The sequence below is a fragment of the Paenibacillus sp. FSL P4-0127 genome (genome assembly GCF_038007325.1).
Taxonomy (GTDB): domain Bacteria; phylum Bacillota; class Bacilli; order Paenibacillales; family Paenibacillaceae; genus Fontibacillus; species Fontibacillus macerans.
Genome location: NZ_JBBOWY010000001.1, coordinates 5,621,506 through 5,678,750 on the forward strand (window position 1 = coordinate 5,621,506; position 57,245 = coordinate 5,678,750).

Genomic DNA, 57,245 nt, shown 5'->3' on the forward strand with positions numbered 1-57,245 from the left:
CGCCGGGCTAACCTGAACAAATCTGCCGGTTTGGATGAAGAAGCCTGAGGCGCTTCCCCTGTAGCCGGACCGCGCCCGAAAGACCGCAGTTCCGCAAAACGCTCTCCCTATTAACCTGCTGAAAGATCAGTTGTTGCGATAGGGTTGTTACTATATAATAGTTAATATTAGATGATAGTACCTGGTATTAAATCATATAAAGCAGGTGAAAAACATGGAGTACGCATCGTTTCAAGACGTGCTGAAAACCCGCCGCAGCATCCGGGAATTTACCGAGGAGCACGTCGGTATTTCCGATATCGAGGACATTATCGACTGCGCCCGTTATGCCCCCAGCGATACCAACTCGCAAACCTGGGAATTTATCGCAGTGATCAATTCGGAGAAAATCAAACAAATCGAAGAGTTTACCTGGGAGAAGCTGCATGAAACGGCGGCCCGCGCCGCCGGGAAAGGGCTGGAACGGGAAGCGAAGCTGCTCGTGAAATCGTTTGGGCCTTATGCCACGGCATTTTCCGGGGCACCTGCCCTGATCGTCTGCCTTTCGACCCCATACACTTCCAAATTCCGCGAAAAAATCTTCGATCCGATCGACTTTGTTTCGCCGGAAGTGTGGCAGGAGGAAGGGCTGAAAAGCAGCTGCCTCGCCGCCCAAAACCTGATGCTGGCCGCCCACGCCAAAGGCCTCGCCACCTGCCCGATGACCGGACCGGTGCTGCTGGCCGAGGAGAAGCTGCGCGAATTTCTCGACATCCCCGCCGACCGCGGAGTAAACATGGTGATCGCGCTTGGCCACCCGGCCATCGCGCCGAAACCCGTTCCCCGCAAGGAGGTCGCGGAAATCCTTAGAATCGTGGAGTAGCTCCCAGCAGCGCCTGTTTGGCCGGCCACGGCCTGACACAACGTGCTGAAACGCGCTGATTGGAAATATCCAATAGAATCGTAAAATAGCTTGCAAACACAGCTGCTTGATTGGATTTTTCCAATAGATTAGTCTCGGCAGAGTGCAAACCGGGCGGTTTACGCGAAATCTATTGGATATCTCCAATGTGAGTTCAAAATTGCGTTCGATGTCCACGTCAGTCTATTGGATTTTTCCAATGAAAGGTGGCTTCAAGTAAAAGAGGTCCCCGGACAGCTGCAGAAGCTGCTCGCGGGGACCTCTTTTATCTTACAACCGCCCGTAGGCCTTGAGCGTCTTCAGCCTGTCCACAGCGAGCCAGCCCCGCCACTCCTGTTCTCCCGCCGGGCTTACCGCCGGAAACGACAAGGGCCAACCGCCGTCCTCCTGTTGCGATGCGATCAGCGCGTCGAGATGGCCGCTGACCTCCTCCGCGGTCACCAGACGGGCGGCGTAGCTGTCCGGCGAAGACGCATAATCCAGCACCTTGTAGACATATCCGCCTGCCAGCGGGTCCCGCTCGATGCCGCCCGGCCCGGCCAGCCAGTCATCAAGCACCGCCTTCAACCGGCTCGCTCTCCCCTGGTCCGGCTCGGGCGCATGCTCCAAGAATGCGATCCACTGCGCAGCGTCATGGTAATCCCCCGGAACGCCACCGCTCTCCAGCGAACGCCACAGAAAAGCGATATTGCTCCGAAACCACGCTTCCTCCCCAAAATCCGTGCGCTCCCGCTGAGCAAGCAGCATCCCGATGATGCTGCCGGTCGGGTTCAGCGAAGGAATCCCGTCCCGCTCGGTGGTCCACCAAGGCGCGTGGGGATAGGCGTTCACGTCCGTAGTCGCCCTAGGCAATCCGCCGCCGTCCAAAGTGATGCTCCGCAAATACCTCAGCACCCCGTCCATCATGTCCGAGCCAAACCCGCCGGCTTCCCGGATCACCATCAGCGCCGTTTCCGTCGTGACCGGCTGGCTTTGCGGGCAGCGCATATCGGCTTCAAGCGCGTTTCCGAAGCCGCCGTCCGCGTTCTGGTAAGGTTTCAGCGCATCCAAAACCTCCTCGGCCGAACCGGCTTCAAAATGGAACGCAAATCTTTTGCGATCCAGCAGTCTGGCGTTTGTGTAAATAAACTCCCTGGCGCGCCGCAAAGTTTCCCGTTCTCTTTTTTCCATATCGCTTCCTCCTTATATAGGTTCAAGTTCTTGGCCGTTACACCGCCCGATCGCAATGGAACGGCAGATGTTCGTCTTCACTGGTATTTTTGCGCCAAAGCCAATGCCCGTTCGCGAATCGCCCGGCGCAATTCCTGGGGCTCAGCCACTTCGGCGTCCGGCCCCATCGCAAAAAAGAACGACACCGCCCAATTCAGCTCCGAGGCGGGCAAACGGCAATCCAGCAGCCACTCTTCATCGCCCGTCTGCTGAACCTCATGGCCGAAATGCGGATCCTGCTCGGCAAGCAGTGAACCGCGATAGGTAAGCTTCACGCGGAGATGCACGGCGTTTTTTCCCGCCGGAGGTGCGGTACTTTCCTTGCCGCTTTTGACATCCGTGACGTCCGAGCTGCCGTTTATGTCCGAAACATCCCTATCACCCTCAATTCCCTTGACTCCCTTGACGTCCGTGCCGCCCTCCCTCTGTTCGGCCCCCGCGGCCTGCGGGGGCGAAGTTTCGGCGATGTCCTCGAACCGGTCGACGCGGAAGGTCCGCGGCTCCCCGTGCTCCAGCGACTCGGCTTCACAGTACCAAAACCCGTTTGCGGCATACACCCGCTTCGGCCGAATCGTAAGGTGCCGGCGGTAGTTTTGCGACCGGTACAACACGCGCAGCCATCGCCCCGCGGCGGCGTGGGACATCAAAGCCTTCAGATGCGGCGTCTTATAACGGCGGTCCGGCACCTCCATCTCCACATGTTGAAGCAGCGGGGCGATTTGGCCGAGCATGGACCCCGGCAGCGCTGACCGGATTTTGTCGGCCGCCGTCCATTTCGCCTGTCCAAAGGGGCTGTCGCTGTATTTGGCCATCGCGTCCAAAGCAAGCAAAACGGTCAAGGCCTCGCCGGCATCAAACTGCAGCGGCGGCAGCCGGTAGCCGTCCATCAGCCGGTAGCCGCCGCCCGGCCCGGACACAGCGCTGATCGGAACGCCGATCTCCGACAACGCTTGTATATCGCGCAGCACCGTCCGTTTGGAAACCTCCAGCTTGTCCGCCAGGGACAGCGCCGTTTCCGGACGCTGCTGCAGCGCCATGACGATCGCCATCATCCTGTCCATTCGCTTCATCCTGCTCTTTGCCTCCCGCTTATGTTCACTATATCAGGCTATTGGTGACAACGAATTGTCACCAATCTGCCGTCTTTTTTTAAAATACGAATATATACAAAAAAACACAGCCCTATAAAGAGCTGTGCTTTTCATTATCGCGCTTGGAACCAAACTTTATAAGTGATCCGTTGCCGGAAGTGATCTTATAATTTGATTACGTTAGCAGCTTGAGGACCACGATTGCCTTCAGTGATCTCGAATTCTACGGCTTGACCTTCTTCCAGAGTTTTGAAGCCATCACCTTGAATTGCGGAGAAGTGTACGAATACGTCTTCGCCACCTTCAACTTGGATGAAGCCATAGCCTTTTTCTGCGTTAAACCATTTAACTGTACCTTTCAAATGAACAACCTCCTAAAAATAACCGCCATCGTTGGCGAATATCCATATTATACTCTATGCCCACAGACAATGCAACGTGACAATTTTCGAAAGGTTTTTTCCGGGTCGCCGGCGGCGAAGAAACGATCGTTTTATTTGCTTTCCTCCAGAGCGTGAGTTATCATTTTACATAAAAATATTACCAATTATGCGCGGCTTCTAAGCCTGCGAGCAAAGCCAAAGATTGGAGAATTGCGATGATCAAAAAACACGAAATATACAAAAAAGACAAGTGGAATATGATGACTGTAGAAGTTCAGGGCAAATACATCATTCTCCGCGAAATTTCCGATCAGTGGGGCGAAGAATCGCACACCTTCCTCAGCCGCCCGGCGATGATGGAGTGGGTGAACCGCCGTTTTCCCAAAGAGGATTTTGCCGGCAACGAAGCAGAATGGAACGACATCATGAACGCCTTCAGGCAGGTTTAGACGGCCGGTCATTTCTCCTTTTGCCAAGCCTGCTTGGCAATCATATTAATGAAACGGGGCAACGATGAATGAATAGCAGTTCCAGCATTTTAATCTTCATTATTTGTGCGTTTGCGCTGGCCGTCATACTGATCATGAACAAGAACAATATCCACCCCCGGCTTAAACGCGGCCTCGCCCTCACCGCCCTGATTATGGTAGTGGTGTCGTTTGGCTTAATCATCTACAGCTTTCTGGCATAGGAAGCGGGTGGCAAATATTTCTTCGGCAGGCGGCCCATACTAGGATAATGCCCAAGGCGAGCAAATTCAATCATCGTACTGCGCCGGGCTTCCGATCAAGACATCCGGGAGGTTTCCTAGTTATGAAATGGCCGCGTACCATCCCCTTGCTGCTATCCTGCTGCCTGTTGATTTCCACGCTGCAAGGCGGCTCCGCCGCGGGCCAGCCCGCGGCTTCACCTTACCCAAAACAAAGGAGGATTCCGATGAGCACCTTAATGAAACGCTCGGAAGTATCGCAGGAGAATACATGGAAGCTTGAGGATCTGTTTTCCGACCAGGCTTCTTGGGACAAATCGTACGAAGAACTGAAGGCATTGAAGGGCAAAGCCTCCGAATTCGAAGGCCAACTGAACAACGCCAAAAACATCAAGGCCGTTTTCGAGCTGGAAGACGATCTTTCCTTAAAAATCGAGCGGTTGTACGTTTACGCTCACTTGCATCATGATGAGGATACGACCAACCCTACATACCAGGCGCTTGTGCAAAAGGCGAAAAAACTCAGCGTCGAGGTCAACGAAGCGCTGTCGTTCATTACTCCGGAGATCTTGTCCCTGCCGGAACAGGAGCTTGACCGTCTGATCAGCGACCCTGAGCTTGCGGATTACAAATTTACGCTGCAGGAAATCAAACGCGAGAAAGCGCATGTGCTGAGCAAAACGGAAGAGGCGCTGCTGGCCCAGGTCGGCAATCTGTCGCAGGCGCCGCAGCAAATTTTTGGCATGATCAACAACGCGGATATGAAGTTCCCGAAAATCAAAGACGAACACGGGAACGAAGTCGAGTTGACGCACGGCAGCTACATTCAGTTCCTGGAAAACCCGAACCGCGAAGTGCGGGAGCGGGCGTTTAAAGCCGTTTACGATACGTACCGCAAGCAAAAAAATACGATCGCGGCAACTTTAACCGCCAACATTAACAAAAACATGTTTTATTCCCGGGTGCGCAAATACCCTTCCGTGCTGGAAATGTCCCTGTATGGCGACAACATTCCGAAGGAAGTGTACACGAACCTGATCGACACGATTCATGAAAGCCTGCCGCTGCTGCATCGCTACATGAAGCTGCGGAAGAAGCTGCTTGGCGTCGATGAGCTGCACATGTACGACCTGTTTGCCCCGCTCGTAGAGGAATACAAATGGGATATCAACTACGAGGAAGCGAAACAGATGGTCGAGGACGGCCTGAAGCCGCTCGGCGAAGATTACCTCAAAGCGCTTCGTTCCGGCTTCGAAAACCGCTGGATCGACGTGTACGAGAATGAAGGCAAGCGGACGGGCGCTTACAGCTGGGGAGCCTACGGCACCCACCCTTACGTGCTGCTCAACCACAAGGACAACCTGAACAGCATGTTTACGCTCGCGCACGAGATGGGCCATGCCCTGCATTCCCATTTTTCGGACGAAGCTTTGAAGTATCGCGATGCCCAGTACACGATTTTCCTGGCCGAGGTCGCTTCGACGACCAACGAGGCGCTGCTGATGGATTATTTGTTGAAAAAATCGACCGACCCGAAGCAGAAGCTGTACCTGCTGACGTATTACGCCGACCAGTTCCGGACGACCGTGTTCCGGCAAACGATGTTTGCCGAGTTCGAGAAAATCATCCACGAGAAGGCGGAAGCCGGCGAATCGCTGACCCCGCAGGAGCTGTCTGCGATTTATTACGAGTTGAACGTAAAATACCACGGCAAAGACATGGCCGTCGACCAGGATATCGAAATGGAATGGGCGCGCATCCCCCATTTCTACACCAGCTTCTACGTGTACAAATACGCGACCGGCTTCTCCGCGGCAACCAGCTTCTCCAAGCAGATCCTGGAGGAAGGCCAGCCGGCGGTCGACCGCTATCTCGGCTTCCTGAAGAGCGGCGGCAGCGACTATTCGATCAATATTTTGAAAAAAGCCGGCGTCGACATGTCCTCGCCGGAGCCGATCCGCGAAGCAATGAGCGTGTTCGAAGACGTCATCGAGCAAATGGAGCAACTGACGAAGTAGCGTCGCGCCCCATGCGGCCGCCCGGTTCCATAAAATCCCTTGCCCCAAGCGGGCAAGGGATTTTATACTGACCTAAAGGAGGTGTTACCTCATGCGAATTCAATGGTCCTTGATCTTAGCGCTTATTTTCGCCTTGATCACCGCCGTGTTTGCCGTTATCAACGTCAACCCGGTGCAGGTGAATTTATTGTTCGGCGCGGTCAGCCTTCCGCTGATCTTGCTGATCCTCGGTTGCACGCTGCTCGGCGGCATCATCGTCGGCTCGTTTGGCATCTACCGCGGATACCGGCTGCAGCGGGAAGTGAAAGGCCTGCAGGCCAAACTCGTACATATCCAGGAAGCGACCGGCTACATTTTCCCCGAACCGGAAAAAGCCGAAAAAGGGAAAAAAGCGGCCGGCAAAAACGAAAAGGCCGCCGGGAAGGCGGAACCTTCCGCGGAAGATTTATCTTCTTCCGAACATTGATCCGGCGACAGCGAGTTCCTAATTTTTGAGGAGGTTCCCATGAAGATTCAAGCCAATGAGACCTATATTTTAAACATTCTGAAAACGCTGCTCGATACGCCAAGCCCGAGCGGCTTTACGCGCGGTATAATGACGCTGATCGGGCGCGAAGCGGAGGCCCTGGGCATCCCCTGTTCGTTTAACGAAAAAGGCGGCGCCATCCTGACGCTGCCCGGCCGCGACTCGTCCCGGCGGATCGCGCTGAGCGCTCACGTCGATACTTTGGGCGCCATGGTCCGTTCGATCACCGAAAAAAGCACGCTGAAGATCACCTCGGTCGGCGGATTTATGATGCACAGCATCGAAAACGAATACTGCCAAATCCATACCCGCAGCGGCAAGGTTTACACGGGAACGATCTTGTCGGCGCAGCCTTCCGTCCACGTTTACACCGATGCCCGCGACTTCAAGCGCGAGGAGAAAAATATGGAAGTGCGGATTGACGAGTTAGTGGAAAATAGAGACGACGTACTGAAGCTGGGGATCTCCGCCGGCGACTTTATTTCCTTCGATTCCCGCGCGGTCATTACATCCAGCGGGTACATCAAGTCCCGCCACCTCGACGACAAGGCGAGCGTGGCCGCCCTGTTCGGCCTGCTGGAATCAAGCCGGCGCGAGGGCTGGACGCCGCGCCATGATCTGGTTTTCCTCATTTCCAACTATGAGGAAGTCGGGCACGGCGCAGCGTGGATTCCGGACGGCGTTAACGAAATGATCGCCGTCGACATGGGCGCGATGGGCGACGATTTAAGCTGCAAAGAGACCGATGTGTCGATTTGCGCCAAAGACTCCAGCGGGCCGTACGATTACGACATGACCGGCAAGCTGATCGAACTCGCCCGAGGCTTGGGAATCCCGCACGCGGTCGACATTTACCCGCATTACGGCTCGGACGCCTCGGCGGCGCTGCGCGGCGGGCACAACATCCGCGCCGCGCTGATCGGTCCGGGCGTGCACGCATCGCACGCCATGGAGCGGACGCACAAGCAGGCCGTCATCAACACGACCCGCCTGCTCGCCGCGTATGTGGCCGAGTAACGAGCCTCGCCGGGAGCTCGATGGCCCGGAAGCAGAGCGTTCGCGCAGCGAGAACCGGGGAGGATCCGAGGGGACCGGGGGACAGGATCGGTCCGCTGGAACCGGAACGGCCGGAACCGCAGGCCCGGGAGGGCACAAGGAAACCGTGGAACAAGTCCGGACCGGCAGAATGGAGATGCCTGGGGAAACTGGGATGTCCGGAACCAAAGGCCCAGGATCGCCCGAGGAAACCGAATTGTCCGGAACCAAAGGCCCTGAATCGTCCGAGTTCACCGGTCCGGACGGACCCAAAAGGCCAGGAGCACTCGGTGGACTCGGGCGCTGGGCCGCTGCCTCCGCTGCAGCGGCGGTCATCTTCCTCGGCGTCCTGGCGATGCTCTTGTGGGGAAGCCGATTCCTCCTTCCCCATGCTTACGCTTATTATGAGACAACCGCAGATAACGGCGTGAAGCTGCACGCGCTGTCCGCTTCGCCGGAGCATATCGAGCTGCAGGCCGTGGACCGGCCGTTGGGCGATTACCGCGTGTACGGCATTAACGGCGGATTTTTTTACAATGACGCCGTTTTGTCCATCGCGGTCAACGATGACCGGCCGGTCCAAGGCGCTGCCGGCGACTACGGCTCCGGCTGGTTCAACGCCAAATACGCGCGCGGCACGCTCGTCTGGGACGCGGCGGCCGGCCGCTTTTCGGTGCAGGTCGTCTCCGCCGCCGCCGAGCTTACCGTCACCAACCGCAGCCGCTATTTCGCCCAGGGCGGCGTCAGCATGAAGCTGCAGGACGATGCCGGATGGCGGGCGGCCGCCGTGGACGCCGAACATCTGCCCTACCCGGACGAGGAGCGTCTCCGCTCCGGCCTCGTCTACGACAATACGGGGCAGCTGTGGCTGATCGTCACGCCGACCCGCTGCACGGCGGAGGCCTTCCGCGCCGCCGTCAAGGAGACGATTGCCCCCAGCTCGGCCGTGGACGGCATCTTCCTCGACGGCGACGGCTCCTCGCAATTGAACGCCGCCGAGGTCAAACTCCACGGCGACACGCGCGATCTGCGGCAGATTATTGCGATTCAGTAATGGCATAAAACAAATAGAATTAACAAAAAGACAATTCGATGGATTTTTGCCGGAGAATTGTTTTTTTATTTTTCAGTTAGAAATTTATATCAACTGCTTGTATTTTCGCTCCTAAATTTACCTTTATGGGTGAGAGAGAAAACGGCAGCGAGTTTGCAGGTTTGGGAATGACCTGCAGCCGCTGATTCCCCCTAATATCCCCTCACTAATAATATTTGAGGAGCGATTGAAATGGCAAATTACACATATGCTGCTTACACGGCTTCGAATGGAGTTAAGTTGCACACGATCAAAACTTCCCCAAATAATATCTGGATTAATTATATTGGTGCGTCTAATGTACCCAGTCAAAATTACTATGGTGTTAATGGTGGTTATTTCGATCCTGATACTGGAAACTTACTTCAAATTGCTTTAAACAATGATAAACCGGTAAATGGGACTAAAGATGATTACGGAAGCGGATATGAAAATGTTAAGGTTGCTCGCGGTACATTGGTTTGGGACGCTACGGAAAGTCAATTTTCCGTACAAATCGTTAAGTCCGCTGCTGATCTCCACGTCATTAAACGAACGAGATATTGGGCGCAAGGCGGTATTAGCATGTCTCTAAACAGTGACAGTACCTGGGCTTCTCAGGCTGATAAAGAAAATATGCAGAATAGAACCGGAAATGCATTTCGAACTGGCCTTGTATACAACAATACTAATAACATTTGGCTTATTGTTACTGATGTAAAATGTACTGCCGCAGAATTTAGAACCGCAATTAAGGAAAAGGTCGGCTCAGGAACGCTCGTCAATGGGATATTCTTGGATGGCAGTGGTTCTTCACAAATGAAGTGCAAAGAGAAAAAAGTGTATGGTGATGAGCGAGAAGTTTATCAAATGGTTGCATTAAGAAACGAATAAATACAAAAAATATACCCTAGATTGAGACCCCGGTTTACCTTATTGGTAGCCGGCGGTCTCATTTTCAAATTTGCAATATAAACAAGGTAACTTTTCCATATTTTAGACGTCTATATTATATAAAGAAAATATGGAGGATAATTTATGAATAAGGTGATTTTCTATACGGTTACTGGAATTGTTACTCTAGGGATACTTACATCATGTGCAAATGGGAAAAACAAGGATCATGTTCAGGAGCAAAACGAAACTCAAACCATTGATACAAATACTTCTCAAAATCAGCAAACAGAAAATAACGACTCGTTTCAAACCGGCGTTGTTATAGACTTTGATGCCATTGACAATTCATTATTCAATGCAGAAATTAAGACATTGCTGAAAACTACCCTGGAAGCAATGGCCAATAAAGATGAAGAATCGTATCGGAGTGTTTTTAGAGATACGCAATCCGCTGATACTTATATGTACTTATTTGGTAAAGATTATTATTATGATTATTTGGGAACTATCGAACAAGATCGTTCGGGTAGAATTGTTGTTGAAGTCAGAGGCAAAGTCAAAGATGATCATGGAATCAGGGAGACACCTAACGGATTTTTTTACTTTATTAAAAATAAAGAAGGGCACTGGGTACTTGGAGCGATTGATTAGGATTGCGGGATGGGGGTTAACTTATGAGGAGGTTTGTTATCTATACTGCAACTGGAATTGTTATTCTAGGAATACTAACATCATGTCGCAATAAGGATCATGTTCAGAAGCAAGCGAAACTCAAACCATTGATACAAACACTTCTCAAAATCAGTAAGCAGAAAATAACGACTCGTTTAAAACTGGCATTTTTGTAGACTTTGATGCCTTGGGCGATCCATTGTATACTGGGGAATTAGGTCCCTTATGAAAACCACCTTGGAAGCCTTGGTCAATAAGGACGAGCAGGCGTTTCGAAGTATATATTACACCAAGCCATCCGAAACAATTCTTGAAGATTATTTAGAAAGAGATTATTATTTCGAGTCTATGGAAGGTATTACGAAAGACCATAATAGATTAAATTGTTCAAGTCAAAACAAAAGCCAGAATTGAAAATGAAGTCATTGAACGTAATGAAGATTATTGCTTAGTCAAGGGCAAGAACGGTCTTGGAAGTTGTGGGTTTAATTTAGCTTGCTTCCCTTATTAAAATAACCATAATATTCGGCATGTCAACAACATGAACATATCGATATTTCTAACAACAAAGCCTTGTTGGCATAAGAGCCAACTAAGGCTTTGTTGCTTTTTGTACTATTAATAGAGATTCATTCTTTCTGCTTAATACATTTAATAGCATCAGACAATTCATTAAGTGATGAATCTAGCTTGTCCAGCTTTTTTCCAATCGTTTGAAGCACATACCTCAACAAAATAAAACACATGGCGACCGGAAAACCAACATTTGTGACGAATGAAGCAAATTCCTCATAATCCATAAAACTCTCTCCTTCATACTTTTTTTAAATATGGTAATTTGAGAGATGAAAATACAATATCTAATTTAAGAACATTTTGTTATATTTTATTGAACTGTCTCAAACGCCCATTCTTTTCACTTGTTAAATGTAGTTATGAATCGCCATATATTATAGAAAATTCTAAAATATGGGGTGATTAGTGTGAAGAAAGAAACGATTATGGATTACTATGTTAGAGGAGAACTAAAACGAATTGCTTGGAAGATTCAATACAAGGCAAGAGTAACCTCTAAACATGAATTACCTTTAAAGTCGGAAAACGTTAGCCGAGCAGCCAACTTTCAAAACGAAGTGGATCGTAAGTTATATGTAGAGTATCTAATCAACTCAATCCCTACAGACATCGGAAGGAAAATTATTTTCGAGATTTATATAAACGAAAAAACCGAAGTTCAAGTTGCTAAAGAATTGAATATAAGCCAACAGGGGGTAAATCAATGGAAAAGAAAAACCTTGAAGTACCTATGTCAGAAGATGAGTTCCTGAACCTGTTGCAATTGGCAAGAAATCATGATCAGACCGCGATGTATAAACTAATTGAATATTATAAGAATGACATCTACAAACTTAGCATGTATATGAAAATGCCACAAGAAGACGCGGTTCAAAGTATCGTTGTGGAAATGATAGATTTATTTATGAAAGCGGATTAATTTACTCATATTCCTGACAAACACACTTTTTACTTTCTATTTCGCAAAAAACAAGGAGACATTTTCCATCTTACAAACGTCAATATAGATAAAAAGCAAAATATGGGGGAAAAATCCATGAACAAATTGATTATATATTCTGTAACAGTAATTGTTACACTAGGGATACTAACATCGTGTTCAAATGAGAGCAATAAGGATCATCTTCAGGAGCAAAACGAAACTCAATTCATTGGGGCTAACGCTTCTCAAAATCAGCAAGTAGAAAATGACGACTCTTTTCAAACCGGTGTTTTTGTAGACTTCGACGCCTTGGACGATCCGTTGTACACGGAAGAAATTAAGTCCCTTATGAAAACCACTTTGGAAGCCTTGGCCAATAAGGATGAACAGGCACTTCGGAGAATATATTACCGAGAGGACTCCGAAGGTATAAGTGAATATTTTTTTGATAGAGATTATAGTTTTGAGTCTTTAGAAGGTATTACAAAGGACCATGATAGATTAATTGTTAGAGTCAAAACAAAAGCCAGAATGGAAAGTGAAGTCTTTGAACGTTCTGAAGATTATTGGTTAGTCAAGGACAAAAGCGGCCAATGGAAGCTGGGAGCAATCGATTAACTATATCACAAGACAAAGAAGCCTCAGTTGGCATAAAGTCAACTAAGGCTTCTTCCGCTTAGGCCATCATTTTCGCGGTTTCGGCCAGCGGTGGCGGGGGACGTAGCGGATCAAGGCGTGGTGGACCGTCGCCCATTGCGCTTCGGTTAAGGTTCCGACCGCTGTCCGCGTGCCATCGATGCCTAATGTTCTCCTCAAAACCGTTAATTGCGGTTTGGTGAAAAAGGCGCTTAAAACGGCATCAAATGAAGCATACGGAGATTTTAGCGCAGCTTCCGCAAGCCCCAGAAAAACGCTGCGTTCATGATAAGGTACAAGCGGTTCGCGTTTCCGATCGATCCGCACCAGCGCCGAATCGACGCTTGGCGGGGGAGCGAAATTGTCCCTGGAGATGATCTGAATAAATTTGAAATCGAACCACATTTTCCACGCCAATACGTACGGGTCTTTCACCTGTCTTCCCGTAAATCTCCTGGCGGCCCCCTTCTCCATGACCAGGACAGCCCTTTGCAGAGGCGTTGCCGGCTGGCTCAATAATTTTTTTAGAATCGGGGTCGTGATGGAGTAAGGGATATTGGACACGACGAGGAAAGCTTCCTTCGGAAAACGGATATTCAGGATATCCTGGTGAATTACCTTTATGTTCGCGTAGTGTCCGGTTTTCCGCTTCAGAATCTCGACGAAGGCCGGGTCGTATTCGACAGCCACTACCTTTTGTGCTTTTTGGCATAACTCGGCCGTTAATGCCCCTTGGCCGGCCCCCAGCTCCAGCACCGTATCCCCTTCCGAAATACCGGCCATGGCGACGATCTCCCGAATGAGCTTCCGGTTATGCAACAAATGCTGTGCCAAGTCATTGGGAGGTTCTCCTCGTTTTAATCGGGTTTGGTTAGGTTTTTTAATTTTTCGGCTCACTTGCGCTCATCCCTTCGCAAAACGTCGCAGCTTCCCAGCCTGCGGCCGGAGCAAAGGGAGTCAGCACGTAAAGAAGCCCGAATGTGCAGCGAAAACAATCCCTCCCCAGCCGGGAAAAGATCATTTAAGCACGCAAAAAAGAAGGCAGATGCCCCACCTTCCCTTCAAACCGTTACGATTGTATGCAGAAAAAAGGCAGACTGAACCCGTTGCTCCGCCTCGCAGGCAGAGCGCTTGAACGTTATTTAATTGTTCAATTCGCGGCGGTTCAGTCTGTCGTTTATCACACGTGATGCTCCTTTCCGTAAAAATCCACATTTTGGACAACAAAAAACACAGGCAGTTCTCTGCCTGTGCAAGCCGTAATCGGGTGCGGAAAATAAACCTCCCCGCGATTCGCTGGGGAAAGCTTCTTTTCCAGATGCATATCAAATGACAGGTTACCGCATGGGCAGACCAATCCCGATTACTCCGCTACAGGCAGAATGTCAAGAAAACCGTGTAAGCGCACGTTTTTCTTATCGGGAAAAATCTATCACACGTAACCCTCCGTTCAACTAAGATATGAGAAAGAATAGCATAGAAACTAGGAAATATCAAATTTTCGCCGGCTCCGCCTCAACCAGCCGATGCCGATACCATTTTGTCCCGTAGAACCGGCGCAGGAAGATGGCTCCCCGGATTCCCCATTCAATATTCATGGCCAGCCATACGCCGATGACGCCAAACGGCAGGACGACGCCCAAAATGTAGCCAAGCACGACGCGGAACAGCCACATGGACAGCATCGACACGACCGAAGTATATTTGGCATCGCCCGCCGCCCGCAAGGCTGATGGGGTAATAAAGCTGATCGACCACAACGGAATTTGCATGATCGTGTTGATCAGGATAATCGCAAAGATTTCGCCCACGATTTCCGCGGGCGGATGAAACAGCGACACCAGCGGGTGAAACAGCGGCAGGATGATTAGCCCCATGACGATGAACGTGGCCGACGACAGCCAGATGAAGGAGCGCGTCAATTTTTTGGCGTCCCCAACGTCTCCCCGCCCGATGCACTGCCCCACCACGGTGACGATGGCGATCGACAAGGCGTTGGCCGGAATTTGCACCACGCCCGCCAGCGACGAGCTAATCGCATTGGCTGCGATCGCGTAAGTTCCCAGGCTGACGATAAAAATTTGCGTCAGGATCTTCCCGCCGTTAAAAAACATCTGCTCTGCGGCAAACGGCAGGCCGATGGACATGATTTTTTTCAGCATCCCCCAGTTGGCCATCAACATGTCCCGGATCCGAATGTGCAGAGCAGCGTCCACCCTGACCAAATAATAAATCGCGCAGGCGGCGGCCAAATACCGCGAAACATTGACGGCTATGGTCATCCCGAACACGCCCATGTCGGCCAGATTAATGAACACGAAGTTCAGCAGGACGTAAGATAAGTTCATGATCAGCGACAGAAAAAGCGATGCCCGCGACCTCCCTATGCCCCGCAGCACCCCGCACACCGCCTCGACGATCGCAATCCCGCAAAAGGAAACGCTGCTGCCGATCAAGTATGTTTTGGCGTTGCTGAACACGTCGGCCTCCGCGGAACCGAACAGCAGGTTCAAGGTCGGATTATGAAGCAAAATAATCAGCAAGCTGATCGCCAGCGCCAGCAAAAATACCGAGGAGACCGAGCCGGCCGCCGATTTGGACACCATTTGATCGTTCCGGTTTCCTTTGTACTGCGCCACCACGACGGTGCCCCCGGTCGCGACGCCGACAAAAACGTTGATCAAAAAAATGTTCAGCGAATCGACCATATTGACGGCGCTGACCGCGGCGACGCCGGAGGAACTGATCATCGCCGTGTTGACCAGATTGAGTCCGACGATAAACGCCTGGTCGATCAGGATCGGAATGATCAAGGCGATAATCTGCCGGTAATCCATCGATTCGGCGGAGAAATGTTTGTGCAAAAAACGGTGCGTTTTGGCGCGGATGGCTGCGTTAACCACGTAATCACTTCTTTTTCGTCAAAAATATTTAAAGAGAAAAAATAAAAGACTCTTCAGCGCGAAGAGTTCTATCAGTTACAGCTTATGGATCGTTTTAAATGGTCCGCACAATATTATATCAGCAATCATAAATAAAGGCTCCCCGCTGAAATCGCCCATTTCCCCGTTTATCCGAAAAAAAGAGAGATTAATAGGGACTAATCCCCATTTACCTCTCCGGAGCTTCCGTTTTTAAAGTTCCTCACCTAAAGGCGATGAACAGGGCGAAAATCAGCGCGAGAATCCCCATAGTGATCAACAAATTCGCCGCCTCACGAAAAACTCCCCGCACCCCCTCATTTAGAAGCCGCTGTTCTTTTTCCTTGAATTTAAGCTTGGCTGCCTCTTCATCCATCGAATTCAAAAAAGGCCGCTGATCGCCGCCGTAAAATTCCACGTTCTCTCACTCTCCTGATTCAAGATGGGCTCCGAACATTCAATCTTTAGCCCCATGATATCATAAAAAGGAAAACTGCGCCTCCACCTGCAGTAGTGAGTCAAAGGGGCGATTCTCCGAGCTTTCGCCCCGAGAACCGCCCCGTTCGTCACTTATTTCTCAACCGGAATCGTTACTTCGAGTTCTTTGATGTAAGTTTTGTCGCCACGGCTGTAAGTTCCGTTGCTGTCTTTGCCCTGTCCGACAACGCTCCAGTCGTTTTTATTCACCGTGAGGGTAAACGGTTTGATGGTGATCGACTTCGGCGTCCCGTTAAACGGGCTGTACAGCTCGTCAACATGGTATTCGGTTTCGGGCTCGCTGTGGAAATATCCGAACTTATTCTGGTCCAGCAGGTTGCCCTGATCGTCGACAATATCGTAATACATCATGCTGGCGATATAATCGCCGGTTTGCTCCGCGGACCTCGGCACCTTCCCGGTGCTGTCGATGACCAGTCGGGTGGTTACAGGCGTAAGCTTAAGCTGCTTTACCGTGTAACTGAAATCCTCGTAGGTTTTGGTGGCATTTGGCTGCAGTAAGATGGCATTGTCCGTGATTTTGACCGGAACTTTAAATTCAAACGGCTCGTCGATCCGCGTTACTTCGGCTCGAATCGTCAATTCAAATTCGTCGCCCCAGTGCACTTCCGGGTTCTCGCCCACCGACATCTCGACTTCGTACGCATTTTCACGTTTCCCAGTATCCCCAAACCCGCCAAATCGTGCCGGTTCACCATTAATAAGAACATCTACATTACTTACGTAGCCCTTCTCCTGCTCTTCCTCAGGAACAACCTTAGGCGCATCACCATACACAATAACTCCCTCTGTTCTAGGGTATGGGGAAGCTGTCCCCTCAAGATCCACGCCTTCCCGGTCCAGCATAAAGGACAGTCTTGTCCCGTCATACAATAGATCGCTCAGTTTCAGCGTCACCCCGTCATGCGTTACGCTCAGGTTCGGGGCTTTGACGATTCCCTGATCCATTGCAGTCTTCACGGACTCTTCAGTAGTCCCCTTAAAAAGCGTACTGAACACCGGAACTTGCTTTAAAGCCTCGGCCATCGCCGGGGACACGAATCCCGAGCCGATGATCCCTCCCCCGAGAATAGCGGCGGCCGAAGCGGCAACTACGGTCCGTTTCCATACTTTCCTATTGTTTGCAGCGTGTTTTCTCGTTCTGCTCATATTCATCTCTCCAATTTTGTCGATAATTTCACCGCTCATGCTTGTTTTCGGCATCGCCGAATGACGAATCATTCGTTCGATCGCCTCCATTTCAGCGGACTCCGTTCGATCCGGCAAACGTCCCATGGGCCAACACTCCTTTTTCAGTGGCTTTTTCCATCAGCTTTTTGCGTATTCGCTCATACTTTTTGCGCAAAGTCGCCGGCTTGATTCCCATCACTTCGCCAATCTCCTCAAAACGGTATTGTTCTACCGACTTGAGCAGCAGGATATGGCGTTCCTCCGCCGTCAGATACGTTAATAGTTCCTCTACCGCCGACTGATGCGGAGAGATCTCCGGCACCGGATGCTGTTCCTGGCAGCGGTCGATCAATTTCAACAATCGGGCCTGCTTCTTCTTCATATTGATCAAATGATGGTAGGCTACCTTGTACAGCCAGGCGGAAAACGAAACTTGATTGCTGTACTGATGAAGATTCATATAGGCCCTGATAAAAATCTCCTGAACCGCGTCCTTTGTTTCCTCGTGATTGCGCAAAATGTAATAACAATACGTATACATTTGCCGTTCAAACCGTTGAATAATGGGAGCGTAAGCCTCTTTATCGCCAGCTTTCACGCGCTCAATCAGCGCTTCGATTTTTAGGTTCCGATCCGTCGTTTCCCCGGGGATGACTGGTTGCAAAAAGCTCACCTCCTTTGCTGTTTACACCTATATAACAACCCGAAAATGCCGTTTTGTGACATGCCCCTCAATTTTGGCGTGAATCTCAAAAAAAAGGCCCGGATGAGGCCAACTTTTGCAAAGTGACCATCATTCGGGTCCATCGGATGTAGATGTGAGAAACTCCGGCGAAAAACAAAAGGGCAAAAAATGACGTTATTTCAGCGATATCCCCCATTGATAGAGAAATAGCGTAAATTTATGTCGCTATATTCTCGAATCGCCAGGAAATGCCCGCGATCTGCACCATTCATAGGATAATAAGGACAAAAAATGCCGCTAATGGGGATGGGCATGATCTTATCCGGATAATAAGTACATAAAGTGCCGCTATTTTTGAAGGATGATGGTTAGTTAACCCAATGGTATTGGAATTGATATTGGTAACGGGGTCATGGTCATGCCATCAAGCGCCCAAACGCCGATTTTTAAGGTGAATCAATCTTTTGGGCGCTCAAGTCCTGGAATAGCGCATTTTTAGCGTTATCCTAAGCTGTGTGCATTCCGCAACCTGACGTGAAGCCATCCGCTTTATGAATTGCGCTGGGCTGCGATTTTTTCGGCCAGTTCGTTCAAATACGTCCAGCGCTCCATAAGGCGTTCCAGCTCCGCTTCAGCTTCCTCCTGCTGCTTCATCAGCTCCTGCAGCCGGGCAGCGTCGCTCGCCGCCGCTTCCATTTCCCCGGCAATATCCGCCAGGCGCTGCTCGGCCGCCTCGATCGTCGCCTCGATCGTTTCAAATTCCCGCTGTTCATTATAGCTGAATTTCAGCTTGTCGCCGCGGGAAGCGCCGCGGTTGTTCGAGGCGTCTGCTCCCGCTGCCGCGTCCGAATAGCCGGTTCCCGATCCCGATGGACCGGACGAACCGCTTCCTGCGGAAGCTTTCGCCCCGCCGGCCGCCGGCTTGCCCTCTCCGGCACCGGATCCCGGCTTGCCCGCTCCGCCGCCGGCTGCGGTCTTGCTTAATCCGCCGCCGCTTGCCCGCAGCCGCTCCTCATAGTCGCTGTAGTCCCCGACATGCACGGCCACCACGCCGCCGCCTTCGAACGCCATGATTTTATCGACGGTCCGGTCCAGGAAATAGCGGTCATGGGAGACGACGAATACGGCGCCCGGGAACTCGTCCAAATACGCCTCCAGCACGGTCAGGGTCTGAATATCGAGATCGTTTGTGGGCTCGTCGAGGAGCAGCACGTTCGGCGCACCCATCAGCACGCGCAGCAAATACAAACGCCGCTTCTCGCCGCCCGACAGCTTGGATATCGGCGTCCACTGCATGTCCGGCGGAAACAAAAAACGCTCGAGCATCTGCGCCGCGGTAATCCGTGTCCCGTCGGCGGTGGCGACGACCTCCGCAGCTTCCTTGATATATTCGATCACCCGCTGTTTACCGTCCATCTCCTGGTGCTCCTGGGTGAAATACCCCAGCTTGACCGTTTGGCCGATCACGATCTCTCCCTGATCCGGCTCGGTCCGCCCGGCGATCATGTTCAGGAGCGTCGATTTGCCGCTGCCGTTGGGACCAACGATGCCGACGCGGTCTCCGGGCACCGCCGTATAGGTCAAATCGCCGATCAGCAGCCGTTCCCCCGCCGATTTGCGGATCCCGTGAATCTCCACGATTTTGCGCCCGAGGCGCGTAGAGGCGACCGAAATATCAAGCGCATCGCTTTTGTATTCGGTTTTCGCCGCCTGCAGTTGCTCAAACCGTTCGATCCGCGCCTTTTGCTTCGTCGAGCGGGCCTTCGCCCCCCGCCGAATCCAGGCCAGCTCGGTGCGCAGCAAATTTTGCCGCTTCTGCTCGGATGCGGCTTCCCGTTCCTCGCGTTCGCTTTTCAGCTCCAAGAACCGGCTGTAATTCGCCTCGTAGCGGAACAGGCGCCCGTGATCGAGCTCCAGCATGACGTTGCAGACCCGGTCGAGAAAATAGCGGTCATGGGTAATGAGCAGCAGCGCCCCGCGCCGTTTCTGCAAATAAGTTTCCAGCCAGGCCACGGAATCGTTGTCGATATGGTTCGTCGGTTCGTCCATAATGAGCAGCTCGGACGGGACGATCAGCGCGGAGGCAAGCGCCACCCGTTTCCGCTGCCCGCCGGACAAGCTGCCCATCTTTTGGCCAAAATCGCCGATCCCCAGCTTGGACAACACGCTTTTGGCGTCGCTGACCAGCGTCCAGGCCTGCAGCCGGTCCATCTCCTGGGCCAGCCGCGTAAGCTCCGCCTGCCGGGCGGCATCCTCCGGGCTTTGCTCCAGCGCTTCCTCGGCTTCCATATAAGCGGACACCACCTGCAGCTCGGGCCCCCCGCCTTGAAACACCCCGCGCAGGACAGAAATTTCCGGATCGTATTGCGGGTTTTGCGCGAGGAAATTCACCCGTACATCCCGGTTTATGGCAATACGTCCGTCATCGGCCGCTTCCAGCCCGGCAATCACCCGCAGAAACGTCGATTTGCCCGTACCGTTGACGCCGATGACGCCGATTTTGTCGTTTTCCTCCATGCCGAAGGAGACGTCCTGAAACAGCACTTTTTCTCCATAGGTTTTCGTCATATGTTCGACGGTTAGTATATTCATGCCTGATCCCTACTTTATATTTAGATGTCGTTCAAAAAGTCAGCTTTTGATCACGAAGCAAGACCATGGAGCGTATTCGGCATCGAATCTTGAATTCAGCCGGGCCAAGCTTATGCTTTCGAAGCATGTTTCCTTCGGAAACATTTCAGGTGCTCACGTACCCAAAACGTACGCTCCGCTCCTTTCGTCCCTAGCTTCATCCGACCTACAGCGTTTAGAAAAAACGCACATCGAAAGCATACGCTTCGATGCTGAAAAGCCGACTTTTTTGAACACGCAATTTATAGTATCATCCCGATTCCTAGGGCCAGCCCGCCGGCGGCCAGGGAACTGAGCAGATTCACCGCATCGTTGTTCATCCAGCGGAAGCCGCGCACCGGCACGGTCTCCCGGCCGCAGTGGGAAGCGACCTCCACCTCTTTGCCGCAAACGCTGCAGCGGTGCATCCACTGCACCGTCGCCCCAAGCCAGGAGTCGGCAAACGCGCCGAACAAGCCGGACAGGCCGCCGATCAGCGCCCAGCGCACAAGCCCAAATGCGCCGGTACCAGTGCCAGTGCCAGCGGGCTCGCCGCCCGCCGCATCCCCCGTCCAGGCAAGCAGCAGCCAGGCCGCCCCGCCGATGACGACGGCCCCGGCCAGCGCCGCAGCGCTGCCGAGCAAGGTCACGCCGCCCGACGTTCCCGGAGGGATTCGCCGTCCGGTCACAATGGAGCGCGGCGCCGTCCGGCTAAGGCCGCCCAGTTCGGTCGCCCAGGTGTCCGCGGTGACCGCGGCCATCGTGCCGACAAAAAACCAGCCCCAGCCCGGGTCCGGCCAAATCCAGCTGCCCAGGCAAGCCAGCATGCCGAGCCCGCCGTTCGCCAGCACCTGCCCGGCGTCCCGGCGCCCGCTTTTGGCGTAGGAGCGCTCCAGTTCCTCCTTGCGGTCGCCGCGATAATGAGACAGCACGGACGAGCTGATGAAAAACAGCAACAGCAGGCCAAACCAAAACAGGCTGCCCGCGCCGTAATACACCGTCCCCATCACCGCAGCCGCAACCATCCCCGACAGGGACAACGAACGTTTCAGGTAAGCCGCCCCAGACACAAGCAGGGCGCATAGCGCCCCTACGATCCAATCCATCATCATGTTGCCGACGGGCCGGTTTCAACCACGCAGCTGCCGAGCGTCCGCAAACCGTACGCCAGTTCCAGCTTGTCCCCCTGACAGGCAGGCCCCACTCCTTCGGGCGTTCCCGTAAAAATAAGGTCCCCTTCGCCCAGCCCGTAATGTTCGGCGATGTAATCCACGATCTGCTGCAAAGAAAAAATCATCCGGCTGATGTTGCCGCGCTGCACGATTTCCCCGTTTTTGCGCAGCACGAAGTCTTCCTGCGCGGTTTCGGCGGCTCCGGGGAAGGCGATGTAGGGCGTGAGCGGCGCGGAATGGAGGAAGCCTTTCGCCGCCGTCCAGGGGTGGCCTTTCTTCTTAAGCTCGCTTTGCACGTCCCGCAGCGTAAAATCGATGCCGAACGCCATCACGTCCACCAGTTCGTCGACCGTTATGCCCGGCTCATAGCCGCGGCCGATCCGCAGTACGAGTTCAGCTTCGTAATGCACTTCTCCCCGGTCCGCCGGCAGCGCGATTCCGCTCCCGTCCATCACGGTTACGGCGTGGGACGGCTTCAGGAAAATCATCGGCTCGGCCGGGACGTCGTTGCCCAGTTCCTCCGCGTGCGCCCGGTAATTCCGGCCGACGCAAAATACGTTAGCGATCAATTTGTTCATCATGGCATTTCCTCCAATTTAAAATAGCCGTACGCCAAACATCCGGACGGTTCGTACACAGCAGGATACCGGGGTGAAGCGCCGCAACCTTCCGCAGCAGCCGCACTTCGTCCATCGTCCAGGCCATCACCTCGATCCCGCGCTTTGACGCCTTGTCCGCAAGCTCCGCCGTTAAGGCGCGGTAATGGATGGACAGGAAACTGCAGCGCAGAAGCTGCAGCCGAAGCAGCAGGTCTTTCGGATAATGGTCGATGATCAGACCGGTGCGGATGCCGCGGCCGATTTCTCTGATTTTCGCCAGCACGCGAGGTTCGAAGGAGGTAAGCACAACCTCCTGCTCCATATGCCGCCGCTTGACGGCGGAAATCACTTTTTCCTCCAGGCCGGGGTAGAGATTTCCTTCCGTTTTGATTTCGATATTGGCCCGCAGGCGGCCGGCGATCGCGTCCAGGAACTCGCTTAGACTGAGCAATCGCTCGCCCGCGTAAGCTTGCGATTTCCAGCTGCCGGCATCGAGCTCCTGCAGCTCGGCCCAGGTTTTGTCCTTGACCGGACCGCTTCCGCTCGTCGTCCGGTTGAGCGTAAAATCATGAATCAGCAGCGGAACGCCGTCTTTGGAGAGCTGAACGTCGACCTCGATCCAGTGGACTTCGGGCTGCTCCATCGCCAGCTTGACCGCGGCCATCGTATTTTCCGGCGCAATGCCGGAAAATCCCCGATGGGCTACACATTGATTACGCAAGCTTATCGCCTCCCTGCAGCCATAGACGTTCGCACTCATGTTCCATTCATTTGCTCGCCGCACCGATCACCCCGAGGCGGACGCCTCGCCCTTCTCATTGATGGTTACGCCGGGCGATAAGCTCTCCACTTCTTCCAGCAGCTTCTTCCCGTCCTCCGCCGTCATCGGCACCGGCTGCCCCAGCTCCGTGCGGTACGGGACAAGCTGCAGCCTGCAGTCCCCTTCACGCGTGCATTTTGCCGCAAATACGGCGGTATCCCAAGTTTTCTGATCCAGCGCTCTCGTAAAAATAAAGTTGCCCGTACTGTAGGCAATCCATTTCCCCTTGTATTTCTCCAAACCTTGCATCACATGCGGATGGCCGCCGACCACCAAATCGGCTCCGGCGTCGATAAACGCGTGGGCCAATTCCTGCTGATGGTCTTCGAGTTCGGTCACACGCTCCTTGCCCCAATGAGCCACCACCAGCACCAGATCGGCCTGTTTGCGCGCCTCGCGGATCGCCGCAAGCGCCGGTTCGGGATCATATACGGCCGCCACGCCCGGGTGCTTCTTCAAAGCGGTCCACTCATACTCCGGGATGACGCGGCTGAAGCCGAACAAAGCGATTTTCACGCCTTTGCGTTCGACGTAAACCGGCGCGTACGCTTCCTTGCTGTTTTCGCCCGCACCCACATATAAAATTCCGTTCTTCCGCAAATTCTTTAACGTATCTTTGAGACCGGGCACCCCTTGGTCCAATACATGGTTGTTGGCCAGGTTCACCGCGTCGACGCCGGCAGCGGCCATCGGGCCCAGCGCTTTGGGCGGCGATTTGAACACAAACGTTTTGTTTTCGGCCGCTTCGCCGCCCGCCGTGACCGGCGTTTCCAGGTTCAGCACGCTGAGATCGTCGTTTTGAAACAAATCCTGAACAAACTTATAAGGATAATCATAGCCGGCTTGCTCGAGCTTTTCCTCCACCTTGCCCGAAAAAATCGTATCGCCCGCAAAATGGATCAGCAGTTCCTCTCCGCTCTCCGTCTTGTCGCCGTCGGTATTTGGTGTCTCTTCCAAGCTGGATTCGTCCGGGTTCAAAGGTGCTCCGTCATCCGCAGCAGCGTCTCCTGCCCCGGCGTTCCCGTTCCCGGGCGAAGAACCGTTCTCCGCCTTAGCGGAATCTTCACCGGTTCCCTCCTGTGCCGGAGAGACATTCGGGCTTTCATGATCTCCCTGATTTCCCAGAGCGATGTTCGGATCGCCGCCCGTTTGTTCCGCGCCGTTCCCGGCACTGTCCTGCCGCGTGCGTTCTTCCAAATAGAAATAAGTCCCGAGCACGATGATCAACGAGATGAGAGTCAAATTGATCAACACCCACAAGCGGTTTTGCCGGTGTTGTTTTTCTTGTTTTCGTTGCTTACGTTTTTCCGATCTTGGCGGGTACATTACGGACTCCTTTTAACGCTGTATTTGACCGTATAATTTTATTATATCAGGGATCGGAAAATAAATAGAACCCCTCGCCTATTTTATAGGCAAGGGGTCGCAAATTCCCCCGCAGGGGGAACTTTCCTTAGGCCTGAGGAACCGTCAATTTCTCAGCCATCCGCTGCGCCAGCTCTTTGGCCTGCTTGATGCAATCGGGCAGACCTACGCCTTCGAACGCAGCCCCGGTCGCATAAACGTTCGGCAGCGCGGCCTCAAGCCCTTTCCGGAAAGCGGCGATGCTTTGCAAATGGCCAACCGGATACTGCGGCATCGATTTCGGCAGGCGGCTAATTTCCGCGAACAGCGGCCGGGCCGTCACGCCCATCAGCTTATGCAAATCGCGCAGCACCAGTGCGGTGATCTCCTCATCGGACAGGAACACTTTGTCCTCGTCTCCGGATCGGCCGACGTAGCAGCGGAGCAGCATCTTATCCTCCGGGCTTGTGTGCAGCCACTTGATCCCGGTCCAGGTGCAGGCCGTGATGTTCAGGCCTTCCTTGCGCGGCACGAGGAACCCCGAGCCGTCGAAGCTGCCGGTCACGTCCTCCCTTTCAAAGGCAAGCACGACGTTCGCCACGGAGACGTAATTGACCGCATCGAGCGCGGCAACGTCGACGTACGGTCTAAGCAGGTCGGCCGCGGCAAAAGCCGGCACGGTCACGATGACGTCGTCCGCCGCCAGCTTTTCGCCGGAGGCTAAAACGACCTCGTAGCGGCTTTCACCCAAACGCCGGATTTCCGCCACTTCGCTTTCCAGCCGCTGATCCACGCCGGAAAGCCCCTTCACCAGGCCTTCCACGAGCGTTTTCAAGCCTTTGCGGAACGTCAGGAAGGCGCTGCGTTTCGTTCCGGTGTGGGTCTCGACCGGCTTTTTCCCGCTCATCATGCCTTTGATCAAGCTACCGTAGGCTCGCTCCACCTCGCCGAACTGCGGGAAGGTCGACTGCAGGCTGAGCTTGTAGGTGTCGCCCGCATAGATGCCGGCCAGCAGCGGCTCGGTGATATTTTGCAGCACCTCGACGCCGAGCCGCCGTTCGATAAAGGCCCCCAGCGATTCGTCCTCCTCGCTCATGCGCGGCGGGGCGACCAGGTCGAGCATCGCCCGCATTTTGCCGTTCCAGGACACGAGGCCGGTTGCGAGGAAAGGCTCCAGCTCGGTAGGAATGCCGAGCACCAGGCCGGACGGCATCGGATGCAGGCGGCCGCCGCTGACGATATACGTTTTTTTCGCGTTCGGATTCATTTGCACCAGTTCCTGCTCCAGCCCCAATTCCCGCGCCAGCTCGATCATCGCCGTTTTGCGGGCCAGGAAGGAGTCAGGACCTTTTTCGATCACAAACTCGTCTTGCTCCAGGGTGTCGATTTTGCCGCCCATCGTTTTTCCTTTTTCGAGCAGCGTGATTTGCGGTTCAACACCTTTTTCCCCATAAAATTTGCGGATGTAAAAAGCCGCGCTGAGTCCGGTCAATCCTCCGCCAATAACGACAACCTTGCGGGAAGATTCGCTCATCGTTCTCATCTCTTTTCCCATGTATTCATAATGACGTCGCTTAACGCCTCCATATACAGCGGTTCGGTGTTCAGCGATTCGATCCGTTCCAGCCGCATATCCAGCTCCTTGGCGATCGTTTTGGCCTCAATGTCAAGGTCGTACAGCACCTCCAAATGGTCGGACACGAATCCGACGGGAGCCACCAGCACGTCCTCCACCTCCGGGCTCAAGTCCTTCAAAGTGTCCAGAATATCCGGACCCAGCCATGGATCGGCCGTCCGCCCCGCGCTTTGCCAGGTGAATTGCCAGTTGCTCACCCCGGCTTTGTCCGCAACGGCTTGCGACGTTTCCATCAGCTGGTCGCGGTACGGATCGCCCATCTCCAAAATTTTCTCCGGCAGGCTGTGGGCGCTGAACAGCACCTTCACCTCATTCCGCTTGGCGCCGGCTTCCTCGAACTGGTCCAGCTTGCGGGACACCCGAGCGGCAAAAGCCTCGATCAGCTTCGGATGCAGATGGTAGCTATGTACGAAGCTCATGCGGATCCCGGATTCCTGGGCTTTCGCTTCGGCCCGTTTGATGTAGCCGCCGATGCTCATCACGGAGTAATGGGGGGCCAGAACGATACCGACGGCGTCCTTGATCCCGTCTTTGGCCATCTCGGCCACGCCGTCCTCGATGAACGGCCGCGCATGCTTCAGTCCCTGATAGCAAACGAATTCCCGGTCCGCGCCCGCGTTCAGGCGGTTTAACGTTTCCTGCAGCGCGGCGACCTGTTTGTCCGTGTTGGCGCGCAGCGGAAAAACGCCTCCGACGATTGCCTCATAGCGGCCGACGAGTTCGGCGAGCTGCTCTGCGGTTGGCGGATGGCCGCGCCGAATGTGCGAATAATAAGCCTCTACTTGGTCCATACTCTCCGGCGTGCCGTAAGACATCACCAAAACACCGATTTTTGTTTTCACGATTATGGGGTCACCTCTGATCCATTATTATTTCAAAATAAAGTAAATTACGCCGTCCGCGCCGTCTGCCTAAGTCCGCGGCACCGCCCGGCTGACGATCGCTTCGGCCGAGTAGGCATGCACAAATTCGGTCAGCTCCCGCAGCTTGTCGATCGAAGCTTCCGGGAACAGGCCGTGGCCGAGATTAAATACGAAACCGGGGGCTTTAATGCCATCGTCGATAATTTCCTTGGCCTGCTGCTTGATGACGTCCATCGGCGCGGTCAGCACGTACGGGTCCAGATTGCCCTGAACGGCAAACTTCCCGCCCGTCCGGCGCCGGCCTTCCGAAATCGACACGCGCCAGTCCAAGCCGATGCAATCCGCCGCGAGGCCGGTCAGCGCCGGCAGCAGCTCCCCGGAGCTCACCCCGGGGAAATAAATTTTCGGTACATCCAAATCCCGAAGTTCGGCAAAAATACGAGTGACCGTCGGCAGCACATATTTTTGAAAATCTTTCGGCGCCAGCGCTCCGACCCAGCTGTCGAACAGTTGAAACGCTTTGCCTCCGCTACGTACATGGGCCCGCAAATAGGCGATGACCATATCGCCCAGCTTGTCCATGAGCCTAAACCAAAGCTCCGGTTGGCCGTACATCATCGCTTTGGTGCGGATATAGCTTTTGGACGGGCTGCCTTCGATCAAATAGCTGGCGATCGTAAACGGCGCGCCGGCAAACGTAATGAGCGGGACGTTCAGCTCCCGGTCGAGGATGGAGATCGTTTCTAAAATATGGGACAAGTCCTTTTCCACCTCGATCGGCTTCAAACGATCGATATCCGCCGCCGTGCGGATCGGCTGCTCGATGACCGGTCCGATATTTTTGACGATGTCGAATTCGACGCCCAGCGAAGCAACCGGATTCATGATGTCGGAATACAAAATGGCCGCGTCCACCCCAAGCTTGCGGACCGGCATCAGGGTGACTTCCGCCGCGAGCTCGGGCTGCCGGCAAATTTCCAGCAAGCTGTATTTTTCTTTGATTTTTCGGTAATCGGGATCATATCTGCCCGCCTGGCGCATGTACCAAACAGGAAGACGATCTACCTCCTGGCTTCTCAAGGCCCGGATCAAACGATCGTTATAAACCAACCAACACGCCTCCAATACGCTATAAAAGCAATTCTAAATGCAGTTAGGCCATTAGGACTTACATTCTAAGCGATGTTCAAAAAGTCAGGTTTTCAGCACCGAGAGCACCGAGAAGGTATGACTTTTTTGAACTTCCTCTATAAACATTCTAATTTACATTATGCCCTTTTTAAAAGTAAGTAACAACTGTCACAACGGCAAATCGGATGACGATCGCATGACAATCGCATGAAAATGCGATGAAACCGCCCGCAAACTACGCCGGCTTACTTGTGATATACTTAGAAGACGTGATCAAAAACGGACTTTTTGAACTATAAGTTGAACTATAGAAATGCGGAAGTAGGCAAGAGTGTGAAATGATTCTGAAGAAACTCAAAGCTTTCTGTAAGAAGGCTGCATCGGAAGCATATGCTTGGTCGCCTTTGTGAGCGGATTTCTACCCTATCTGAATTTAGTTAAATTACAGAAATCCGCGAACAACAGCGATCGTAAGAACATTTCACACGGCTGCCCCGATCCGGACAATCAATAGTTCCACTTATATAGCTCTTAAAGTTTGTCGTTTGCAACCAGATGCGCGGAAAGGAAGTGAAAGCACTTTGAAGACGTGGAAAGTCAATCTCATCGTGCTTTGGTTTGGAGCGTTTTTGGTCAATGCCGGGATGACGATGATTACGCCGTTCCTCTCGCTGTATTTGGCCAGGGATTTGCATGTGCAAGGCGAGCACGCCATCGGCCTGTGGGCGGGGACGATTTTCGCCGCCAACTTTGCGACGTCATTTATTTTTCAGCCGTTTTGGGGCAAGCTTTCCGATAAATACGGGCGCAAAATCATGCTGCTTCGCTCGGGGTTCGGCATGGCCATCGTGATTACCTTGATGGGCTTCGCGACTCAGCCATGGCATCTGCTGGCGCTGCGGCTGCTCAACGGGACGATCTCCGGGTTCAATCCCGCTTCGGTTTCGCTCATCTCCGGCACAGCGCCGAAGGAACGGATGGGCTTTGCCATGGGCACGATCCAATCCGGCAACGTCGCCGGCACGATTCTGGGGCCGCTCATCGGCGGCCTAATGGCCGAGTATATCGGCTTTCGCCCGATCTTTTACATAACCGGGGCGTTAATGTTTATCGGCACGGTCCTTGCGCTCGTGTTCGTGAAAGAAAACTTCGACCGCGAGGAAGCGGCCCATACCCCGCAGCCCTCCGTGCTGCAAGGGTTCCTTGAGCTCAACAAAACGCCGCAGTTGACGGCGTTGTTCGCCGTAACCTTTCTGCTGCAATTCGCCATGCTGAGCCCGATGTCGCTGCTGCCGCTATACGTGGAGAAGCTGCACGGGGCGGCGGCCAATGTTTCGTTCTGGGCCGGATTTGTCAGCGCGGTCACCGGCATTTCCAACATGGCCACCTCGCCGGTGCTCGGCCGGGTCAGCGACAAGGTCGGAGCCCATCGCATCCTGACGTACTGCCTGATCGGGGCGGCGGCCACGCTGATTCCGCAAGCGTTTGTCCATACCGTCTGGCAGCTTATCGTCATCCGGTTTCTGATGGGGGTCTTTATGGGCGGATTGCTGCCGAGCGTCAACGCGTTGATCCGCTTTTACACCCCCGACGGGATGGAAAGCCGGGCGTTCGGCTTCAACAGCAGCACGCTCGCCCTCGGCAACATGCTGGGTTCGCTGATCGGCGGCTTCCTTGCCGGCTTTATCGGTATCGAGGGCCTGTTCATCATCTCCGGCATCCTGCTCCTGATCAACACGATATGGGTACGAATCAAGCTGTACGAAAAGCCGAAATTCACACTGCTGCGCCATGGGCGCGGGTGAGTGCGGCGGCATACGTGGCGGCTGGAGTGCCATGAATCGGCTCATTCATAGCTGCTGCGGTAGCATGAATCGGCCCATTCATAGCTGCTGATAAGGCGTGCATCGGCTCATACACGGCTGGGGAGAGGTTGGGGCGGCTCATAGGCGGGGCTAGTCCGTTAGCCCGACGGCAGCCGGTCGCAGGTATTGGGGTCCATTCACATTCGCATTCGCATCCATATTCACGTCGGAAGATCCGGCTCGAACGATTAATTGCAAAACGTACAACTAGATTTCAACGAAAAAGCGGGTTAGCACGTTTTAATCGCATTTCCTGCAACTGCATCCAAACATTAAAAATTTTCCCCACGATTGAAAAAGCCGGGCGCGGGTCGCCCGGCTTCCTCCTTATTTTCCGCTTCAAATTCGGATTTATTTCACAGTCGCGTTGTATTGACCGATCTTATCGGTAATTTGCTTGGCGGCGTCTTCCAGCGCCTGCTGCGGCGCTTTTTGCCCGTTCAGCGCTTCTTCGATCGCGCCTTCCACGATTTGGCGCGCCTCCGGGAATACGCCCATCACGGCGCCGGAAGTCGCGGTTGACGCTGCCGATGCGTGAAGCTGGTCGACGGCCGTCTGGAACTGCGGATATTTCGCCATGTTGTCCTTTAGCACCTGTTGGTCGTAGGCTGCTTTGGTGATCGGGAAGTACCCCGTGTTCACGCTCCATTTCGCTTGCGCTTCCGGCGAGGCCACGTATTTGATAAACTCCCAGGCGGCTTTTTGCTGTTCTTCTGGCTTGTTATTCATGATGTACAAGCTGGCTCCGCCCACGATCACGCCGCCTTCCTTGGCGCTGGCCGGTCTTGGCAGGAAACCGGTGCCCACTTCGAATTTGTCGCCGACCATCTCCACGATGTTGCGCAGGGAAGCGGTCGAATCCAGCGTCATGGCGACCTGGCCGGCGGCGAAGGCGGCGTTCGTGTCCTCCGTATTGCGGCCCAGATTGGCGACAACCTTTTCGTCGACCATCTTTTTCCACCATTCCAGCGTTTGCACGCCGGCTTCGGAGGCGAGCAGCGACTCGGTGGCCGCTCCTTCCCGGCCGTTGCCGTTATTCACGTACTCGGCGTTCTGATTGGCGAACAGCTGCTCCATAAACCAACCGTAAATCGCGATCGCTGCGCCCGGCTTGCCGTCTTTACTGAGCGCCTTGGCCGCCGCTTCATATTCTTCGAACGTTTTCGGCGGATTTTCCGGATCGAGCCCCGCCGCTTTGAAAGCGTCCTTGTTGTAGTAGAGAATCGGGTTGGACGTATTGAATGGCATCGCGTTCAGCTTACCGCCAATCGTGTAATAACGGATGATGTTCGGCTCCAGTTGGGACAGATCGTATCCGTCCGCGTCGATGAACTGCTGGACCGGCGTGATCGCCTTGGAGTCGATCATGAATTTGCTGCCGATTTCGTACACCTGGATCAAATCCGGCCCGCTGTTTGAACCGAGCGATGCTTTGAGCTTGTTTAAGCTTTCGTCGTATTTCCCCTGGAACACCGCTTCTACCTCGATGTCGGATTGGCTGGCGTTAAAATCGGATACAAGCTCGTTAATCGCTTTCTCCCCGGCGCCGGACATCGAATGCCACCAGGTGATGTGCACCGGTTTTTTGGCGTTGCCGCTGGCGCTGGCGGTGTCTTCGCTGCGGGCGTTCGTCCCCCCGCCCGTCTGGCCGGCAGCGCCGTTCGCGGCTCCGTGCGAATTTCCGCCGCAGCCGGCCAGGACGACGAATAAGGCGGCGATCAGCAGCAGCATGCTGTTTTTGTGGCGAAACCTTTTCATGATACGAATCTCTCCCTTGTTTATATTCATCATCTGCCAGCGGCAGTTGACAACGACCGGCCACACGGCATATCCTTTCACCGCTCAGCCCTTCAGCGCTCCCGCCGCCATTCCGCGGACCAGCTGCTTCAGCCCGAACACGAGCAGCAGCAGGGAAGGCAATATCGCCAGCACGATCCCCGCGAACACGAGGTTCCAGGAGGTCGTCTCCTGAAACTCCAGCATCGAAATGCCGATCTGTACCGTGCGCATCGGTTTGCTGTTCGTAATGAGAAGCGGCCATAGATAAGCATTGTACATGTTCAAAAAGGAGTACACCGCCAGTGTCCCCAGCGCCGGCCGCGACAGCGGCAGCACATGGAACAGGAAGTAGCGGAGATGCCCGCATCCGTCGATTTTTGCCGCCTCGAACAATTCTTTCGGCAGCTGCAGGAAAAACTGGCGCAGCATAAACGTGCCAAACGCCGTGGCCAAAAAAGGCACGATCAAGCCCTGATAGCTGTCGAGCCAATTCAGGCTGCGCACGGTCAGGTAATTCGGGATCATCGTCACTTCCCACGGGACCATCATCGTCGCCATGAACAGGCCAAACATCAGGCCTTTGCCTTTAAAGCGCATGTTGGCAAAAGCGTAGGCGGCCAGACTGGACGTCATCAGCTGCCCGGCCATAACGGCGCCGGACACAAGGAACGTGTTCCCGATAAAAGCGGCGATCGGCACAATGCCGAACACCTCGATGAAATTGGCCACATTCAGCGAGTGCGGCACGATGCGCGGCGGATACATGCTCGCTTCCTCCGGCGTCATCACCGCCATAAAAAAGCTGTAGACGACGGGGTACAGCACGAGCACGGCCATAACGGCGAGCAGCAGCGTAACGGCGGCCCGGCCTGCGGTAAGTTTGGTCATTGATAATGCACTTTCCTTTCCACCCACTTAAACTGAATCAAGGTCAGCAGCATGATGACAAGGAACAGCAGCAGCGCCTGGGCGCTTCCGGTGCCGAACCGGAAATTTACGAACGCCTCCTGGTAAATGGTATAGACGAACACGTTCGTGCGGTTCATCGGCCCGCCCATGGTCAAAATATTGATTTGCCCAAACGACTGGAACGCGCTGATGATCGACACGACCAGCAGGAAAAACAGCGTTGGCGACAGCAGCGGCAGCGTTATTTTGCGAAACACGGTAATCGGTCCGGCTCCGTCGATCGTGGCGCTTTCGTACAGTTCGTCCGGGATGCCCTGCATGCCGCTGGACAAAATGATGTAATTGAAGCCAAGATTCATCCACACGGTCATCAGCGCTATGGATACCAGCGCCCAATCGGGGCTGACCAGCCACTGCACCGGGGAGACGCCGGCAAGCCCCAGCAAATAGTTCAGCATCCCCAGCGTCGGGTGGAACAGAAACTTCCAAATGACCGCGGCCGAGCCGACGGACAATACCAAAGGCAGCGAAAAAGCAAATTGAAACAACCGTTTGCCGGGCAGCCGCGTATGCGTCAGCGCCGCGAGCGCGAGGGCGAGCAGCATCCCCGCCGGCACCGTCAGCAAAGCGAACAGCGCGGTGACCTTCATTCCGTTCACGAACAAACCGGAGGAGAACAGGCCGGCGAAATTGTCCATGCCGACGAACGCGGCGACGCGGCCGGTCGGATCGGTGCTGTGCAAGCTTAAGTAAACCGACTTCAGCAGCGGATAGAACAAAAAAACGCCGAACAACAGCAGCGACGGGGCCAAAAATGCATAGGCGAGCGTATTCTCGCGGAGCTTCTGCCTTTTTATCGAAGCGGTCCGGCCGGCAGCGCGGGTCTTGGATCCGGTTAACGCGGCGGACGGGCCGCTTCCCGGCAGACTGAGCGGATTGTCCAGCTCGCTCATGGAGGATGCCTCCTTTTTTGCTAATGAAGTTTGTCGTACAGGATAATTCCTTTGCCAGTGTAAGGCTTGGGTGTCAACAGAGCGTTATCGGAACATCAATCTAAAGTCAAATATGTAAAATTACGTTAAAAAATAAAGCCGCAGGAAACCGCAAAAAACCGCCGTCCTTCTGCGCCTTCATAACGCTTCATAACGGCGGCATCGCGCCTGGCATCCATTAAATTAAATTTTCCGCTTCTACACCCGGCCGCGCACATCCGCCACGACCAAGCTTAACGCGCAGGTATGAAAAGGCGTCTGCCGGTAAGCCGCGAACCGCCGCTCCCATTCGCCGGAGCGAAGGTCGTCGGCCAGCCGTTGGACCAGCTTCTCTTCCGCCCCTTCCGGCAGGAATTCCCAGGCCGACTGGGCCGCCCGCACCTCTTTCACCAAAAAAGCTTCAGGGCGCCCGTAAAAAGCTTCCTGAAAACCGTCAATACAGTCAAACGGGATCGGGACCGGCACGATTTCGCAGTCTCCCCCCAAAGCCTCGGCAATGACGTCCAGCGCGGGCATCCGGATTCGTTCGATTTCGATCAGTTCGGGAAAATAATGCGCCAGCCAAATCCCCTCCAGCGCGGCGGGATCAAAGGTCATCACAACCGCCGTGTCCCGCGTCACCCGCCGCAGCTCCGTGAGGCCCCGGCGGATATCGGGCCAGTGGTGGACGGTGATCATCGCCATGGAGGCATCGAAGGCTTGATCGTCAAACGGCAGCGAATCCGCCCGGCCGATCACCGCCGGAGCTTTCCCCCGGGCCAGCCGCTGCTCGCGCATGACGCGGGAAGGCTCCACGGCAACGACATACCGATCCGCCGGCTCGTATGAGCCCGCCCCGGCTCCTACGTTCAGGACGGTTTTGGCGTCCCCCAGGGCCCGGTGCACATACTCCGCAATCCGCGGGTCCGTCCGCCGGTACCCGGAGTACTCGTGACCATACTTGTCATAATCAAACGCCGGATTCAAAATATCCATGGCTGTTCAGCTCCTTTGTCCGGAAGGGGTGGCCTCTTCCTTTTGAAACCATTGTAGTTGAAAACAAACGATAAATATAATATATCTTTATTAACTATCTATAGATTTGGTATATGAATCGATAAAGAAAGGGTAGAAAGGGAGCGTCTTTATGAACCTGCACGCCTTGCGGCTATTTCACGCAATCGCATCCACGGGCAGCGTGACGCGCGCGTCGGAGCTGTTAAACATCAGCCAGCCGGCGATCTCCGCGCAGATCAAAAAATTAGAAAAAGAGCTGGCCCTCCCCCTGCTGAAAGCGCACGGAAGAGGGATCGCCCTCACGGACGGCGGCGCCAAGCTGTATGCGTTAAGCGCACGGCTGTTTGCCGTCGAGCAGCAAATCGAACGGTTTTTGCAGGATTATCGGGAGGGCGAGACCGGCCATATTCGGATGGCGGCCACGTATTTGCCCGCCCATTTTCTCATCCCGACCTGGATCGCCAAGTTCAAGCAGCGGTATGATCAGGTGGAAATGACGATCAATACGACGAATTCCAGCGATGCGCTGAAGCAGCTGCTGGGGGTGGAGGTGGATCTGGCGTTTTATGGCGGATTGGCCGAGGAATATCCGGAGACGATCCGTTCGGAGGAGTTGTTCCGGGACGAGCTGTGGTTCGTCGTCGCCCCGGATCACCGGTACGCGGGCCGGCAGGTCAGCCTGGCGGAAATGGTCAGGGAGCCTTTCGTCATGCGGGAGACGGGCAGTTCCACACGGGAGCGCTTTTTGGCCTTGTGCCGGACGTTTAACGCCCCCGCGCCGCGGATCGCCCTGCAGTTCAACGGGCTGAACGAAACCGTGCAAGCCGTGATCGCCGGGTACGGAGCCAGCTTTGTGTCGTCGCTGGTCGTCAGGGAGCAGGTGGAACGCGGCCGATTGTCCCGCGTGTTCGTGGAGGGACCTGAGCCGCAAAATATTTTTTCCGTCTGCATGCGCAAAAACGAGCCGTTGTCTCCGGCGGCGGAGGCTTTTATCCGGCTCGTTCGGGAAAATCCATACGGACGGAGGCTGGATTTAGGAACCTAAGGTCCGTTTGGCGAATTCCACGAAAGCTTGCGTTTCCTCCCAAGATTCGAACCCGGCCTGCGCCTGCTTATCGCTGCCGCCGCCCTTGCCGTTAAAAGCCGGCAGATGCTCTTTGAAAAAAGCGCCGCAGGAAACCGCCGCTTCCCCGTTATGAGCCATCACCGCTTTGTTGCCGGCCATGGTCGCAAGCAGCACGAGCGCGTCTGCGTCTAAGTCCGCCGTCAGCTTTGCCGCCAGGCTTTGCACATCCTTCAAAGGCTTGTCCGCAAAAACATGGGCCACGATCCCGCCCTCCCGCCGCGACAGCAGTTCCCGCGCCAAGTATTCGTCATTAATGGCCCTCACGTTGGCCAATTCCTGCTGCAGCTGCTTTTGCTCCTGCTCCCATTTTTCGATCCGCTCGGCGAGCCCTTCCCGGCTCGTTTTCAGTTTGCCGGTCAGCACCCCCAAAATCCGCTGGTTTTCGTTGAATTCGGCCAAGGCCCGATAACCGCATTTGAAGTAGACCCGGGTGTTGCCCTTCTGCTTTTCGGCCTTTAACAGCTTGATCATTCCGATTTCGCCCGTCGAGGAGACATGCGTTCCCCCGCAGCCGTTGTATTCCACGTCCTTCATCTCGACGACGCGGATGTTCTCCGTCAGCTTCGGACGCTTCACCAAAGGCAGCTTGGCCGCCTCCTCCCCGGTCACGAAATAGCTGACGATCTCGTGGTTCAGATAAATATGGCGGTTCGCGGCCAGCTCGATGGCGGCTAATTGTTCCGGCGTGAACTCGGGGCGCTCCACGTCGATCGTGCAGTAGTCGGCCCCCAGGTGGAAGCTGACCGTCATCGCCCCGTAAAGCTCGCGGCAGACGGCGGACAGCAGATGCTGGCCGCTGTGCTGCTGCATGTGGTCAAACCGGCGCTCCCAGTTCACCGTACAGTTCACGGCCGTATCGTCAGGCAAGCGCTCCACTTTATGCAGCACCTCGTCATTTTCGCTGATCACGTCAAGCACCGGGATCCCCTGGATCGTTCCTTCATCGTTCGGCTGCCCGCCCCCATGGGGGTAAAAGGCGCTTTCCTCGAGGACGACATAATCCCCGTCCGCGCGCTGCAGCGTCCGGCTGACGCGCGTTTGCCATTCGGTAAGATAAGCAGATTCGAAATACAGTCTTTTTGTCATCGTTCATTTCCCTTCCCGTGTCCAAGTACCCTTACCATACAATTTTTCCCGCCTGCGGTAAAGGAAAGATGCGCCTCCCCTCATTTCCCTTTTTCGTCCTTCATATACTGTTACGAGTGAAAACGGCTTTAAGGAGGAGCAAGGAATGGGACATGTTATCAGCGGGGTCGGCCGGGAAATCGGCCGGTTGACGGATGAACTGGTCCGGCGGCAGCAGCCGGACGGGACCTGGCGGTATTGCTTCGAAAACGGAACGGCCATGGACGTGAGCGTGATCGTGCTGCTCCGCTCGCTAAGCGCGGGCAGCGAAGAGCTGATCCGTTCGCTGCACGACCGCATCCTCGCCGCGCAGCAGCCCGAGGGCTGCTGGCGATGGTTTGAAGACGAGCGGGAAGGGAACTTGTCCGCGACGGTGGAAGCGTACTACGCCTTGCTGTTCTCCGGGTACAGCCGGCCGGAGGACGAGCCGATCCGCCGGGCCAGAAATTACATTCAAGCCGCCGGAGGGATCGAGATGGCGGGCGGCCTGCTCACGAAAGCGCTGCTCGCCGCCACGGGACAGCGCAAATGGCCCGTGGCCCTGTCCTCCATTCCGCTGGAAATTCTGCTCCTGCCGCCGTCTTTTCCGGTCAGTTTTTTTGATTTTTCCGGATATTCGCGGGTTCATCTGGTTCCGCTGCTGATCATGGCCGACCGGGACTTCTCCCTGAAAACGCCGCATACTCCGGATTTAAGCGATCTGTATGGCGGCGGCCGCGGCTTTGACGAGGAGGAGCTTTCCCGGGAAAACCGCGATCTGCTCGCCCACATCCAAGCGGGGATCGGCCGGCTGATCGGCTCCCCGCAGCGTATCCACCAGGCCGCCGTCAAGAAGGCCGAACAATACATCCTGGAGCGGATCGAGGCGGACGGCAGCCTGTATACGTATGCCAGCTGCACGGTGCTGATGGTGTTCGCCCTGCTTGCCCTCGGGTACGACCGCCGGGACCCGCTCATCACGCATGCCGTCGACGGCTTGGCGGCGATGCGCTGCAGCGCGGGCGGTACAGGCGGCGAAGTCACGATCCAAAACTCCCCTTCCACCGTCTGGGATACCGCGCTGATCGCTTACGCCCTGCAGGAAGCCGGGCTAAGCGAGGATCACGCCGCGATCCGGAAAGCCGCCGCCTATCTTCGTTCCCGGCAGCACCGCAAAGCCGGGGACTGGCAAATTCACAATCCCGGCGTCGCCCCCGGGGGCTGGGGATTTTCCGACACCAACACGATCATTCCCGACGTCGATGATTCAACGGCCGCCCTGCGGGTGATCCACAGCCTGGCCGGACGGGAACCCGCCTGCCTCGAAGCGTGGAACCGCGGGCTCAACTGGGTGCTCTCCATGCAGAACGACGACGGCGGCTGGCCGGCCTTCGAAAAAAACACGAACAAGGAAATGCTCACCTGGCTCGCCATCGACGGGGCCAAAGCGGCGGCCATCGATCCTTCGGAAGCGGATCTTACCGGAAGGACGCTGGAGTTTTTGGGGAATTTCGCAAGGCTGGACGCCCGCCACGAGTTCATCCGCCGCGGCGCCGACTGGCTGATCCGCCATCAGGAAGCGGACGGATCATGGTACGGCCGCTGGGGAATCTGCTATATCTACGGGACGTGGGCCGCGCTTACGGGGCTGAAGGCCGCCGGCCTGGCTTCGGATCACGATGCCGTTGCCCAAGGCGTAAGCTGGCTGTTGAGCGTGCGCAATCCGGACGGCGGCTGGGGCGAATCCTGCCGCAGCGACCGTGAAGAGCGCTATGTGCCGCTTCGCGCCAGCACGCCTTCGCAAACGGCTTGGGCGCTGGACGCCCTGATCGCCGTGCACGACCGGCCCACGGCCGAGATCGACCAAGGAATCGCTAGGCTGATCGCGATGCTGCACGAGGACGGCTGGACCGCCTCTTATCCCACAGGCGCCGGCCTGCCCGGGTATTTTTACGTACACTACCACAGCTACCGTTATATCTGGCCGCTGCTGGCGCTGGGGCATTACCGGAAGAAGTATGGAGGAGATTAAGCGGGGCGGGTGCGGCAATAAGCGCCTGTCCCTCGGAGCGCGGCGGCAAATTTGGGTTCATTGCTTAGGTTTAACGCCTTATCCACTTATCCGCGGCTAACGTATAATGTGCAGACAACTAACGTGAAGAAAGGATAAATCCGATGATCGAATTAGCTTTGGCTTTTCAGGATAAGGATGGGCAGTATACCGAGCATGCCGGTGTCGTGTTGGCGTCGGTTTTCCAAAATACGAGATCCTCAGTAAATGTGCATATTTTGCACGACGAGACTTTGAGCGAGGATAACCGGCAAAAACTCATTAATTTAGCCGCCAGCTACAATCAGACGATTCAGTTTTATCCCGTAGTGTTGCCTGAAAATATGCTCCAGGTGATGACGAGCGTGGGCTCGATTGAAGTGTGGACGCCGGCCTGCATGTATCGCTTGCTGCTGCCCGCCGTCATACCGGCGGATAGAGTTATTTACCTGGACTGCGATGTTTTGGTGAACATGGACCTTGAAGAACTGTGGCAGGTCGATTTAAGTAATTATTATCTGGGCGCGGTTTGGGACCAGAACATCATGAATGTCACGCATCTGATCAGCTCCAAAGGGCTGAATCCGGAACATTATTTTAACTCCGGAGTTATTTTATTCGCCTTGAACACGATCCGCGCTAATCCTAACTGGTACGAAGAAACGTTAAACTTCTTACGGAATTTCCCCGATACCACCATGCCCGACCAGGATGCGCTCAATGCGGTTTTCGGCGGAAATTACCTGCCTTTGGATGTGCGTTTCAACTTATTCAACATGGCCGCGGCCGATCACGACTTTACCAATAAAATCGTCCATTTCGCCGGGGATGAAAAATGCTGGGACCGTAAGTCTTCAGGCTGGGAACTTTACAAGCATTACCTCAGCATGACGCCATGGGCAGAACAAACGGCCGCAAAACCCGTGTATCCGGGCTCTTCCAGCCCGAGAAGACAGGGGAGCCGCAGGAAATCGGGAAAGCGGAAACCAGCCGGGAGAAGGCTCCGAATCAGAAGAAGCAGATTTGTCCGGATTGCTTTAATCAATTTGACATCTGTCAAATCAGCCAAGAGCAACAGGGCGGCAGGAATCCGAAAAAGAAGACGAATTCGCCGGCGAATCTACCGTTGACGAGGTTCTTGCGGCAAATGCAAACCTGAGGTTCGTTCCGAATCATAGTCTACCGGCCCTGTGCATAGATATTCAGTAGAAGTACAACGCCTAAGCGAAATAAGAAAGGCAGGGAACAATCATGGCGGTCTCTAGCATGAACTTCACTTCACCATCCGCGCAATTTACGTACGACGTCAACCGCAACACCTCCTTTAAAAAGGATAACCGCAATTTTATCAACGAGCTGTCCATCAAACAGCTGAATACGCTCGGCAATATGTCGATGCTGGACACTTATTTGGACAAAGGCAACGCCATCGAACCGCACCACCATCCAAACGCCTCGGAGCTCGCATACTGCATTTCGGGCGAGGTCGTCGTCTCGATCATCAATCCGTTTACGAAAGAGCTGCGGCATTATCCGACCCGGCCCGGCCAGGCGACCAGCATCCCGCAGGGCTGGTGGCATTATGACACGGCTACCGTGGATGGAACGCATTTTTTAGCCATATTCGACGCGCCGGTTCCGGAAATCATCCCCGCCTCCGATATGCTGCGGCTCACGCCGCCCGAGGCCTTGGCGCATATGTACTGCCTCGATCCGGCCAAAGTTCGCGAGGCGCTTGCCCCGCTGAACCAAACCGTAATCATCGGGCCGCCATCCGGCTGTCCGAAAGAACATCAGGGCGCCTATTACCAAACGCAGAATCACCAGCCCAATACCGCCCACACCAGCCATCCCCCCTACAACCAGGGCTACGGTCTTCGCCCGTACCAGCAAAGCGACGGCAATCCCCGGCGGCCGCAGGTCATCGGAAACGGCTGGGCTCATCTGTATCACGACGGTCCTTAAAAAATCGGCCAGGAGGACTCCGCTATGAACAGCAAGGGACGTCCCGTAAGTCGTCTGACGGCTTGGGGACGCCCCTTATTCGTTAAATTTAAAGAGTTCCGATGCATTTCCGTTGGATGCGAGTGCGAGATTTCCCGCCAAATGCAAAAGTACATGCGATTCCCGTCGAATTTACTCAAAAAGGGTGGCTCAACTGCAATGTGCAGTTCATTTCCGGCCAAAAGACCCTTTTTTATCGAACAATCTCTAATGAGATGTACTTTCGGCTTTTGCACTTGATCAGCCGTTTTGGGGCGTTTTGCTAAAAATCAACTGCACTTTTGCAGCTTTCCGGAATTGGCCCTGCTCCAACCCCTGCTCCAACAATAAACGGGGCACGAGACTCTATGTCTAGCGCTCGTGAGGGCTCATTTCGCAGCGCAATTAGAACCGCATGTCCGGCAAAGTTAATTCAGCGACAATTCGCTCCGGCTTTTCTTTCTCCCCCAAGCGATGCTTACGGAGGCGGCCGCAAGGCCTAGTCCGACCAAAAGGCCCCCCAGCCAAGGATGATAGTACAGCGTTTCCGTCGACCCCAGCACAAGACCTCCCCCGCCGGCGCCAAGCGCCAGCCCCAAGTGGGTGATCGAGGTATTGATGCTTAACACCAGGTTGGAGGACTGCGGCGCCCGCGCAATAAAATAGCTTTGAATCGCCGTTCCTGTGGCAAACATGGCTAGCGCCATCAAGGAAAGGAAGGCGATCCCCGGTATCGTCCGGCCCGCCCATAAAGGCAAAGTTGAAATGGTGGCCGCGTGCATCACCAGACCGGCGAGCAGCACGCGGGAGACTCCCCAGCGGTCGATGCAGTAACCGCCCAGGCGCGATCCGGCAGCCCCGACAATGCCTAACCAGAGCATGACGAAGCTGCTGGAGGAAGCAGGCAAGGCCAGAATATTTTGCAAAAAAGGAATGACGTACGTAAACAGCAGGTTATTGCCCGACTCCCTAAACAACGTAATCAGCAGCCCGCTGACGATGACCGCGCTGCCGAGAACTTTAAACTGCCGGAGGAAAGGAACCGCCGCATCTCCTTCCATCGGGGGAACCAACTTATTAATCAAGTACACCACCCCAATGCTAAGCAGGGCCAGGATCAGGAAAATCGCCCGCCAGTTCAGCCATTCGGCAATGGCCATGCCGAGCGGAATTCCCAAAATCATCGCGCTGCTGAAACCGAGGACCTTTCCGATATCTGCTCCGTGCTGCAAATCCTCGGGGCCAAATGGTCTTTTCTGATCATCGCCGAGCTGTCCAAAGGCCCGCGGCGCTTTCAGCAGCTCCACCGCGATTTGAAGATCGTCCGTACGCAATCGTTGACCGATGCGCTGCGGCATTTGGAGAAAAGCGGCATCGTGCGCCGCGAGGTTTTTCCCACCGTCCCGGTTACGGTCGAATATTCACTGACCCCAAAAGGCCTGGATTTTCAAAGCTCGCTTAAGGAAATGGAGAAATGGGCGGCCAGGTGGAAAGAGGCCGAAGCGAAGAAAAGCGCGGAGAAAGAACACGCAGCGGCTGAAGGATAACGCAAGCATCCCCCGGCGCGGAGTTTGACGCCGGGGGACGAATGATAAGCCTTATTTCACCATCGCCAGCGCAAGGCCGTCATAAGCCGGCAGCAGCGTGCTGATCAGCCGCCCGTCCCGGGCGATCATCTCGTTGAACCTGCGCATCGCCTGCACCGACGGGCCGTTTTTCTCCTCGTTGAGCGTACGCCCCCGCAGCAAAATGTTGTCCCCGGCAATGAGCGCGCCCGGATTGGCCAGTTTTATCGCATATTCGAGGTACGCCGGATAGTTTTCTTTGTCCGCATCGATAAAAAAGAAATCGAACCGCTCCTCCCGGGCCTCCAGCGTCGCCAGACTGTCCAGCGCGGGGCCGATCATGTACTCGGCCAGGCTGCCGAATCCGGCGGCTGTCAAATTCCGCCTCGCCAATCCGGCGTTCTCCTCCTTCAGCTCCAGCGACACAAGCCGCCCGTCCGCCGGCAGCCCCCGGGCCAGGCAGATCCCGCTGTAGCCGCCAAGGGCGCCGATCTCCAGCACCGCTTTAGCTCCAGCCAGTTTAACCAGCAAGGTCAAAAGCCGCCCATACCCCGGCGCGATCGACACGTCCCGCAAGCCGCTGTCCAAAATGGACCGCGTCACCCGCTCCAGCACTTCATCTTTGGCGTATAATTCGTCTCCGTATTGTTCCGGCGTCAGCATCGCAATCTACATCCTTTCTTTTTGTTTCCTTATGTATACGGCACTGATCGCCTCGCAAACATTTTTTGCACGCGATCCAAAGAACCGTTTGTAACTTGGCAAGCATTGGCCTATACTGAATTGTATGGTTTTTGCGCAGTTCTCACAAGTATAATGCCGAAGCTGGAGTGATCTACAGGAATGTCTGGACCTTTGCAACTGATCGCGACCGCCCCGATGGGACTGGAAGCCGTGGTGGCGCGCGAATTGAAAGAATTGGGATACGAAGATACGGCGGTCGAAAACGGCCGCGTCCATTTCACCGGCGATCTGATCGATATTTGCCGCTGCAATTTGTGGCTGCGGACGTCCGACCGGATTTTGATCAAGATGGGCGAATTTAGCGCCCTGACCTTTGACGAGCTGTTTGAAGGGACCAAAGCGCTGCCCTGGCAGGAATGGATTCCCGCCAACGGGGAATTCCCGGTGGAAGGCCGGTCGCACAAGTCGCAGCTTAGCAGCGTCCCCGCCTGCCAGGGAATCGTCAAAAAGGCGGTCGTCGAAAAGCTTAAGCAATCGTACTCTACCGAATGGTTTCAGGAAAACGGCCCGCGCTACGTCATCGAGATCAATCTGTTGAACGACAAGGCGCTGCTTACGCTCGATACGACCGGGCCGGCGCTGCACAAACGGGGCTACCGCAAGCATGCGACGGAGGCGCCGCTAAAGGAAACGATGGCCGCCGCGCTGATTTTGCTCAGCCGCTGGAACCAAAATCCGGTGCGGCCGTTCTACGATCCTTGCTGCGGCTCGGGCACGCTGCCGATCGAGGCGGCGATGATCGGCTGGAACCTGGCGCCCGGACTGCGCCGCACGTTTAATGCCGAAAGCTGGCCGGCCGTGCCGGAGCGCTTATGGCAGGAGGCCCGGGAAGAGGCGTTTGACGCGGTGCGGGACGATATCCCGCTGAACATCGCCGGCAGCGACATCGACCCGGCGGCGGTGGAAATCGCCAAGGCCGCCGCCAAAAGCGCCGGATTGGCAAAAGAGATCAAGTTCGAATGCCTCCCCGCCGTCAAAATCCAACCGCAGGGCGATTACGGCTGCATGATTACGAACCCGCCTTACGGCGAGCGGATCGGTGAGGAAAAGGAAGTGCGGAAGCTGATCGCCCAGCTCGGCCGGATCATGGCCGGACTGCCTACCTGGTCCTTTTTCGCCCTGACGCCGACCAAACAGTTCGAGCATGATTTTCAGCGCAAGGCGGACAAACGCCGCAAGCTGTACAACGGCCGTATCGAATGCCAATATTTGCAGTTCCTCGGGCCCCTTCCTCCACGCCACTAACCGCGGAGGAAGGGTCTCCCTTTTAATAGGTAGCGGCGCTGAAAAGCTGATTTTTTGAACTATATATGTTGAACTAAAAAAATGAGCGAGTTAGGCAAGAGTGTGAAATGATTCTGAAGAAACGGCAGTGGTCGCCTTTGTGACCGGGTTTCTACCTTGTATGAATCTACTTAATCAAAGAAATCTGGGGCGGGCAGCGATCGTAAGAACATTTCACACGGCTGCCCTATCACGTACAATCATTAGTTCAACTTATATAGTAGGTTAAGGAAAGGAGTTTTTTAGAACATGCTGCGTTTTGCCGGGAATCGCGGATTTGCCAAGCGGATAAATTGGCTGCTGCGGTACCGCCCGTTTGGATATATTTTGTTCGTGCTTGCGATTCTTTTAAAGCTTAAGATTCTGCACAGTCAGCTGCACGCCCTCTATATCGACATGAACCTGCTCGACGACCTGATTGCGATCGGTTCGGCGATGCTTGTCTCGTTCTGGACCTTGTGGCTGCCGCCGCGGGGTAGATCGGTCGCTCTGGCCGCGCTGAACGTGCTGCTCACCGCGCTGATTTTTTCCGATCTCGTATATTACCGCTATTTCAGGGATTTCATTACGGTGCCCGTGCTGCTGCAGGCCGGTCAGGTCGGGGAGCTTGGCGGCAGCATCCGGTCGCTGATTTATCCGTACGACCTGTGGCTGATCGCGGATTGGGGAGCGTGGCTGGCGCTTAAGCTGGGGATGACGGCGCTGAAGAAAGGATTGGAACGCGGCGGACTAGGACAAGGTGAACCGATGTTCCACCAGGCAGACCGGCGGGCCGATGGCGGTGCAGACTTCTTGCCGGAGGCCGCCCGGCGCCAAGAAGGACGGCGCCGCCTGCTGGGGCGCTTTTCCGCCGGCGTCATCGCCTTTGCGCTCGGCTTTGTCCTCACCCTGGGACCGATCCGCCATTACGCCAAGACATGGGCGGGGAGCCTGTTCGAAAACAACTGGTGGAACGTCTCGCTATACAATGTGACCGGCCTGTTGGGATTTCATTTTTACGACGCATCGAAATACGTTAAAGAGCGGCTCGCCGGAACCAGCGCGGTGTCCGCGCAAGAACGGGCGGAAATCCAGCGCTGGTTTGACGAAGCGCAAAGCCGCCGCGCGGTGCGGAACGAAACGTTCGGCAGCTTTGCGGGCAGCAACGTACTCGTGATTCAAGCCGAAGCGTTTATGAATTTTGTGATCGGCAAACAAATCGGCGGTCAGGAAATTACGCCCAATATCAACCGATTGATGAAAGACAGCCTTTATTATCCGAACTATTATCACCAGACCGGACAAGGGCGCACCTCGGATGCGGATTTTTCATCGCACAGCTCGCTGCATCCGCTGCCGGTCGGCTCGGTGGCCATGCGTTATCCGAACCATATGTATGATGTCCTGCCGCGGATATTGAAGGAGCGAGGGGGATATACGGCAGAGGCTTTTCACGCTTACGAAGGCAGCTTTTGGAACCGCAACAATATGTATCAGGCGATGGGCTACGACCGCTTTTTCAGCAAAAAAGACTTCACGATGGACGAACCGCTCGGCTGGTCCCTGGGCGACAAATCGTTTTTCCGCCAGTCGCTGGCCCTGATGACGCAGGAAAAGCAGCCTTTTTACGACTTTATGATCACCCTGTCCAGCCATCATCCGTATACGCTGCCGGCCGACAAGAAAGAACTGGACACCGGGGAGTTCGAGGGCACGATGTTTGGCGATTACCTGCAGTCCGTCCATTACGTGGACGCCGCCTTGGGCGAACTGGTCGAGGGGCTTAAGCAAAAAGGGTTATGGGACAACACGATCCTGTATTTCTACGGGGATCACGACAATTCGATCACGGACAAAGCGGATTACGAGCGGTTTCTCGGTAAATCTCTGACCGATCCGGACATGCACCAAATCATGAACCAGGTGCCGCTGCTGATCCATTTGCCGGACGGCCAATTAACCGGCATCGATATGCGGCCTGCCGGACAGCTGGATATGGCCCCGTCGCTGCTTCATCTGCTGGGCATTTCTCCGGCCCCCTATTACATGATGGGCAACAACTTGTTCGCCGGCGCCGAAACGGACCGATTCGTCGTACTGCGCTCGGGGGCGTTTACGGACGGCAAGCTGTATTACATTCCATCGGCCGACAACCGCTTCGAAAACGGGCAGTGCTACGATTTGGAAACCCGGTCACCCACCAGTATCGAGCGCTGCCGCGCTCCTTACGAAGAAGCGCAGACAAGGCTGCGCTTCTCCGACGCGATCATCACCGGCAACCTGATCGCTGATTTTAGAAAGGAAAATTAGGATGACGACGGATTGTTAAGCCTCCCTTTCTGCTGTGCGATATCATATGCAGTGTATAGCGGATGACGGTACCTGCCTTTGGTCATCGACTTCGTTTTCCGGATTTGGATGGCTTGGCGCGGACAGTGATTGATGCAGGCGAAGCAAAAATAACATTCCTTCTCTTCATTCCAATGCGGCCTGCCGTTCTTCTGCTCAATTTTTGCGGATAAGCAAACTTTCGAACACAGGCCGCACCCGATACAACGGTCGTCGGCATAAAAATTTTTGTCCGTGTGCAAATAGTTCGTTTTGCGCAAGACGACCGACAAAGCCGGAAAAAGCAGCTTTTTTCTCCAAAACGACTTCTCCGAGTCCGGCGCGTGAACCTCATCCCTGTTCCTGATGGCCGTTTTTATCGGTTCCAGCTTGACCAGCGCTGCCGCGCACAACCTTTCTATGAGCGCCTGATCAGGCGTATCCGCGATATGACAAAAATTGTTGGGCATATCGATAAACCAGTGGGCGTTCAGCACCTTTCCTTTTTTCCGAAGCAGACGGTCCATATCCCGAAATACATTGCACGGAGAGCCTCCCCGCGTTGCTATGGCAAAAAGATAGGAGGCCTCCTCCAGGTTTATTTTCTCCAAAAAATGCTTAACCGGTGCCGGCATCGTAAATGCGTGAACCGGAAAAACGAAACCTACGGCATCAGCCTTAATGTGATAGTCCGTTAATTGGATGACCGGTACAACGGTTGCTTCGGGAAACGATTTATGCAGCTCCTGGGCGATAAAAAGGGAGTTGCCCGTTCCCGAAAAATAAAAAATCTGCATGCTCGTCATACCGCCGTATATCCCCCATCCACCATCAGGCTGGTTCCTGTGATGAATGAAGCGTCGTCACTGGCCAGAAACAGAACCGCTTTAGCGATCTCCTCAGCCGTGCCCAATCGGCCTGCAGGGTGCAAACCTATGAGGTAGTTTTTGACCTCTTCGCCCAAGCGGTTGATCATCGGCGTATCGACGTACCCCGGGCACACAGCGTTCACGCGGATATTTCTGGCCGCATAAGCTATCGCCGCAGATTGGGTCAGCATTTTCACGCCGCCTTTAGCCGCCGCGTAAGCGGTCACTCTCGCTTTCCCAACATGGCTATGCACAGAGCCGCAGTTGACAATCGCGCCGCCATTCCCCTGGCTGAGCATTTGCTTGATGGCATATTTGTTGCAAAGAAACACACCGGTTAGGTTTATATCAACGGCAAGCTTCCAATCCTCAAGGCTTAACTGATCCGTCGGACCATCGGCTCCGACACCGGCGTTGGCGAACAGAATATCCAGCTTGCCGTAGCGCTCGACGGTTTTCTCCACCATCCGCTCGACTTCACCTTCTTGGGTCACGTCCGTTTTTATAAAACTTGCCGTGAGCCCGCTTTTTGTTAATTCATCCGCCAGCATCTGCCCTTCCTCGGATAAATCGGCAATTACCACCTTAGCTCCTTCCTCCGCGAACAATCGGGCTGCTGCGGCCCCGATCCCGCCGGCTCCTCCGGTGACAATAACGGCCTTTTGCTGAAATCTCATAAAATCAGTCCTCCATTTAAATCTAACTAGTTATTTATATTTAAGGCGAAAAGAACGCCAAGCTCCATAGGCTACAGGATACTTGGCTCCATTACACCGTAAATAACGAATTTTGCGATCTGTTCTCTAAACTGTTCCTGCGTCATCGGCGGCATACGGTCATCCGGAAAAATCTCGCTAAATCTCCGGAAAGATTGAAGGAACGGGATCACCGTATTCATCAGAATCATCGGGACCATCATCGGTTCCATATCCCGCCTGATAATTCCATTCTTCTTCGCCGCCAAAGTCAATTCATACAAACGGGGAAAATCATCATCCGGATTGTAGGCGATTTTCTTCCATGTCTTCCAGTTCTCAGCAGCTTCCCAAGCGAATATTTTCAAATAACGGGGATTGTCCGTCAACAGCTGATAGGAAAAGTCGATCACCTGTTCAAGCAGCTGCCTGAACTTGTCGGGGTCCGAGGCGGTTGTCTCATCCTTAAGCAGGTCCCCCACCCGCTCTTCCGACATTTTGTTTCCGAACAGGTCCGCCCGCCTGACCACCTCCGTATAAAGTCCCAGTTTATCTTTAAAATACTGATAAATCAGACTTTTGTTATAGCCTGCCTCGTCAGCGATCGCATCGATTCGCGTAGCGGAGTAGCCATGTTCCGCAAACAATCCTTCCGCCGCGTCAAGAATGATCGCTTTAGTGCGGGCGGCATCGTAAGTCCTCTTCTTTTTGTCGGTCATCATCATCTTCTCCACCAAAATAAACTAACTGTTTAGATTTTAATGTGAAATCATAAACGTGTCAAGCAATGACCGCCCCCGGCCCTTCGCACGTTGCCTGCGGACATGGTATAGTTAGTAACACGGAAATCATAGAGCCGATTGTTGAAGGAGATGCCAGTGACTATGTACAACAAACTAACAGCCTATTGCTTATCGAAAAAAGGGGCCGTCCAGGAATATCCCTTTGGTCCGGACCCGATGGTCATGAAGGTGGGAGGTAAAATATTCGCCCTGATTTCCGCCTCGGAAAACGAGTCCGCCGTACGGATTTCCTTAAAATGCGATCCGGTGATCGCCGCCAATCTAAGGGAGCAGCATGCTTGCGTACAGCCTGGTTATCATTTGAACAAGCAGCACTGGAATACGGTGACCGCCGATGGCAGCCTGCCGATGGGCGATCTGCAAGCGATGATCGATCATTCCTATGATCTGGTGCTAAACGGATTAACGAAGGCGGCTCGCGAAGCGGTACTGATGAGAATAGAAGGGGACCGCGCCGGCGATATTTGAACCTGCGGAACAAATGAAAGAGGCCGGGCGGCTGCCCGGCTAACGTTGTAACTGCTCCCGCAAAAAAGCGTAGACCTTCAAACGGTGCTCGTCGGGACCTTCCTCATGGCCCATAAACGGATAGAGAAGCAGTTCCTTCCCCGGCGCGGGATTGCGGTTGTATGCCGCGGCGATCGTCTCCGGCCAGCAGATCATGTCCTTGAAGCCCGCCGAATACAGCACGGGGATATTGATTTTTTCGGCCAGGTTCAAATTATCGAAATAGCTTAGCGTTGTCAGCACCCGCTCCAGTTCTCCCGGATTTCTGGCCAGAAACTCGGCGATTTCCGCTACCGAACCGGTCGAATTCATCAAGGCGAACTCCAGATGGCACAGATTGGGGACATTGGCCACGGCCGCGCGCGGCACGTCGCTTAACGCCGCCATCTGCAAGGCCAGGCCGCCGCCCTGGCTCGTTCCGTACACCCCGATCCGCTGCGGATCGATCTCCGGCTGCTCCTTGACCCACTCTAACGCCTTCCAGGCGTCAATCGTCATCGCTTTGGCGTAAAATTGCTCCGGCTCCAAAATGCCCTGGGTCATCCACCCTTTCACGATGCCTTGGCCGGAGGTCAGCCGGTTCCCCGTCTCCCCGGTCTGTCCTCGCGTATCGACCGCAAAAACGGCGTACCCCATCAGCAGCCAAGCGGCGTAATTTTCCGGAAGCCCCCGATGGCACTGATAGCCTTGATAGATCACGAGGCAGGGATGCTTTTTCTTTTCTCCGCTCCCGTTGGGCACCAAAAACCAGCCGTGCAGCGGCGTATCGTCGAAGCCTTCAAACGTCACATGCTCGGCCGTAATCCCCTGCATCATCGTTTCCGCACGCTCCCGGCGGCCGTTCAAAGGTTTGGACGCAAACCGGTCCAGCGTCCGGCTCCAGAACTCGTCAAAATCCTCTCTCGCCGTACGTTTGGCCTGGTATCCCGCCACTTCCGCAATGCGTTCTTGAATCGCTCCCATGTCATTCTCCTTGTTTTTCATATATTACTGAAAACACGCTTGAGTCCATTCTATCCTTCCGTCCGGAATACATCAAACCGCTTATTCTAGGTTAAGTTAGCCGAGTCACCCAGCAGCAAGTCGGAAGTTAAGAGAAATAGCGGTAATTTTGGGCGGTATATCGGTGATGGGACTACTCTATTATAATATAACGACATTTTATGGCGTTATTTCTCAGCGCAAGTGTTATAACCACCATTTACAACCCTTCGCTGGGAAAATAAGGACAAAAAAGTCCGCTATCGAGGCAAAATTCGTTGGAGCGCCTTGAATAGCGGACTTTTTTACCGTTAAATGGGGCTCAATCTCAAAATCGGCATTTGTGTATACATAGATTTGCGATGCATATTAATTCTATGTATAATGGTTGGTATGAATTGGGAAGGGGGCGCCAAAGTTGAAAGTAAATAAAGAACTGCTTAAAGGAAGCACAGGCATGCTGATCCTTACGCTGCTGGACAAGCAGGACTTATACGGCTACCAGTTGATCAAAGAGCTGGAGCGTATGTCGGAAGGCACATTTGCCTTGAAGGAGGGTACGCTTTACCCGATTCTCCACGGCATGGAGACGGAGCGCTGGCTGGAGTCCTATTGGGAGGAAGCCGAAGGGCGAAAACGCAAGTATTACCGGATCACGGATAGCGGCAGACGGCAGCTTCAGGAAAAGAAACGGGAATGGCAACTGTTCCGGGGTGCCGTGGACCGGGTGCTAGGGGAGGGACCGGCATGAGAAATTTGCATCCGCTTTTGCAAGAGTACACGAAACAGGTAAGCAGGCAAGTAAAGGCGCGAGAGCTGCGCCAAGAAATAAGCGAGGAGATAGCCGGCCATTTGGACGAGCTGTGGGAATCCCTGCGCGCCCAAGGCTTGGACGACGAGGCGGCCGCCCGGCAGGCCATCGCCCAGATGGGAGATACGGATGCGGTCGCGCGGGGGTTAAACCGGGTGCACAAGCCGCGCGTCCCATGGGCCATGCTGTCCGTCTTGACGCTGCTGCTGGGGATTGCGCTGCTGGCTATGTATGCCGTGCAGCTTAGTTATGCTGCCGGTAGCGGAAGGATGTCGGACTATGATCTGCTTGTCAGACAAGCTTTTTATATGGCGGTAGGATTGACGGTTTTGTTCGCGTTAAGCCGGATTCATTATCGAGGTCTCCGCAGTTATTCGTGGGCGATTTACGGAACAGCGATCGTGATTTTGCTGTTGGCCCATTTACTGGGCCAACAGGTCAACGGTGCAAGTTTTTGGGTTATCGGGGCGCTTGGGCTGAGTTTGAATTTCAATGTTTTCTGCCCCTATCTCTTTACCATCGCGGCGGCAGGCGTTCTTTCCCGGGGATATGAAAACGGCCGGACCGCTTTACGGCAGATCGTTGTTTTCGGCATCATCCCGCTGCTGCTGTTTGCATCGATCCCGTCCATCGCGAGCCTGATGCTTTACGCCGTTACCTTCGCCTTGATGTTGGTTTTTTCCGGGTATGGACGGCGCTGGGTGATGGCGCACTTGTCCCTTGTTACGGCGATTTTTCTTTTGCCGGCGCTGCTTAGCGGGTATGGCCAGAATCGGCTAATCGGCTTTTTATGGCGCTATCGGGACCCCGACGGTTACGGATACACTTATACGAAAATCGATGAGGCTATTCGTTCGGCCGGATGGCGGGGGCACGGCTTCGGTTTGCAAATGGACTGGTTGCCCTCCATTCATTCGGATACCATATTTACATATCTTGTTTACAGTTTAGGTTGGTTGTTCGGGGCCTTCGTTTTGCTCAGCGTCCTGTTTTTTATTTTCCATTTGATCAAAGCCGGCTTGGCCATAAAAGAATCCTACGGAAAAATGCTCATTACCGGTCTCGGAGCCTTATTCGCCGTTCAATTCGCCTGGAGCATCGGGATGTCGCTCGGGATTTTGCCGATCTCCGACGTATTGTTTCCTCTGTTAAGCTACGGAGGAAGCGGGCTGCTAGCGCAATTGGCGGCCATCGGACTCATCTACAGTGTGTACCGGAGGAAAGATATGATTCGCGTAAGGTGACAGGAAACGCTCGCGCTTGAGGTCCGCGCACAGCTCCCAGCGCGTGGTGTTGCGCTCGGTGCTACAATTTGAGGTAATGTAACGATATGAGGACAATGCGACAATTGGAGAATGTTACGTCATTTCATGAAATGCAAAAGTGCAGGCGATTGAGGCCAATACTCCCTGATAAGACCTGCCAAATGCAAAGTGCATCTCTTTAGGGGCTGTTTGATAAAAAAGAGTGTTTTGACTAAAAATGGAACTGCATTTTTGCAGTTGAACCACCCGTTTCGAGGAATTTCGACGAAAATCGCATGCACTTTTGCACTTAGCGCACTTGGCGCACTTGGCGCACTTGGCGCACTTGGCGTAATTAACGCAGTTGACCCAGTTAGCTCAGTTGAGCCAGCTCTAAAAAACCGCCGGAGCACAAACCCCGGCGGCCATCCCTGGGCCGCGTCTTCCGGCCCAATTTCCAGGCAGCTCTATACCGGCTGCCTTCTAAAGTTTCGGTTTTTTCACGAACGGAGCGGCTTTGGCCAGCACTTCCTCTTCCGTCGGCGCGCTGATGTACCGGCCGTTAATATATACGAACGCTCTTTTGCCGCAAGGACCGCAATACGATTTGCAGCCGACTTTGATTTCGGCGTCCGGCGCCAGCTTTTGCAATTTCGGTACAATCGTCTTCATACGGATATGATTGCATTTATCGCAAATCCGAATATCGTTAGCCATGCTGTTTCCCTTCTTTTTTGTCTACTCTGCTAATATCCAATAGTTGATTATAGCACTAAACCCGCTGATTATCCATTCCACCGGCCTCTGATTCCGTATTCGCCGATTTTTCTGTAGATGGTGGACTTGCCGATATTCAAAAGTTTCGCCGCGGACACCGCATTGCCGCCACAGGCTTGCAACGCCTGCACAATGTCCTCCCTTTCCCTGTCCCGCAGGCTTTTCATTCCGTGCTGCGGGAGCGCTGCGCCGCCGTCATGCCGGCTTATCCGCATGCCCTCCGGCAAATGGGATTCGTCGATGATCTCTGCTTCGCTTACATAATACGCCCTTTTGACGATATTTTGCAGCTCCCGCACGTTTCCTTTCCACTCCTGCCGCTGCAGCGCCCCCAGGAAGGAAGCGCTGAACTTCTTCGGCGGCCCCGGGTTCTCCCGGTTGCATGCGTGCAAAAACATCTTGGCCAGCTCCGCTGTATCCTCCTGCCGTTCCCGCAAGGGCAACAGTTTTATGTTGATCACATTCAAGCGATAATACAAATCGCTCCGGTATGAATTGAGCGCCACCTCTTCCTCCAAGTCCCTGTTCGTCGCGGCGATGACCCTGACGTCCAGCGTCCGCTCATGCCGTCCCCCGATTCTCCTGACCTTGTGATTATCCAGCACCCGAAGCAGCTTGGCTTGGATTTCCAATGACAGCTCGCCGACTTCGTCCAAAAAGAGCGTCCCTCCGTGTGCGAGTTCGAATTTTCCCGGACTGCCTTCGCGCAACGCGCCTGTAAAAGAGCCCTTCTCGTAGCCGAACAGCTCGCTTTCTACCAGTTCTTTGGGGAGTGCGGCGCAATTGATCGCGATAAACGGTCCGTTTGCCCGGCTGCTGGCCTGATGGATCGATTGCGCGAACAACTCCTTGCCGGTTCCGCTTTCTCCTTCAATCAGGACGGTGCAGTCCGTTCTGGCGATTTTTTTGGCAAAAGCAATCGTTTCAAGCATCGCCGGATGGCGCGTTACAATATCTTCAAAGCTGTAGTTGGCTTTAAAACCGGCAATTTGATTGACCGCCTTGCGCACCTGTCCCGCTTCCCTGATCAAAATGGCAGCGCCCAGGACCCGGTTATTAAATTCGTAAGGAAAAATGTTGACCATGCAGTCAACCCGCTGATCTCCGGCCTTGATGGTGCAGTCCGCGTAACTCAGATGCTGTTTTCCGCGAAAAACCACGTTCTCGATATCCCGCGCGTTCAGCATTTCCCTCACGTTCAGCCGATAGATCTCGTTCGCGTCCAGCCTGAAGATCGAGGCAAGCCGGCTGTTGATTCGCTGAATGCGGTATTCCGTATCGATCAGGAGCAGCCCATCCATCATTGAATTAAACACGGTATCCATCAGTCCGTTCGTCTCCATCACATTGAGCTGCTCCTGGATGCTGATCACGGCGGAGACCACGATCCCGAACGTATGAATGTGAACGTCCTCCACTTTTCCCGACAAATCGAGACAGCCGATGATATTTCCCCTGCTGTCGCGGATCGGTGCGGCCGAACAGGTCCACGGATGATGGGAAGTGCAGTAATGCTCTCCCCCGAGCACCTGGATCGGGCGGCCCGTCGCCAGCGCCGTTCCGACCGCGTTGGTGCCCACGCTTCGCTCATCCCAGCGGGCTCCTTGAAAAAAATTCACTTTCGCGCATTCCGGCTCGATCGTCTCATGATGCACCGTCTCCAAAATAACTCCGTCTTGGTCGGTTAAGACAATGCCGTATACCGTGCTTTTAATAATTTGAAAAATGCTGTTCATTACCGGCCTGGCCACGGCGATTAATTGCTTCCGGTCGTTTAAGCGAACGGAAAGTTCTGCGGAAGAGACTTGCTCTCCTCTGCCGTGCAAAGGATCGACGCCGGCCTCGCTGCAGCGAATCCACGATTCGGCAATCTCCATCCTTGTATCCGCCGTTATGGTACCATATTTCGTGAACTGCTCCCAATTTTCGATCGACTTTTCATAGCTGATCAGCAAACGACAATCACTCCTCGCGTCCGGTTTGTTTCTTTTAGATCAGGCGCTGCTTTCGATCGGCCGCGCTGGCGATATTCATGCTCTCCCGGTATTTGGCCACGGTTCTGCGGGATATGCGAATCCCCTCGCTAAGCAGCAATTCGGCGATTTCACGGTCGCTCCAGGTTTTGTTCTTATTTTCACGATCGATAATATCACGAATCATCCGCTTCGCAGCATCCCCGCCCAACCGCAAAGATGCGCTCCGGTTCAGCGAAGGCGCGAAAAGCCGCTTCAGTTCATAAGTTCCCCAATCGCAGCGGACATACTTATGTTTGGTCGCCCGGCTTACCGTAGATTCGTGCAGGCCCAGCCGGCCGGCAATATCCTTCAGCACCATCGGCGCCATATGCTTCGGCCCTTTTCGAAAAAAGGCTTCCTGCCACTCCACTATCGCTTCCGTTACGCGAAACAAGGTCCGCCGGCGAGCCGCGATGCAGCTCATGGTCCATCTTGCCTGCTCCAGTTTTCGCGCCATATACTGCCGGGTACCGTCGTCGAGATTTTGCTCCAGCAAATTCCGGTACGAAGGCTGAATCGCTATTTCGGGGCAAACGGCGTCGTTCAGCTTGATGTCGAAGCCCCCGTGCTTAGCGGCAACCAGGACGTCAGGCACAATATATACGGTTTTTTGCCCGCTTTCGAAACCGCCGCCGGGACGGGGGTTCAACGAACGAAGCACCCGGTACGCTTCAACAATCGCGCGCTTGGGAACGCCCAATCGTTTGGAAATCGCATCAAAGCGTTGTTTGCAGAGCTGTTCGAAGTGCCGCTCAATGAGTTCTTTCAGCAGCGGTGTCATCTCCTCTCTATGCTCCAGTTGCAGCAAAAGACACTCCTGCAAATCCGCCGCGCCGACGCCGGCCGGCTCCAAAGACTGCACGAGGCGAAGAGCGCGGAGCACGCTATCCGTATCCGTGCCCAACGCTTTCGCCGCCTCCTCCGGAGCAATCTCAAGGTAACCGTTCCCGTCCAGGCAGCCGATCAAGTAGCGGGCTGTCCGATATTCCCGTTTGGATAGGGTCAGCAGATTCAACTGGCCCATCAAAACATCGTGCAGGCTTTCTTCGCCGGGAGCGGCCATTGCTTCTACATCCGGAAAATGCATGCCGGTATCGTTCCTGTTCCTGCGGCTTAGACGATCCGCGAATGTGGTCACCTCGATAAGCGGATTCTCGGCGGCGAGCCGCAAGGCGTATTCCTCAAGCTCCTGTGAACCCATCTGCAAAATTTGCACCGCTTGCCTCATTTGCGGGGAAAGCGACGTTGTCTGTTTCATTTCCATAGCAATTTTCATACGCTCACCTGATTGTAAAAATATTATTGAATGCGCTTACAAATTCGCTTACTCTTATTATAATTCGTTTGTATCGGCAAGAAGCCTGAATAAGATGAATAAAATATGAAACATTCATCTTACCCAGGCGATTTAGTGGAGCTGCCGGGTCCGCCGGCTTCGATTGTTTTTTATCCGTACAGGTGAATCGCCCGGTGATGGGCTGCGTGAGCCGCTTCCGGAAGCGACTCGGCCACGGTGGGATGAGCGTGGATCGTCGTGACGATTTCGTCCAGCGTCGCTTCCAGCCGGATGGCCAGCGCACCTTCCGCGATCAAATCCGTTGCCCTGGGGCCGGCGATATGAAGCCCGAGGATTTCATCCGTAGCGGCGTCGGCGACAACCTTGATTAGCCCGTTCGTTTCGCCCATAATCATCGATTTCGCGTTGACCTGCAGCGGAAATACCCCCGTTCTCACTTCATACCC

General features: G+C 54.4%; 56 protein-coding genes (2 of these 56 only partly in view). 24 read left to right on the plus strand and 32 right to left on the minus strand.

The window, feature by feature from the left end; translation table 11 throughout:
* Together NYE74_RS25180 and NYE74_RS25185 are read left to right on the plus strand one after the other, a co-directional pair.
* Window positions 1-48 carry the 3' end of an MFS transporter gene (locus tag NYE74_RS25180; protein WP_036624273.1) on the plus strand. 1,146 nt of this gene lie to the left of the window's left edge, so 48 of the gene's 1,194 nt are visible here — the last part of the coding sequence; the start codon falls outside the window, past its left edge; its stop codon occupies window positions 46-48.
* Between the two features lie 166 nt (window positions 49-214).
* A complete protein-coding gene (locus NYE74_RS25185; protein WP_155621165.1) occupies window positions 215-862 on the plus strand; it encodes a nitroreductase family protein in 648 nt (215 codons plus the stop codon).
* Between the two features lie 309 nt (window positions 863-1,171).
* Here the strand turns inward: NYE74_RS25185 and NYE74_RS25190 are convergent, their stop codons facing one another.
* The 3 genes from NYE74_RS25190 to NYE74_RS25200 form a co-directional block, all read right to left on the minus strand.
* The gene (locus tag NYE74_RS25190; protein WP_124331601.1) at window positions 1,172-2,071 is read right to left on the minus strand and encodes a hypothetical protein; all 900 of its coding nucleotides are present in this window, start codon (window positions 2,069-2,071) and stop codon (window positions 1,172-1,174) included.
* Between the two features lie 77 nt (window positions 2,072-2,148).
* Window positions 2,149-3,180, minus strand: a complete 1,032-nt coding sequence (locus tag NYE74_RS25195; protein ID WP_036624277.1) for a helix-turn-helix transcriptional regulator — start codon at window positions 3,178-3,180, stop codon at window positions 2,149-2,151.
* Between the two features lie 185 nt (window positions 3,181-3,365).
* On the minus strand, window positions 3,366-3,563 hold the full coding sequence (locus NYE74_RS25200) for a cold shock domain-containing protein (RefSeq protein ID WP_036624279.1): 198 nt from the start codon (window positions 3,561-3,563) through the stop codon (window positions 3,366-3,368).
* A 236-nt stretch (window positions 3,564-3,799) separates the two neighbouring features.
* Between NYE74_RS25200 and NYE74_RS25205 the strand changes: the two genes are divergently transcribed.
* From NYE74_RS25205 to NYE74_RS25240, 8 genes are all read left to right on the plus strand, one after another.
* Window positions 3,800-4,033 (plus strand): hypothetical protein, encoded by a 234-nt coding sequence (locus NYE74_RS25205; protein ID WP_124331602.1) that lies wholly within the window; start codon window positions 3,800-3,802, stop codon window positions 4,031-4,033.
* A gap of 68 nt (window positions 4,034-4,101) precedes the next feature.
* Window positions 4,102-4,275: a hypothetical protein gene (locus NYE74_RS25210; RefSeq protein ID WP_036624283.1), complete on the plus strand. Its 174-nt coding sequence runs from the start codon at window positions 4,102-4,104 to the stop codon at window positions 4,273-4,275.
* Window positions 4,276-4,520: 245 nt separating this feature from the next.
* Window positions 4,521-6,311: an oligoendopeptidase F gene (pepF, locus tag NYE74_RS25215; RefSeq protein WP_124331736.1), complete on the plus strand. Its 1,791-nt coding sequence runs from the start codon at window positions 4,521-4,523 to the stop codon at window positions 6,309-6,311.
* Between the two features lie 91 nt (window positions 6,312-6,402).
* Window positions 6,403-6,777, plus strand: coding sequence for a LapA family protein (locus tag NYE74_RS25220; protein ID WP_124331603.1), 375 nt, complete (start codon window positions 6,403-6,405; stop codon window positions 6,775-6,777).
* 39 nt (window positions 6,778-6,816) lie between these two features.
* Window positions 6,817-7,854 (plus strand): M42 family metallopeptidase, encoded by a 1,038-nt coding sequence (locus NYE74_RS25225; protein WP_124331604.1) that lies wholly within the window; start codon window positions 6,817-6,819, stop codon window positions 7,852-7,854.
* A 193-nt stretch (window positions 7,855-8,047) separates the two neighbouring features.
* Window positions 8,048-8,926: a hypothetical protein gene (locus NYE74_RS25230; protein WP_341005251.1), complete on the plus strand. Its 879-nt coding sequence runs from the start codon at window positions 8,048-8,050 to the stop codon at window positions 8,924-8,926.
* 231 nt (window positions 8,927-9,157) lie between these two features.
* Window positions 9,158-9,838: a phosphodiester glycosidase family protein gene (locus NYE74_RS25235; protein ID WP_341005252.1), complete on the plus strand. Its 681-nt coding sequence runs from the start codon at window positions 9,158-9,160 to the stop codon at window positions 9,836-9,838.
* A gap of 144 nt (window positions 9,839-9,982) precedes the next feature.
* Window positions 9,983-10,492: a hypothetical protein gene (locus NYE74_RS25240; RefSeq protein WP_128632583.1), complete on the plus strand. Its 510-nt coding sequence runs from the start codon at window positions 9,983-9,985 to the stop codon at window positions 10,490-10,492.
* 650 nt (window positions 10,493-11,142) lie between these two features.
* Here NYE74_RS25240 and NYE74_RS25245 read toward each other — a convergent pair.
* On the minus strand, window positions 11,143-11,313 hold the full coding sequence (locus tag NYE74_RS25245; RefSeq protein ID WP_164815309.1) for a hypothetical protein: 171 nt from the start codon (window positions 11,311-11,313) through the stop codon (window positions 11,143-11,145).
* Between the two features lie 201 nt (window positions 11,314-11,514).
* On the opposite strand from NYE74_RS25245, the gene NYE74_RS25250 reads away from it, so the two are divergent.
* The 3 genes from NYE74_RS25250 (at window position 11,515) to NYE74_RS25260 (ending at window position 12,629) form a co-directional block, all read left to right on the plus strand.
* The gene (locus NYE74_RS25250; protein ID WP_124331738.1) at window positions 11,515-11,841 is read left to right on the plus strand and encodes a DUF1492 domain-containing protein; all 327 of its coding nucleotides are present in this window, start codon (window positions 11,515-11,517) and stop codon (window positions 11,839-11,841) included.
* A complete protein-coding gene (locus NYE74_RS25255; protein ID WP_036624288.1) occupies window positions 11,793-12,008 on the plus strand; it encodes a helix-turn-helix domain-containing protein in 216 nt (71 codons plus the stop codon). Before NYE74_RS25250 ends, NYE74_RS25255 begins: the two co-directional genes overlap by 49 nt.
* 117 nt (window positions 12,009-12,125) lie before the next feature.
* A complete protein-coding gene (locus tag NYE74_RS25260; protein ID WP_036624289.1) occupies window positions 12,126-12,629 on the plus strand; it encodes a hypothetical protein in 504 nt (167 codons plus the stop codon).
* A 66-nt stretch (window positions 12,630-12,695) separates the two neighbouring features.
* Here NYE74_RS25260 and erm read toward each other — a convergent pair whose 3' ends face one another.
* The 13 genes from erm to hemE all read right to left on the minus strand — a co-directional run bounded on the left by erm (window position 12,696) and on the right by hemE (window position 28,075).
* Window positions 12,696-13,544 (minus strand): 23S ribosomal RNA methyltransferase Erm, encoded by an 849-nt coding sequence (erm, locus tag NYE74_RS25265; RefSeq protein WP_036624290.1) that lies wholly within the window; start codon window positions 13,542-13,544, stop codon window positions 12,696-12,698.
* A gap of 596 nt (window positions 13,545-14,140) precedes the next feature.
* The gene (locus NYE74_RS25270) at window positions 14,141-15,484 is read right to left on the minus strand and encodes an MATE family efflux transporter (RefSeq protein WP_082208076.1); all 1,344 of its coding nucleotides are present in this window, start codon (window positions 15,482-15,484) and stop codon (window positions 14,141-14,143) included.
* A 307-nt stretch (window positions 15,485-15,791) separates the two neighbouring features.
* On the minus strand, window positions 15,792-15,986 hold the full coding sequence (locus NYE74_RS25275) for a hypothetical protein (RefSeq protein WP_036624293.1): 195 nt from the start codon (window positions 15,984-15,986) through the stop codon (window positions 15,792-15,794).
* Window positions 15,987-16,138: 152 nt separating this feature from the next.
* Complete coding sequence (locus NYE74_RS25280; RefSeq protein ID WP_341005253.1) at window positions 16,139-17,341, minus strand: DUF4179 domain-containing protein; 1,203 nt, start codon at window positions 17,339-17,341, stop codon at window positions 16,139-16,141.
* A complete protein-coding gene (locus tag NYE74_RS25285; protein ID WP_036624296.1) occupies window positions 17,307-17,900 on the minus strand; it encodes an RNA polymerase sigma factor in 594 nt (197 codons plus the stop codon). The genes NYE74_RS25280 and NYE74_RS25285 overlap by 35 nt, the downstream gene beginning before the upstream one ends.
* A gap of 570 nt (window positions 17,901-18,470) precedes the next feature.
* A complete protein-coding gene (locus NYE74_RS25290; protein WP_278738687.1) occupies window positions 18,471-20,513 on the minus strand; it encodes an ABC-F family ATP-binding cassette domain-containing protein in 2,043 nt (680 codons plus the stop codon).
* 281 nt (window positions 20,514-20,794) lie between these two features.
* Window positions 20,795-21,637 carry a DUF92 domain-containing protein gene (locus NYE74_RS25295; RefSeq protein WP_124331739.1) on the minus strand — a complete coding sequence of 281 codons (843 nt, stop codon included), beginning with the start codon at window positions 21,635-21,637 and terminating at the stop codon, window positions 20,795-20,797.
* A 2-nt stretch (window positions 21,638-21,639) separates the two neighbouring features.
* A complete protein-coding gene (locus tag NYE74_RS25300; RefSeq protein ID WP_124331740.1) occupies window positions 21,640-22,281 on the minus strand; it encodes a fumarylacetoacetate hydrolase family protein in 642 nt (213 codons plus the stop codon).
* Window positions 22,262-23,023 (minus strand): glycerophosphodiester phosphodiesterase, encoded by a 762-nt coding sequence (locus NYE74_RS25305; protein WP_124331607.1) that lies wholly within the window; start codon window positions 23,021-23,023, stop codon window positions 22,262-22,264. The genes NYE74_RS25300 and NYE74_RS25305 overlap by 20 nt, the downstream gene beginning before the upstream one ends.
* Window positions 23,024-23,089: 66 nt before the next feature.
* Window positions 23,090-24,448, minus strand: a complete 1,359-nt coding sequence (locus NYE74_RS25310) for a CapA family protein (RefSeq protein ID WP_036624299.1) — start codon at window positions 24,446-24,448, stop codon at window positions 23,090-23,092.
* A gap of 127 nt (window positions 24,449-24,575) precedes the next feature.
* Window positions 24,576-26,000 (minus strand): protoporphyrinogen oxidase, encoded by a 1,425-nt coding sequence (hemG, locus tag NYE74_RS25315; protein WP_341005254.1) that lies wholly within the window; start codon window positions 25,998-26,000, stop codon window positions 24,576-24,578.
* 5 nt (window positions 26,001-26,005) lie between these two features.
* On the minus strand, window positions 26,006-26,944 hold the full coding sequence (gene hemH / locus NYE74_RS25320) for a ferrochelatase (RefSeq protein ID WP_213510654.1): 939 nt from the start codon (window positions 26,942-26,944) through the stop codon (window positions 26,006-26,008).
* Between the two features lie 69 nt (window positions 26,945-27,013).
* Complete coding sequence (gene hemE / locus NYE74_RS25325) at window positions 27,014-28,075, minus strand: uroporphyrinogen decarboxylase (RefSeq protein ID WP_155621153.1); 1,062 nt, start codon at window positions 28,073-28,075, stop codon at window positions 27,014-27,016.
* A gap of 602 nt (window positions 28,076-28,677) precedes the next feature.
* Between hemE and NYE74_RS25330 the strand changes: the two genes are divergently transcribed.
* Complete coding sequence (locus NYE74_RS25330) at window positions 28,678-29,901, plus strand: MFS transporter (RefSeq protein ID WP_036624302.1); 1,224 nt, start codon at window positions 28,678-28,680, stop codon at window positions 29,899-29,901.
* 411 nt (window positions 29,902-30,312) lie between these two features.
* Here NYE74_RS25330 and NYE74_RS25335 read toward each other — a convergent pair whose 3' ends face one another.
* From NYE74_RS25335 to NYE74_RS25350, 4 genes are all read right to left on the minus strand, one after another.
* Window positions 30,313-31,719 (minus strand): ABC transporter substrate-binding protein, encoded by a 1,407-nt coding sequence (locus tag NYE74_RS25335; RefSeq protein WP_036628480.1) that lies wholly within the window; start codon window positions 31,717-31,719, stop codon window positions 30,313-30,315.
* Between the two features lie 84 nt (window positions 31,720-31,803).
* Entirely contained in the window at window positions 31,804-32,628 is an 825-nt protein-coding gene (locus NYE74_RS25340) for a carbohydrate ABC transporter permease (RefSeq protein ID WP_036624303.1), read from the minus strand.
* Window positions 32,625-33,602, minus strand: coding sequence for a carbohydrate ABC transporter permease (locus NYE74_RS25345; RefSeq protein ID WP_036624305.1), 978 nt, complete (start codon window positions 33,600-33,602; stop codon window positions 32,625-32,627). The genes NYE74_RS25340 and NYE74_RS25345 overlap by 4 nt, the downstream gene beginning before the upstream one ends.
* Window positions 33,603-33,839: 237 nt before the next feature.
* The gene (locus tag NYE74_RS25350; protein WP_036624306.1) at window positions 33,840-34,616 is read right to left on the minus strand and encodes a class I SAM-dependent methyltransferase; all 777 of its coding nucleotides are present in this window, start codon (window positions 34,614-34,616) and stop codon (window positions 33,840-33,842) included.
* Between the two features lie 151 nt (window positions 34,617-34,767).
* On the opposite strand from NYE74_RS25350, the gene NYE74_RS25355 reads away from it, so the two are divergent.
* Window positions 34,768-35,682: a LysR substrate-binding domain-containing protein gene (locus NYE74_RS25355; protein WP_036624308.1), complete on the plus strand. Its 915-nt coding sequence runs from the start codon at window positions 34,768-34,770 to the stop codon at window positions 35,680-35,682.
* Here the strand turns inward: NYE74_RS25355 and NYE74_RS25360 are convergent.
* Window positions 35,671-36,849: an alanyl-tRNA editing protein gene (locus NYE74_RS25360; protein ID WP_036624309.1), complete on the minus strand. Its 1,179-nt coding sequence runs from the start codon at window positions 36,847-36,849 to the stop codon at window positions 35,671-35,673. The two genes, NYE74_RS25355 and NYE74_RS25360, sit on opposite strands and share 12 nt — an antisense overlap.
* Before the next feature lie 145 nt (window positions 36,850-36,994).
* Between NYE74_RS25360 and shc the strand changes: the two genes are divergently transcribed.
* The 3 genes from shc (at window position 36,995) to NYE74_RS25375 (ending at window position 40,882) form a co-directional block, all read left to right on the plus strand.
* Complete coding sequence (gene shc, locus NYE74_RS25365) at window positions 36,995-38,899, plus strand: squalene--hopene cyclase (protein ID WP_316561143.1); 1,905 nt, start codon at window positions 36,995-36,997, stop codon at window positions 38,897-38,899.
* A 143-nt stretch (window positions 38,900-39,042) separates the two neighbouring features.
* Window positions 39,043-40,047 (plus strand): glycosyltransferase family 8 protein, encoded by a 1,005-nt coding sequence (locus NYE74_RS25370; RefSeq protein ID WP_036624310.1) that lies wholly within the window; start codon window positions 39,043-39,045, stop codon window positions 40,045-40,047.
* 121 nt (window positions 40,048-40,168) lie between these two features.
* Window positions 40,169-40,882 carry a cupin domain-containing protein gene (locus NYE74_RS25375; protein ID WP_316561144.1) on the plus strand — a complete coding sequence of 238 codons (714 nt, stop codon included), beginning with the start codon at window positions 40,169-40,171 and terminating at the stop codon, window positions 40,880-40,882.
* 446 nt (window positions 40,883-41,328) lie between these two features.
* On the opposite strand, the gene NYE74_RS25380 is transcribed toward NYE74_RS25375, so the two are convergent.
* On the minus strand, window positions 41,329-42,132 hold the full coding sequence (locus tag NYE74_RS25380; protein WP_170180929.1) for an MFS transporter: 804 nt from the start codon (window positions 42,130-42,132) through the stop codon (window positions 41,329-41,331).
* Between NYE74_RS25380 and NYE74_RS25385 the strand changes: the two genes are divergently transcribed.
* Window positions 42,124-42,447 carry a winged helix-turn-helix transcriptional regulator gene (locus NYE74_RS25385; RefSeq protein ID WP_341005256.1) on the plus strand — a complete coding sequence of 108 codons (324 nt, stop codon included), beginning with the start codon at window positions 42,124-42,126 and terminating at the stop codon, window positions 42,445-42,447. The genes NYE74_RS25380 and NYE74_RS25385 overlap by 9 nt on opposite strands.
* Window positions 42,448-42,498: 51 nt before the next feature.
* Here NYE74_RS25385 and NYE74_RS25390 read toward each other — a convergent pair whose 3' ends face one another.
* Window positions 42,499-43,128 carry an O-methyltransferase gene (locus NYE74_RS25390; protein WP_124331612.1) on the minus strand — a complete coding sequence of 210 codons (630 nt, stop codon included), beginning with the start codon at window positions 43,126-43,128 and terminating at the stop codon, window positions 42,499-42,501.
* A 180-nt stretch (window positions 43,129-43,308) separates the two neighbouring features.
* Between NYE74_RS25390 and NYE74_RS25395 the strand changes: the two genes are divergently transcribed.
* On the plus strand, window positions 43,309-44,454 hold the full coding sequence (locus NYE74_RS25395; protein ID WP_124331613.1) for a THUMP domain-containing class I SAM-dependent RNA methyltransferase: 1,146 nt from the start codon (window positions 43,309-43,311) through the stop codon (window positions 44,452-44,454).
* Window positions 44,455-44,742: 288 nt separating this feature from the next.
* Window positions 44,743-46,782, plus strand: a complete 2,040-nt coding sequence (locus tag NYE74_RS25400) for an LTA synthase family protein (protein ID WP_124331614.1) — start codon at window positions 44,743-44,745, stop codon at window positions 46,780-46,782.
* Here NYE74_RS25400 and NYE74_RS25405 read toward each other — a convergent pair.
* The 3 genes from NYE74_RS25405 to NYE74_RS25415 form a co-directional block, all read right to left on the minus strand.
* Window positions 46,779-47,606 carry an EFR1 family ferrodoxin gene (locus NYE74_RS25405; protein ID WP_124331615.1) on the minus strand — a complete coding sequence of 276 codons (828 nt, stop codon included), beginning with the start codon at window positions 47,604-47,606 and terminating at the stop codon, window positions 46,779-46,781. The genes NYE74_RS25400 and NYE74_RS25405 overlap by 4 nt on opposite strands.
* Window positions 47,603-48,346 (minus strand): SDR family NAD(P)-dependent oxidoreductase, encoded by a 744-nt coding sequence (locus tag NYE74_RS25410; protein ID WP_124331616.1) that lies wholly within the window; start codon window positions 48,344-48,346, stop codon window positions 47,603-47,605. Before NYE74_RS25410 ends, NYE74_RS25405 begins: the two co-directional genes overlap by 4 nt.
* Before the next feature lie 71 nt (window positions 48,347-48,417).
* Window positions 48,418-49,083 (minus strand): TetR/AcrR family transcriptional regulator, encoded by a 666-nt coding sequence (locus tag NYE74_RS25415; RefSeq protein WP_170179963.1) that lies wholly within the window; start codon window positions 49,081-49,083, stop codon window positions 48,418-48,420.
* A gap of 165 nt (window positions 49,084-49,248) precedes the next feature.
* Between NYE74_RS25415 and NYE74_RS25420 the strand changes: the two genes are divergently transcribed.
* Window positions 49,249-49,635 carry an MmcQ/YjbR family DNA-binding protein gene (locus tag NYE74_RS25420; protein WP_124331618.1) on the plus strand — a complete coding sequence of 129 codons (387 nt, stop codon included), beginning with the start codon at window positions 49,249-49,251 and terminating at the stop codon, window positions 49,633-49,635.
* Window positions 49,636-49,674: 39 nt separating this feature from the next.
* On the opposite strand, the gene NYE74_RS25425 is transcribed toward NYE74_RS25420, so the two are convergent.
* A complete protein-coding gene (locus NYE74_RS25425; protein ID WP_124331619.1) occupies window positions 49,675-50,637 on the minus strand; it encodes an acetylxylan esterase in 963 nt (320 codons plus the stop codon).
* A gap of 436 nt (window positions 50,638-51,073) precedes the next feature.
* On the opposite strand from NYE74_RS25425, the gene NYE74_RS25430 reads away from it, so the two are divergent.
* Entirely contained in the window at window positions 51,074-51,406 is a 333-nt protein-coding gene (locus tag NYE74_RS25430; protein WP_170179964.1) for a PadR family transcriptional regulator, read from the plus strand.
* Window positions 51,403-52,710 (plus strand): FtsW/RodA/SpoVE family cell cycle protein, encoded by a 1,308-nt coding sequence (locus NYE74_RS25435; protein ID WP_170179965.1) that lies wholly within the window; start codon window positions 51,403-51,405, stop codon window positions 52,708-52,710. The genes NYE74_RS25430 and NYE74_RS25435 overlap by 4 nt, the downstream gene beginning before the upstream one ends.
* A gap of 483 nt (window positions 52,711-53,193) precedes the next feature.
* Here the strand turns inward: NYE74_RS25435 and NYE74_RS25440 are convergent, their stop codons facing one another.
* The 4 genes from NYE74_RS25440 to lpdA form a co-directional block, all read right to left on the minus strand.
* Window positions 53,194-53,427: a DUF1450 domain-containing protein gene (locus tag NYE74_RS25440; protein ID WP_036624322.1), complete on the minus strand. Its 234-nt coding sequence runs from the start codon at window positions 53,425-53,427 to the stop codon at window positions 53,194-53,196.
* 68 nt (window positions 53,428-53,495) lie between these two features.
* Window positions 53,496-55,442 (minus strand): sigma-54-dependent Fis family transcriptional regulator, encoded by a 1,947-nt coding sequence (locus tag NYE74_RS25445; protein WP_051985592.1) that lies wholly within the window; start codon window positions 55,440-55,442, stop codon window positions 53,496-53,498.
* Window positions 55,443-55,476: 34 nt separating this feature from the next.
* Complete coding sequence (rpoN, locus tag NYE74_RS25450; protein WP_213509899.1) at window positions 55,477-56,778, minus strand: RNA polymerase factor sigma-54; 1,302 nt, start codon at window positions 56,776-56,778, stop codon at window positions 55,477-55,479.
* A gap of 170 nt (window positions 56,779-56,948) precedes the next feature.
* Window positions 56,949-57,245, minus strand: the 3' portion of a protein-coding gene (lpdA, locus tag NYE74_RS25455; protein ID WP_036624326.1) for a dihydrolipoyl dehydrogenase. 1,092 nt of this gene lie beyond the right edge of the window; 297 of the gene's 1,389 nt are visible here — the last part of the coding sequence; its start codon lies off the right edge, out of view — the gene reads right to left on this strand; the stop codon is at window positions 56,949-56,951.

Bases quoted from the DNA above. Each gene is read 5' to 3' on its own strand.
- NYE74_RS25370 (WP_036624310.1), top strand. From the start codon at position 39,043: ATGATCGAATTAGCTTTGGCTTTTCAGGATAAGGATGGGCAGTATACC.
- NYE74_RS25280 (WP_341005253.1), bottom strand. From the start codon at position 17,341: ATGGGACGTTTGCCGGATCGAACGGAGTCCGCTGAAATGGAGGCGATC.
- NYE74_RS25230 (WP_341005251.1), top strand. From the start codon at position 8,048: ATGTCCGGAACCAAAGGCCCAGGATCGCCCGAGGAAACCGAATTGTCC.
- NYE74_RS25425 (WP_124331619.1), bottom strand. From the start codon at position 50,637: ATGGGAGCGATTCAAGAACGCATTGCGGAAGTGGCGGGATACCAGGCC.
- NYE74_RS25345 (WP_036624305.1), bottom strand. From the start codon at position 33,602: ATGAGCGAGCTGGACAATCCGCTCAGTCTGCCGGGAAGCGGCCCGTCC.
- hemG (WP_341005254.1), bottom strand. From the start codon at position 26,000: ATGAGCGAATCTTCCCGCAAGGTTGTCGTTATTGGCGGAGGATTGACC.
- NYE74_RS25245 (WP_164815309.1), bottom strand. From the start codon at position 11,313: ATGGATTATGAGGAATTTGCTTCATTCGTCACAAATGTTGGTTTTCCG.
- NYE74_RS25240 (WP_128632583.1), top strand. From the start codon at position 9,983: ATGAATAAGGTGATTTTCTATACGGTTACTGGAATTGTTACTCTAGGG.
- NYE74_RS25310 (WP_036624299.1), bottom strand. From the start codon at position 24,448: ATGTACCCGCCAAGATCGGAAAAACGTAAGCAACGAAAACAAGAAAAA.
- NYE74_RS25220 (WP_124331603.1), top strand. From the start codon at position 6,403: ATGCGAATTCAATGGTCCTTGATCTTAGCGCTTATTTTCGCCTTGATC.
- NYE74_RS25350 (WP_036624306.1), bottom strand. From the start codon at position 34,616: ATGGATATTTTGAATCCGGCGTTTGATTATGACAAGTATGGTCACGAG.
- NYE74_RS25300 (WP_124331740.1), bottom strand. From the start codon at position 22,281: ATGAACAAATTGATCGCTAACGTATTTTGCGTCGGCCGGAATTACCGG.
- NYE74_RS25210 (WP_036624283.1), top strand. From the start codon at position 4,102: ATGAATAGCAGTTCCAGCATTTTAATCTTCATTATTTGTGCGTTTGCG.
- NYE74_RS25375 (WP_316561144.1), top strand. From the start codon at position 40,169: ATGGCGGTCTCTAGCATGAACTTCACTTCACCATCCGCGCAATTTACG.
- NYE74_RS25255 (WP_036624288.1), top strand. From the start codon at position 11,793: ATGGAAAAGAAAAACCTTGAAGTACCTATGTCAGAAGATGAGTTCCTG.
- NYE74_RS25400 (WP_124331614.1), top strand. From the start codon at position 44,743: ATGCTGCGTTTTGCCGGGAATCGCGGATTTGCCAAGCGGATAAATTGG.
- NYE74_RS25435 (WP_170179965.1), top strand. From the start codon at position 51,403: ATGAGAAATTTGCATCCGCTTTTGCAAGAGTACACGAAACAGGTAAGC.
- NYE74_RS25335 (WP_036628480.1), bottom strand. From the start codon at position 31,719: ATGAAAAGGTTTCGCCACAAAAACAGCATGCTGCTGCTGATCGCCGCC.
- NYE74_RS25185 (WP_155621165.1), top strand. From the start codon at position 215: ATGGAGTACGCATCGTTTCAAGACGTGCTGAAAACCCGCCGCAGCATC.
- NYE74_RS25355 (WP_036624308.1), top strand. From the start codon at position 34,768: ATGAACCTGCACGCCTTGCGGCTATTTCACGCAATCGCATCCACGGGC.
- NYE74_RS25360 (WP_036624309.1), bottom strand. From the start codon at position 36,849: ATGACAAAAAGACTGTATTTCGAATCTGCTTATCTTACCGAATGGCAA.
- NYE74_RS25235 (WP_341005252.1), top strand. From the start codon at position 9,158: ATGGCAAATTACACATATGCTGCTTACACGGCTTCGAATGGAGTTAAG.
- NYE74_RS25290 (WP_278738687.1), bottom strand. From the start codon at position 20,513: ATGAATATACTAACCGTCGAACATATGACGAAAACCTATGGAGAAAAA.
- NYE74_RS25195 (WP_036624277.1), bottom strand. From the start codon at position 3,180: ATGAAGCGAATGGACAGGATGATGGCGATCGTCATGGCGCTGCAGCAG.
- NYE74_RS25395 (WP_124331613.1), top strand. From the start codon at position 43,309: ATGTCTGGACCTTTGCAACTGATCGCGACCGCCCCGATGGGACTGGAA.
- NYE74_RS25405 (WP_124331615.1), bottom strand. From the start codon at position 47,606: ATGACGAGCATGCAGATTTTTTATTTTTCGGGAACGGGCAACTCCCTT.
- shc (WP_316561143.1), top strand. From the start codon at position 36,995: ATGGGACATGTTATCAGCGGGGTCGGCCGGGAAATCGGCCGGTTGACG.
- NYE74_RS25225 (WP_124331604.1), top strand. From the start codon at position 6,817: ATGAAGATTCAAGCCAATGAGACCTATATTTTAAACATTCTGAAAACG.
- NYE74_RS25340 (WP_036624303.1), bottom strand. From the start codon at position 32,628: ATGACCAAACTTACCGCAGGCCGGGCCGCCGTTACGCTGCTGCTCGCC.
- NYE74_RS25260 (WP_036624289.1), top strand. From the start codon at position 12,126: ATGAACAAATTGATTATATATTCTGTAACAGTAATTGTTACACTAGGG.
- pepF (WP_124331736.1), top strand. From the start codon at position 4,521: ATGAGCACCTTAATGAAACGCTCGGAAGTATCGCAGGAGAATACATGG.
- NYE74_RS25190 (WP_124331601.1), bottom strand. From the start codon at position 2,071: ATGGAAAAAAGAGAACGGGAAACTTTGCGGCGCGCCAGGGAGTTTATT.
- NYE74_RS25415 (WP_170179963.1), bottom strand. From the start codon at position 49,083: ATGACCGACAAAAAGAAGAGGACTTACGATGCCGCCCGCACTAAAGCG.
- NYE74_RS25205 (WP_124331602.1), top strand. From the start codon at position 3,800: ATGATCAAAAAACACGAAATATACAAAAAAGACAAGTGGAATATGATG.
- NYE74_RS25250 (WP_124331738.1), top strand. From the start codon at position 11,515: ATGGATTACTATGTTAGAGGAGAACTAAAACGAATTGCTTGGAAGATT.
- rpoN (WP_213509899.1), bottom strand. From the start codon at position 56,778: ATGAAAATTGCTATGGAAATGAAACAGACAACGTCGCTTTCCCCGCAA.
- NYE74_RS25420 (WP_124331618.1), top strand. From the start codon at position 49,249: ATGTACAACAAACTAACAGCCTATTGCTTATCGAAAAAAGGGGCCGTC.
- NYE74_RS25270 (WP_082208076.1), bottom strand. From the start codon at position 15,484: ATGGATTACCGGCAGATTATCGCCTTGATCATTCCGATCCTGATCGAC.
- NYE74_RS25295 (WP_124331739.1), bottom strand. From the start codon at position 21,637: ATGGATTGGATCGTAGGGGCGCTATGCGCCCTGCTTGTGTCTGGGGCG.
- NYE74_RS25410 (WP_124331616.1), bottom strand. From the start codon at position 48,346: ATGAGATTTCAGCAAAAGGCCGTTATTGTCACCGGAGGAGCCGGCGGG.
- NYE74_RS25440 (WP_036624322.1), bottom strand. From the start codon at position 53,427: ATGGCTAACGATATTCGGATTTGCGATAAATGCAATCATATCCGTATG.
- NYE74_RS25390 (WP_124331612.1), bottom strand. From the start codon at position 43,128: ATGCTGACGCCGGAACAATACGGAGACGAATTATACGCCAAAGATGAA.